Source organism: Brevibacillus sp. SYP-B805 (genome assembly GCF_011059135.1).
Taxonomy (GTDB): Bacteria; Bacillota; Bacilli; order Brevibacillales; family Brevibacillaceae; genus Brevibacillus_F.
This window is the reverse complement of the sequence record NZ_JAALGD010000012.1, coordinates 112,937-153,656: the sequence shown is the minus strand read 5'-3', so window position 1 is coordinate 153,656 and position 40,720 is coordinate 112,937. Positions and strand designations below refer to the sequence as shown.

Annotated in this window: 37 protein-coding genes, 2 tRNA genes, 1 riboswitch and 1 other annotated feature (1 of these 41 only partly in view); of the genes, 28 read left to right on the top strand and 11 right to left on the bottom strand. The window is 54.6% G+C overall.

Annotated features, from left to right (window positions below; all coding sequences use genetic code 11):
• Positions 1–144: 144 nt before the first annotated feature.
• The 5 genes from jag to rpmH all read right to left on the bottom strand — a co-directional run bounded on the left by jag (position 145) and on the right by rpmH (position 2,443).
• On the bottom strand, positions 145–768 hold the full coding sequence (gene jag, locus G3578_RS15450; protein WP_165213852.1) for an RNA-binding cell elongation regulator Jag/EloR: 624 nt from the start codon (positions 766–768) through the stop codon (positions 145–147).
• Positions 765–1,526 carry a membrane protein insertase YidC gene (gene yidC, locus G3578_RS15445; protein WP_165213851.1) on the bottom strand — a complete coding sequence of 254 codons (762 nt, stop codon included), beginning with the start codon at positions 1,524–1,526 and terminating at the stop codon, positions 765–767. Before yidC ends, jag begins: the two co-directional genes overlap by 4 nt.
• 26 nt (positions 1,527–1,552) lie before the next feature.
• Positions 1,553–1,777 (bottom strand): membrane protein insertion efficiency factor YidD, encoded by a 225-nt coding sequence (yidD, locus tag G3578_RS15440; RefSeq protein ID WP_165213850.1) that lies wholly within the window; start codon positions 1,775–1,777, stop codon positions 1,553–1,555.
• 6 nt (positions 1,778–1,783) lie between these two features.
• Positions 1,784–2,152: a ribonuclease P protein component gene (gene rnpA, locus G3578_RS15435; RefSeq protein ID WP_165213849.1), complete on the bottom strand. Its 369-nt coding sequence runs from the start codon at positions 2,150–2,152 to the stop codon at positions 1,784–1,786.
• A gap of 156 nt (positions 2,153–2,308) precedes the next feature.
• Positions 2,309–2,443: a 50S ribosomal protein L34 gene (rpmH, locus tag G3578_RS15430; RefSeq protein WP_003388866.1), complete on the bottom strand. Its 135-nt coding sequence runs from the start codon at positions 2,441–2,443 to the stop codon at positions 2,309–2,311.
• Between the two features lie 561 nt (positions 2,444–3,004).
• Between rpmH and dnaA the strand changes: the two genes are divergently transcribed.
• The 6 genes from dnaA to gyrB all read left to right on the top strand — a co-directional run bounded on the left by dnaA (position 3,005) and on the right by gyrB (position 9,388).
• Complete coding sequence (gene dnaA / locus G3578_RS15425) at positions 3,005–4,366, top strand: chromosomal replication initiator protein DnaA (RefSeq protein ID WP_165213848.1); 1,362 nt, start codon at positions 3,005–3,007, stop codon at positions 4,364–4,366.
• A 219-nt stretch (positions 4,367–4,585) separates the two neighbouring features.
• Positions 4,586–5,725 carry a DNA polymerase III subunit beta gene (gene dnaN, locus G3578_RS15420; protein ID WP_165213847.1) on the top strand — a complete coding sequence of 380 codons (1,140 nt, stop codon included), beginning with the start codon at positions 4,586–4,588 and terminating at the stop codon, positions 5,723–5,725.
• A 73-nt stretch (positions 5,726–5,798) separates the two neighbouring features.
• Positions 5,799–6,017: a S4 domain-containing protein YaaA gene (gene yaaA, locus G3578_RS15415; RefSeq protein WP_165213846.1), complete on the top strand. Its 219-nt coding sequence runs from the start codon at positions 5,799–5,801 to the stop codon at positions 6,015–6,017.
• A 15-nt stretch (positions 6,018–6,032) separates the two neighbouring features.
• Positions 6,033–7,157, top strand: a complete 1,125-nt coding sequence (gene recF / locus G3578_RS15410) for a DNA replication/repair protein RecF (RefSeq protein ID WP_165213845.1) — start codon at positions 6,033–6,035, stop codon at positions 7,155–7,157.
• 11 nt (positions 7,158–7,168) lie between these two features.
• Entirely contained in the window at positions 7,169–7,459 is a 291-nt protein-coding gene (gene remB, locus G3578_RS15405) for an extracellular matrix regulator RemB (protein WP_165213844.1), read from the top strand.
• A gap of 3 nt (positions 7,460–7,462) precedes the next feature.
• Positions 7,463–9,388, top strand: a complete 1,926-nt coding sequence (gyrB, locus tag G3578_RS15400) for a DNA topoisomerase (ATP-hydrolyzing) subunit B (RefSeq protein WP_165213843.1) — start codon at positions 7,463–7,465, stop codon at positions 9,386–9,388.
• A gap of 96 nt (positions 9,389–9,484) precedes the next feature.
• Here gyrB and G3578_RS15395 read toward each other — a convergent pair whose 3' ends face one another.
• Entirely contained in the window at positions 9,485–9,679 is a 195-nt protein-coding gene (locus G3578_RS15395; RefSeq protein WP_165213842.1) for a hypothetical protein, read from the bottom strand.
• A gap of 136 nt (positions 9,680–9,815) precedes the next feature.
• Positions 9,816–9,966: riboswitch (cyclic di-AMP (ydaO/yuaA leader) on the bottom strand.
• Between the two features lie 152 nt (positions 9,967–10,118).
• On the opposite strand from G3578_RS15395, the gene G3578_RS15390 reads away from it, so the two are divergent.
• The 4 genes from G3578_RS15390 to G3578_RS15375 all read left to right on the top strand — a co-directional run bounded on the left by G3578_RS15390 (position 10,119) and on the right by G3578_RS15375 (position 16,512).
• Entirely contained in the window at positions 10,119–11,138 is a 1,020-nt protein-coding gene (locus tag G3578_RS15390) for an NADH:flavin oxidoreductase/NADH oxidase (protein ID WP_165213841.1), read from the top strand.
• Positions 11,139–11,441: 303 nt separating this feature from the next.
• Positions 11,442–13,931: a DNA gyrase subunit A gene (gene gyrA / locus G3578_RS15385; protein ID WP_165213840.1), complete on the top strand. Its 2,490-nt coding sequence runs from the start codon at positions 11,442–11,444 to the stop codon at positions 13,929–13,931.
• Positions 13,932–14,048: 117 nt separating this feature from the next.
• Positions 14,049–15,122 carry an HD-GYP domain-containing protein gene (locus G3578_RS15380; RefSeq protein ID WP_165213839.1) on the top strand — a complete coding sequence of 358 codons (1,074 nt, stop codon included), beginning with the start codon at positions 14,049–14,051 and terminating at the stop codon, positions 15,120–15,122.
• 214 nt (positions 15,123–15,336) lie between these two features.
• Positions 15,337–16,512, top strand: coding sequence for a putative glycoside hydrolase (locus G3578_RS15375; RefSeq protein WP_241254646.1), 1,176 nt, complete (start codon positions 15,337–15,339; stop codon positions 16,510–16,512).
• A gap of 16 nt (positions 16,513–16,528) precedes the next feature.
• Here the strand turns inward: G3578_RS15375 and G3578_RS15370 are convergent, their stop codons facing one another.
• The gene (locus G3578_RS15370; RefSeq protein ID WP_165213838.1) at positions 16,529–17,500 is read right to left on the bottom strand and encodes a YaaC family protein; all 972 of its coding nucleotides are present in this window, start codon (positions 17,498–17,500) and stop codon (positions 16,529–16,531) included.
• 179 nt (positions 17,501–17,679) lie between these two features.
• On the opposite strand from G3578_RS15370, the gene guaB reads away from it, so the two are divergent.
• From guaB to G3578_RS15315, 11 genes are all read left to right on the top strand, one after another.
• Positions 17,680–19,140 carry an IMP dehydrogenase gene (guaB, locus tag G3578_RS15365; RefSeq protein WP_165213837.1) on the top strand — a complete coding sequence of 487 codons (1,461 nt, stop codon included), beginning with the start codon at positions 17,680–17,682 and terminating at the stop codon, positions 19,138–19,140.
• A gap of 161 nt (positions 19,141–19,301) precedes the next feature.
• A complete protein-coding gene (locus tag G3578_RS15360) occupies positions 19,302–20,624 on the top strand; it encodes a D-alanyl-D-alanine carboxypeptidase family protein (RefSeq protein ID WP_165213836.1) in 1,323 nt (440 codons plus the stop codon).
• Positions 20,625–20,724: 100 nt separating this feature from the next.
• Positions 20,725–21,609 carry a pyridoxal 5'-phosphate synthase lyase subunit PdxS gene (gene pdxS / locus G3578_RS15355; protein ID WP_165213835.1) on the top strand — a complete coding sequence of 295 codons (885 nt, stop codon included), beginning with the start codon at positions 20,725–20,727 and terminating at the stop codon, positions 21,607–21,609.
• Between the two features lie 10 nt (positions 21,610–21,619).
• Positions 21,620–22,210 (top strand): pyridoxal 5'-phosphate synthase glutaminase subunit PdxT, encoded by a 591-nt coding sequence (gene pdxT / locus G3578_RS15350; RefSeq protein WP_165213834.1) that lies wholly within the window; start codon positions 21,620–21,622, stop codon positions 22,208–22,210.
• A gap of 102 nt (positions 22,211–22,312) precedes the next feature.
• Positions 22,313–24,013, top strand: a complete 1,701-nt coding sequence (locus G3578_RS15345; RefSeq protein WP_165213833.1) for a pyruvate oxidase — start codon at positions 22,313–22,315, stop codon at positions 24,011–24,013.
• Positions 24,014–24,073: 60 nt separating this feature from the next.
• Positions 24,074–24,299, top strand: a binding site (T-box leader).
• Between the two features lie 93 nt (positions 24,300–24,392).
• Positions 24,393–25,676, top strand: a complete 1,284-nt coding sequence (gene serS, locus G3578_RS15340) for a serine--tRNA ligase (protein WP_165213832.1) — start codon at positions 24,393–24,395, stop codon at positions 25,674–25,676.
• Between the two features lie 317 nt (positions 25,677–25,993).
• Complete coding sequence (locus G3578_RS15335; protein WP_165213831.1) at positions 25,994–26,146, top strand: hypothetical protein; 153 nt, start codon at positions 25,994–25,996, stop codon at positions 26,144–26,146.
• A 90-nt stretch (positions 26,147–26,236) separates the two neighbouring features.
• Complete coding sequence (gene aceB / locus G3578_RS15330; RefSeq protein WP_206529735.1) at positions 26,237–27,841, top strand: malate synthase A; 1,605 nt, start codon at positions 26,237–26,239, stop codon at positions 27,839–27,841.
• A 31-nt stretch (positions 27,842–27,872) separates the two neighbouring features.
• On the top strand, positions 27,873–29,153 hold the full coding sequence (gene aceA / locus G3578_RS15325) for an isocitrate lyase (RefSeq protein WP_165213829.1): 1,281 nt from the start codon (positions 27,873–27,875) through the stop codon (positions 29,151–29,153).
• A gap of 149 nt (positions 29,154–29,302) precedes the next feature.
• Positions 29,303–29,379: transfer RNA gene (locus G3578_RS15320), tRNA-Arg, on the top strand.
• Positions 29,380–29,894: 515 nt separating this feature from the next.
• Complete coding sequence (locus tag G3578_RS15315) at positions 29,895–30,569, top strand: Dph6-related ATP pyrophosphatase (protein WP_165213828.1); 675 nt, start codon at positions 29,895–29,897, stop codon at positions 30,567–30,569.
• A gap of 139 nt (positions 30,570–30,708) precedes the next feature.
• Here the strand turns inward: G3578_RS15315 and G3578_RS15310 are convergent, their stop codons facing one another.
• From G3578_RS15310 to G3578_RS15300, 3 genes are all read right to left on the bottom strand, one after another.
• Complete coding sequence (locus G3578_RS15310; RefSeq protein WP_165213827.1) at positions 30,709–31,719, bottom strand: GDSL-type esterase/lipase family protein; 1,011 nt, start codon at positions 31,717–31,719, stop codon at positions 30,709–30,711.
• Positions 31,720–31,857: 138 nt separating this feature from the next.
• Positions 31,858–32,364, bottom strand: a complete 507-nt coding sequence (locus tag G3578_RS15305) for a ribonuclease H-like YkuK family protein (RefSeq protein ID WP_346774019.1) — start codon at positions 32,362–32,364, stop codon at positions 31,858–31,860.
• A 188-nt stretch (positions 32,365–32,552) separates the two neighbouring features.
• Positions 32,553–33,056, bottom strand: coding sequence for a DinB family protein (locus G3578_RS15300; protein ID WP_165213825.1), 504 nt, complete (start codon positions 33,054–33,056; stop codon positions 32,553–32,555).
• A 153-nt stretch (positions 33,057–33,209) separates the two neighbouring features.
• On the opposite strand from G3578_RS15300, the gene tadA reads away from it, so the two are divergent.
• Entirely contained in the window at positions 33,210–33,698 is a 489-nt protein-coding gene (gene tadA, locus G3578_RS15295; RefSeq protein WP_165213824.1) for a tRNA adenosine(34) deaminase TadA, read from the top strand.
• A gap of 31 nt (positions 33,699–33,729) precedes the next feature.
• Here tadA and G3578_RS15290 read toward each other — a convergent pair whose 3' ends face one another.
• On the bottom strand, positions 33,730–34,449 hold the full coding sequence (locus G3578_RS15290) for a pseudouridine synthase (protein ID WP_165213823.1): 720 nt from the start codon (positions 34,447–34,449) through the stop codon (positions 33,730–33,732).
• 135 nt (positions 34,450–34,584) lie between these two features.
• Here G3578_RS15290 and G3578_RS15285 point away from each other — a divergent pair.
• From G3578_RS15285 to G3578_RS15260, 6 genes are all read left to right on the top strand, one after another.
• Positions 34,585–34,676: transfer RNA gene (locus tag G3578_RS15285), tRNA-Ser, on the top strand.
• A gap of 340 nt (positions 34,677–35,016) precedes the next feature.
• Positions 35,017–36,033 (top strand): LacI family DNA-binding transcriptional regulator, encoded by a 1,017-nt coding sequence (locus G3578_RS15280; RefSeq protein ID WP_165213822.1) that lies wholly within the window; start codon positions 35,017–35,019, stop codon positions 36,031–36,033.
• Positions 36,034–36,035: 2 nt separating this feature from the next.
• A complete protein-coding gene (locus G3578_RS15275; RefSeq protein ID WP_165213821.1) occupies positions 36,036–37,004 on the top strand; it encodes a TIM barrel protein in 969 nt (322 codons plus the stop codon).
• Positions 36,992–38,185, top strand: coding sequence for a Gfo/Idh/MocA family protein (locus G3578_RS15270; RefSeq protein WP_241254645.1), 1,194 nt, complete (start codon positions 36,992–36,994; stop codon positions 38,183–38,185). Before G3578_RS15275 ends, G3578_RS15270 begins: the two co-directional genes overlap by 13 nt.
• Positions 38,186–38,220: 35 nt before the next feature.
• Complete coding sequence (locus G3578_RS15265) at positions 38,221–39,210, top strand: substrate-binding domain-containing protein (protein WP_241254644.1); 990 nt, start codon at positions 38,221–38,223, stop codon at positions 39,208–39,210.
• 68 nt (positions 39,211–39,278) lie between these two features.
• Positions 39,279–40,720, top strand: the 5' portion of a protein-coding gene (locus G3578_RS15260) for a sugar ABC transporter ATP-binding protein (RefSeq protein WP_165213820.1). 64 nt of this gene lie beyond the right edge of the window; only the first 1,442 of its 1,506 coding nucleotides appear in the window; its start codon is at positions 39,279–39,281; its stop codon lies off the right edge, out of view.

The window sequence follows — 40,720 nt, the reverse complement described above, 5'->3', positions numbered from 1 at the left end:
CTCCTGTGATAAGTTTGAGCGGTTGGCAGACCGGCTCCCATCTTATCACCGGGTTCAAAGGATGGCTACTCATAGCTGTAAGCTTTCCCGAACCCCCAGTCTAACTGGGGGTTTTCGTATACAAAAAGGAAAGAGGCCTGCTGATCAGGCCTCTTTGGGGGCAACCACGATATAGCGGTACGGTTCCTCGCCTTCACTGTAGGTAACGACGTCCGTTCTGTTTTGCAGAAAAGAGTGAATCACTTTGCGCTCGGCTGCGGACATTGGCTCCAGTCGAACGTTTTTATGCGTTTGAACCGCTTTTTTGGCGATCCGATCCGCCAGGTTTTCCAGCGTTTCCTTGCGGCGCAGCCGGTAGTTCTCCGCATCGAGCGTAATCCGGACATGCTTTTCCGCATGCCGGTTGGCCACCACGTTGACCAGATACTGCAGTGCATCAAGCGTCTGCCCGCGCCGTCCGATAATCACGCCCAGATTGCCGCCCTGGATATCGAAGAGGACGCCATCCTCCGTCCGCTTCGTCTCCACCTTCGCCTCCACACCCATCGTCCGGAGCACGTCAGCGAGAAACGCGCCGCCCAGGTCAACCGGATCCGGCTTTACCTCCACTTCCACCTTGGCTTCGCGGGCACCGATCAGGCCGAACAATCCCTTGCTCGGTTCCTCCAGCACCTGAAACGTGACGCGCTCCCGAGGGACATTCAGCTCTCTCAGGGCCTTCTCGACTGCCTCCTCAACCGTTTTTGCCGTGGCCACCACCCTTTTCACTTGGCGGTTCCCTCCTTAGGACGTAGCTCATTTCCTTTGTCTCGGTATAAAAAATACGTTTGAACAATGGTAAAGATGTTCCCGTACACCCAATAGAGCGACAGCGCCGAAGGAAGCGTAACCCCAATCGCCAGAATCATCAGCGGCATCATGATCAGCATCATCTGCATTTGCGGGTTGTCCTGCGTGGCCGTTCCCATCATCTTGGACTGCAGATACGTGGTGATGGCTGCGATGATCGGCAAAATGTAATACGGATCTTTTTGTCCCAACTGCAGCCAGAGGAAGGTATGCTCCCGTATCTCCGGCGTACGGCTGATCGCGTTGTAGAAGGCAATCAGAATCGGCATTTGCACCAGCATCGGCAGGCAGCCGGCAAGCGGATTCACGTTGTGTTTCTGGAACAGAACCATCGTCTCCTGCTGGGCCTTCTGGGGGTCATTCTTGTACTTTTCGCGAATCTTCTGCATTTCCGGCTGCAGGGCCTGCATGGCTTTGGAGCTCTTGATCTGCTTGATCATCAATGGCAGCACCAGCAAACGGATGATAATCGTGGCAACCAGGATACCCAGGCCATAGCTGCCGCCAAGCACCGCCGCGCTTTCTTTAATCAGCCAGGACAGCGGCCAAACGAAGTACCTGTCCCAGATTCCGGTCGAATCGGGCCCAATCGGCTGCGCAGTCTGGGCGCTGCTGCACCCCGACACGACCAATACCAGGAAAGATAGACAAAGGATAGCAAGAATACGTTTATTCAAGGGGAAAATCCTCCTTACTCATAAATTCATCGTTGATGCTGTTCTGGAACAGGGTCGATCCCTCCCGGATGAAACGGATGGCACTTCAGGATGCGCCGTAGGGCAAGCCACCCTCCTTTGACCGCTCCAAAGCGGCGGATCGCTTCAATGGCATAATGAGAACAGGTAGGAGCAAACCGGCAAGTTGGAGGTTTCAAGGGAGACACAAAAATCTGATAGCCCCGGATCAACCAGACAAGTATGGCGGACATCCCGACTCACCCTCTTTTTTCGCGGGGGACAGCCGCTTGCTTTAGCACCTTGGCCCGTTTCAACACATGCTGCAGCGCCCCGCGCAGCTCCTCATACGACATCTCTTCCAAACCGGGCCTGGCGATAATGACCAAATCAAGTCCGGTTTGAATCTCCTCCTCCATGCTTGCGATCGCTTCACGAATCAGCCGTTTGACACGATTTCGGGTAACCGCTTTCCCAATTTTTTTGCCGACGGAAATGCCTGCCCGAAAAACAGCTTGTCCCTCCTGCCGTACCGCGTAAACGACAAACTGCTTATTGGCGGCTGAGGTCCCCTTTTGAAACACTTCTTGAAATTGCTCATTTTTCTTCAGCCGATGTGAACGATGCAAGGTGAACAACCCCTAACATCATAATTATAGTGGAAAAAGGATATGCCATCCACCTAGTATTTCCTTTCTTCCCCCTCTTTTTTCCTACATCTTTCAACAAACAGTCAAAACAGGTTCCTGCCGCTATGTATGAAAAAAGGCCACGCATCATGTGGCCTATGCAGAAAGCACTTTTCTACCTTTACGACGACGGGCAGCCAACACTTTACGGCCGTTTTTCGTGCTCATGCGTTTGCGGAACCCGTGGTCCTTTTTGCGCTTGCGATTATTTGGATTAAACGATGGTTTCATTCCCTTACACCTCCGTCCTCAAAAGGCATTCTTTCGCATTATAAGAAGATCCACGCAAAAAGTCAAGGTTGCCCCTCTGCGAACGGAACCGCCAAAATATCCCCAACAAATTATTTCCCGTGACTGTGGATATTCAATTGTCCACACCCCCAATATCCGACAAGGTTATCGACAATTTGTACACAAAATATGGGGGTGTGAATAGTTTTTGGACACAAGTGATTGTGTTTGTGGATAAGTGTTAAAAAACCATTGATATCACTCATTTTATCTGCTATGATGTTTTTGTTTTCAACCGTGAATAACGTACAAGACCGGTTTTGTTTTTCCACAAGATGTGGATAAAATTGTGGACAGATCTCGCATCATGTGAATCATTTTATTCACAGCGGTGCGGATAACCGTCTTCTTTTTTTCGTCTTTATGGCTGATTTATCGACAAAATTCGGTTTATTCTCCCTTACATATCCACAATGCTTGTGAATCAGCTTGTTTATTTCCTGAACGCGCGATCGTTGTGTCCACCAGCGATAATACCTTGATAGAGAGGAGGGATTTTGCTTGGATGCAGCTATCAGCGAGCTTTGGCGAAAGGTGCTGGCCAAGATCGAAAAATCGCTGAGCAAGCCGAGTTTCGATACGTGGCTGAAAGCGACGAAAGCAACGACGCTGGAAGAAGACGCGTTGATCGTCGTCGCGCCGAACGAATTCGCCCGCGATTGGCTGGAAGCCCGCTATTCGCCGTTGATCACCGATACACTTTATGAAATCACCGGTGCAGATATGAAGGTAAAATTCGTCGTTCCGCAAAATCCCGATGCGGCAGACAGCGACGAATTGCCTGTCCCGCGCGCCAAAGCGCCTGCACTGCCTCCGATCAATGATGATCAGCCGCCCAGCATCCTCAATCCCAAGTACACGTTTGACACCTTTGTCATCGGATCCGGAAACCGTTTCGCCCATGCCGCTTCGCTGGCGGTTGCGGAAGCGCCGGCCAAAGCGTACAACCCGCTGTTCATTTATGGAGGCGTAGGGCTGGGAAAAACGCACCTGATGCATGCGATCGGACATTATGTCATCCAGCACAACCCTTCCGCGAAAGTGGTATACCTCTCCTCGGAGAAATTTACCAATGAGTTCATCAACTCCATTCGCGACAACAAAACGGTCGATTTCCGCAACAAATACCGCAGCGTAGACGTGCTGTTGATCGACGATATCCAGTTTTTGGCAGGAAAAGAGCAGACGCAGGAAGAGTTTTTCCATACCTTTAATGCCCTGCATGAAGCAAGCAAGCAGATCATCATCTCCTCCGACAGGCCGCCCAAGGAGATTCCGACCCTGGAGGATCGCCTGCGCTCCCGCTTTGAATGGGGACTGATCACGGATATCCAGCCGCCCGATCTGGAGACGCGGATTGCCATTCTGCGCAAAAAAGCGAAAGCGGAGAATCTGGATATTCCCAATGAGGTCATGGTTTACATCGCCAACCAGATCGACAGCAACATCCGGGAGCTGGAAGGAGCGTTGATCCGCGTGGTCGCCTATTCCTCGCTGATCAACCGCGATATCGATACCCAGCTGGCCGCGGAAGCGCTGAAAGATATCATTCCTTCTTCCAAACCGCGGGTGATTACCATCGTTGACATCCAGCGGGCTGTAGGGGAGGCATTCAACCTGAAGCTGGAGGATTTCAAGGCGAAAAAACGGACCAAGTCCGTCGCCTTCCCGCGTCAGATTGCAATGTATCTGTCCCGCGAACTGACGGATGCCTCGCTGCCCAAGATCGGGGATGAATTCGGGGGGCGCGACCATACCACGGTGATCCATGCCCATGAAAAAATCTCCAGAGCATTGGCGACGGATCCGCAAGTCCAGGCCATCATTCAATCTCTCATGGAAAAGCTGAAAACGACCAATTAAGCGAAAGCTGTGTACAACTGTGAACAACATAAAAAGCCTATACACACTTTACCCACATGTGTATAGGCTCTCTTTTACGTTTGCGGACAAGGTTATCCACAAATGCACAGCCCTTATTACTAATGCTGTTTTCAAAGATTTATCCAAAGTATATAGATATGCGGCAAGGACGGCCGCTATGCCGAGGTCATTTTGTCCAACAAAGGGAGGGCTCACCCCATGCAAGTCACGGTGCAACGTGAAAAATTATCCAACGCTGTCTCTCATGTCAGCAAAGCGGTATCCAGTCGAACCACCATCCCGATTTTGACGGGGATCAAGATAAAAGCCGATGACGAAGGGCTGACGCTTACGGCAAGCGATTCCGACATTTCCATCGAAGTGCAGATTCCCCTGGAAGAGGCAGGCGAATGGGGGGTTACCGTCCATCAGCCGGGAAGCATCGTCCTGACTGCCCGGATCTTCAGCGAAATCGTGCGGAAGCTGCCCGGCAATGAGATCCATATGCAGGTGGACGACAGGCTGGTTACCCATATCCGCTCCGGTCAGGCCGAATTTACCATCAACGGGATGAATCCCGGCGAGTTTCCGCAGCTGCCCCATCTGGAAGAAGAGAAGGTTTTCAGCATGCCAAGCGACCTGTTGAAAACCATGATTCGCCAGACGGGCTTTGCCGTGTCCACCTCGGAAATGCGGCCGATTCTGACCGGTCTCATGTGGTCCCTGGAGCATGGGAAACTGAAATTCGTGGCTACCGACAGCCACCGGTTGGCGAGCCGGACGGCCATGGTCGAATGTTTGGACGAGCTTTCGTTCCATAACGTGGTCGTTCCGGGTAAAAGCTGCAATGAATTGGTAAAAATACTGGATGACGATCAAACGCTGGTGGATATCGTCGTGGCCGCCAACCAGATCCTGGTGAGGGCGAACAACATCCTGTTCTACTCCCGCCTGCTGGAAGGCACCTATCCGGACACGACAAGGATCATTCCGCAAAGCAGCAAAACGGAGATTGTCCTGAACACCAAGGAATTCCTGCAGGCGATCGAACGCGCTTCGCTGTTAAGCCGCGAAGGCAAAACCAACGTGGTCCGGCTGGCGACGCTGCCGGACGGCAATGTGGAGATTACCTCCAATGCGCCGGAGATCGGTCGTGTCACCGAAATCGTTGCGCCGACATCAACCGACGGGGAAGAGCTCAAAATCTCGTTCAATGCCAAATACATGATGGATGCGCTGCGTTCCATCGACAGCACGGAGATTCGTGCCAGCTTCTCCGGGCCCATGAGCCCGTTTGTGCTGCGTCCGACCGACCATGACTGGATGCTGCACCTGATTCTGCCTGTACGCACGTATTGATGCTCGGCGCAAGCTGACACTATCGTGGAGCGGGGCCCGGTACTTATCTGCCGGCTGGAAAGGAGTTTGTTTCATGAACAGAACGGTGCCGATTCGAACCGAGTATATTGCGCTCGGACAATTTTTAAAACTGGCCGATGTGATCGATACGGGCGGCATGGCCAAAGCATTTCTCGCCGAGGTGCCGATCAAGGTAAACGGCGAGAGGGAGAATCGGCGCGGCCGCAAGCTGTATCCCGAGGATGTCGTGGAGATCGAAGGGCATGGGTTGTACAAGATTACCCGTGGCTGAGAGGAGCACGAGCGCTTGAATCTGCGGGACTTAACGCTGACACATTATCGGAATTACGAGGAACTCTCCCTGCGCTTTGACGGCCCGATCCACCTGTTTATCGGGAACAATGCGCAGGGCAAGACAAATGTCCTGGAATCGATCTACGTGCTTGCTCTGGCCAAATCCCACCGGACGGCCAGGGACAAGGAACTGATCGCCTGGAATGCTGATTATGCCACCATCCGTAGCGAAGTGGAGCGTCGCTACGGATCTGTTCGTTTGGAGATCCAGTTGACGTCGAAAGGAAAACGGGCAAAGATTAACGGCATTGAACAGTCGAAACTGAGCGAATATATCGGGGCGTTGAACGTGGTCATGTTTGCGCCGGAAGACCTGGCGATCGTCAAGGGGGCGCCGGCTCAGCGGCGGCGCTTTATCGACATGGAGATCGGGCAGGTATCTCCCACCTATCTCTATTATTTAAGCAGCTACAACCGGGTGCTGGCGCAAAAAAATCAGCTGCTGAAAGACATGGCCATGAAGAAGGGACAGCCGCATGATGAGGCCATGCTCTCAATTTGGAATACCCAACTGGCCGATTTAGCGGTAAAATTGTTGAAGAAGCGCTTTGAGTTTTTAGGCAAGCTGGAAGCGTGGGCCCGCGAGATCCATTCCGGCATTACCGACGGCAAGGAAACGCTTTCCCTTCATTACGAAAATTCTTCCCCCGTCACCGCCGGGATGGAAGCCGCCCAGGCCCAGGAGGCGATGCTGGCGGCCTACGAAGAGATGTTTGAGCGGGAGAAGCAGCGGGGCAGTACCCTGATCGGGCCGCACCGGGACGATTTTTCCCTGCGGATCAACAACATGGATGTCCAGACGTACGGTTCCCAGGGACAGCAGCGAACAAGCGCGCTTTCGCTCAAATTGGCCGAAATTGAGCTGATCAAGGAAGAAGTGGGAGAGTATCCCGTTCTTCTGCTGGACGACGTATTGTCTGAATTGGATGAACACCGGCAGACCCTGCTATTGGAGACGATACAAAACAAGGTACAAACGTTTGTAAGTACCACCGGAGTGGAAGGATTAAAACATCAGGTATTGCGGCAAGCATCGCGTTATTACGTGCGGGAAGGGAAAATCTCCTTGGAAAGTTAAGGTGAGCGGGCATGTTCATTCACATTGGCGGAGATACCGTGGTAAGCACCAAGGAGGTTATCTCCATCCTGGATCATCAGACCGTGAATAGCTCGAAGGTGACGAAGAAGTTCATCGAGGACGAGAAAAAAGTGAAGCGTGTCGTGGACAGCAGCGCCGAGGAGACCAAATCGTACGTGATCACCAAGGATGCCATTTACTGTTCACCGATATCCTCGCTCACGCTGAAGCGGCGCGCGCAGTTTGTGAACAGCTTGGAGCATGTTCCTGCTGGCCAGACTGAAGATGAGGAGTTGACGTAAAAAGTGAACCAAGCAACGACAAAAGATCAAAGCTATGATGCCAGTCAGATACAGGTGTTGGAAGGTCTGGAGGCGGTTCGCAAGCGTCCGGGGATGTATATCGGTTCGACCAGCAGCAGGGGTTTGCATCACCTTGTCTGGGAAATTGTGGACAATGCGATTGACGAGGCGTTGGCAGGCTATTGCGACGATATTCATGTGTATATCCGTCCCGACAATTCCATTACCGTAACGGATAATGGCCGCGGGATTCCGACCGGGATCCACGAAAAAACGGGCAAATCGACGGTGGAGACCGTCCTGACCGTGCTGCATGCCGGTGGGAAATTCGGCGGCGGCGGTTACAAGGTATCCGGTGGTTTGCACGGTGTGGGCAGCTCGGTCGTAAACGCCCTTTCCGAGTGGTTGGAAGTAGAGGTCAAACAGCATGGCAAGATCCATTTCATGCGATTTCATGTAGGGGAGCCGGAAGCGGATCTGGCCGTGATCGGGGAGACCGACGAGACGGGGACGAAGGTAAGCTTTAAACCGGATCCGACCATTTTCACGGAAACGACCGAGTTTGACTATGAAGTGCTGCAGAAGCGGATTCGCGAGCTGGCTTTCCTGAACAAAGGGCTGCGGATTACGCTGCATGACGAGCGTCCGGGGCAGGAGCGGACGGAGGAATTCTACTATGAGGGCGGCATTATCTCATTCGTGGAGTATCTCAACAAGAACCGGGAGAAGTTGCATGACGAGGTGATTTACTGCGAGGGCGAGCGGGAAGGCCTGCATGTGGAAGTGGCCCTGCAGTACAATGACGGCTTCGCGAGCAACATCTATTCCTTTGCCAACAACATCAACACGCATGAAGGCGGCACCCATGAAGCGGGGTTCAAGACGGCGCTGACGCGTGTGATCAATGACTACAGCCGCAAGTTCAACTACCTCAAGGAAAAGGACGCCAACCTGACAGGGGATGACGTGCGTGAGGGCTTGACGGCCATTATCTCGGTAAAAATTCCGGAGCCGCAGTTTGAAGGGCAGACGAAAACCAAGCTGGGGAACTCGGAGGCGCGGAGCGTAACCGAATCGATCTTCGGCGACAAGTTCAGCAGTTTCATGGAAGAGAATCCGGCCATCGCCAAGAAGATCGTCGAAAAGGCCTTGATGGCCCAGCGTGCCCGGGAAGCGGCGCGGAAAGCCCGTGAGCTGACCCGCCGAAAGAATGCGCTGGAAGTCAGTGCACTGCCCGGCAAGCTGGCCGATTGTTCTTCCAAGGATGCGTCGGAGAGCGAACTGTTTATCGTAGAGGGTGATTCCGCGGGCGGCTCGGCCAAACTGGGGCGCGACCGCCACTTCCAGGCCATCCTGCCGCTGCGCGGTAAGGTGCTGAACGTGGAGAAGTCCCGTCTGGACAAAATCCTGGCCAACAACGAGATCCGTGCGATCATTACCGCACTTGGCACAGGGATCGGGGAAGACTTCGACATCACGAAGGCGCGTTATCACAAGATCATCATCATGACGGACGCCGATGTGGACGGCTCCCATATCCGTACGCTGCTGCTGACGTTCTTCTACCGTTACATGCGCCCGCTGATCGAATCGGGCTATATCTACATCGCCCAGCCGCCGCTTTACAGCATCAAGCAGGGCAAACAGATTTACTATGCGTACAGCGACGCGCAGCGCGACGAGATTTTGGCCACCTTGAAACCGGTGCCGAAGCCGGCCATTCAGCGGTACAAAGGTCTTGGAGAGATGAATGCGGAGCAGCTGTGGGAAACCACGATGGATCCGGAGGTGCGGACGCTCCTGCAGGTCAGCCTGGACGATGCCATCGAAGCGGATATGGTCTTCGAAACGCTGATGGGCGATGAAGTCGAGCCCCGGCGGGAGTTTATCGAGCAGTATTCGAAGCATGTGCGTGATTTGGATATCTAATCGTATGGTTCAAACATGGGACCAAATGTCTCCCCCGACTGAGGAAGTCGGGGGGTTTTTTTGTGCTGATCGCCATTTCGGAGATGCGAGCGGACATCAGGAACGCTTGATCGTTTTGATCACCACATCCGTCAAAAGCTTGATTTGACCATCCGCCATTTTCAGCTCCGCCATCGTATCGTCCGGGCTTACCCAGGTGATGGTCCCCACCAAGCGTTCCGAATTTTTCATACACACTTCAACCTGTTTCCCCAACGATTCGCGAATTTGTTTCTGGATGTGCAGCAACATGGTGTTTACCTCCAATGCATGTTTCCCATCGTATCAAACGGATAATGAAAAAAGCCACGAGGAAGAGGGACACCTCTTCTCGTGGCTTCTCAAGACATCATGAAAAAACAAACGCCATCAGGAGCACGATTGTGGTTTCTCCTCTCCAGACGCTTGCGAGGTTAGCTGACGGATTCGGGCGTGGGAGTCGCCCTACTCGGTTATTACCGAGACTCACCCCGTGGACCAAAGGCTATCGTCCAATTGGTTCCCCCGCTCTTCCCAGGAAGATTCAGCGATCGAAGAATCACATATGAAATTGATGTAATGTATCTTACTGCGGAAACAAGCGTTTGTAATGATGGGGAAAATACTAACAATTGGAAAAAAGGAATATACTGCTTCCGAAAAGAAAGTTAATGTGTTTTATTTATTATCAGAGAATAAAGGAGGGAACCACATGGCAGGATTATCCTCACCGTTTGTCTTGAAAAGCTTGTCCTTGAAGAACAGAATCGTCATGCCGCCCATGTGCCAATATTCGGTGGAGGCCAAGGATGGCAAACCAAATGACTGGCACTTTGTTCACTATGTTTCCAGGGCTGTGGGAGGAACAGGTCTGATCATCATGGAGATGACCGATGTCGAACCGGATGGCCGGATCACGGATTACGACCTGGGCTTGTGGTCGGATGAACAGATTCCGGCATTCAAACGCATTATCACGGAAGTGCAAAAATACGGTACCAAAATCGGGATCCAGATCGCGCATGCCGGCCGCAAAGCCGAAGATGCTGCCGTGCCGGTCGGCCCCTCGGACATTCCGGTAAGCCCGGCCTATAAAAAACCGCGTCCTCTCACCACCGCAGAAGTGAAAGAGATGGTCGTCAAGTTTCGGGAGGCGGCGAGAAGGGCCGTCGAGGCCGGAGTGGACACGATTGAACTCCATGGCGCCCACGGGTATTTGATCCACCAGTTCCATTCGCCCGCCATCAACAACCGGGAAGATGAGTATGGTCGGGATCTTGCGAAGTTCGGAGAGGAAGTGGTGCAGGCCGTCAAAAGCGTGATGCCGACAGAGATGCCGCTGATCATGAGGGTTTCGGCGGTGGAATATATCGACGGCGGATATGAGTTGGATCACATCATCGACATCTGCAAACGGTACAAGGAAGCCGGTGTCGACATGTTTCACGTTTCGAGCGGCGGGGAAGGTCCGGCCGGAAAACGAAAGCCGGGGAATTATCCGGGCTACCAAGTTCCCATGGCGCGGGCGATCAAACAGGCCCTGGATGTACCTGTCATCGCCGTCGGCCTTCTGGATGATCCCAAGTTGGCGGAGGCGACGATTCAAAATGGGGATGCGGACCTGATTGCGGTTGCCCGCGGCATGCTGCGTGACCCGTACTGGGCCATCCATGCCATCCGAGCCGTGTCGGGAGAAGTGGAACCGCCGAAACAGTATGCGCGGGCGTACTGACCGAATGGCAACTACGGCTCCGCCATCGCGCAAGGCTCGGCGCTCGTTCGAGTTTTCTCAATATATCGGAAAGTTTAAGTACTTTAAAGCAATAAAGCGAAGGTAGAAAGGTTGGGGGCCCACGCCGACACCAGCAAGAACCCCCACTCGGCAAAGCGTTAGCTATCGCCGAGTGGGTGGAGCGTTCGCTTAAGTCGGCGGGGTTTTCTTATCAGGGTAGGAGGGCGAACCTCTTTTTGGACGCGGTGTTGATAAATATGCTATAATAAAACATTGCGAAAACCAGTTGGAGGTTTGTCCTTTATGGCACCTGAAACACCACAGTTTCCCAAAGTGGATATCAGCCAGGAGATGCGCGATTCGTTCATCAGCTATGCGATGAGCGTCATCGTTAGCCGGGCTCTGCCGGACGTGCGCGACGGTCTCAAGCCGGTGCACCGCCGGATTTTGTATGCGATGCATGACATGGGCCTTACTCCTGACAAGGCGTTTCGGAAATCGGCCAACGTGGTCGGTGAAGTGATGGCCAACTACCATCCGCACGGCGACGCGGCGATTTACGAAACGATGGTTCGCCTTGCCCAGGATTTCAACATGCGCCATATGCTGGTGGAAGGCCAGGGGAACTTCGGTTCCGTGGATGGCGACCCAGCGGCGGCGATGCGTTACACCGAATCACGTCTGTCCAAGATTGCGCTGGAGCTCTTGCGCGATATTGATAAAGAGACGGTTGATTTTGTCCCCAACTACGATGGCCGCAAGGAAGAGCCTGTCGTCCTGCCGTCCCGTTTCCCCAATCTGCTGGTAAACGGTTCGGGCGGGATCGCCGTGGGGATGGCGACCAATATTCCTCCGCACAACCTCGGCGAAATCATCGATGGCGTCACGGCCATGATCGACAATCCGAATGTGACGGTCCAGGAACTGATGAAAATCATCAAGGGCCCGGACTTCCCGACCGCTGGTGAAATCCTCGGATACAGCGGCATCCGCAAAGCTTATGAAACCGGTCGCGGCTCCATTGTCATGCGGGCCAAGACGATGATTGAAGAGCATAAAGGGAAACCGCGCATTATTGTCACCGAAATCCCGTTCCAGGTAAACAAGGCGAAGCTGGTGGAAAAAATCGCCGAGCTGGTAAGGGAGAAGAAGATCGACGGCATTACCGACCTGCGTGACGAATCGGACCGCAAAGGGATGCGCATCGTGATCGAATTGCGTCGGGATGTCGTCCCGAAAGTGGTGCTCAATCATCTGTTTAAGCATACACAGATGCAAAGCACCTTTGGGGTAAACATGCTGGCCCTGGTGGACAACCGCCCGCGCATCCTGAATCTGCGCGAGATGATCTACTATTATCTGGAGCATCAGCGCGTCATCGTCCGCAGAAGAACCGAGTACGATCTGCGGCAGGCGGAAGCCCGCGCCCACATCCTGGAAGGGTTGCGCATTGCGCTCGACCATATCGACGAGATCATCAGCCTGATCCGGGGTTCCCAAACGACGGACGAAGCCCGCGACGGCTTGATGAACCGCTTTGGGCTGAGCTATGAGCAGGCCCAGGCGATCCTTGACATGCGCCTGCAGCGCCTCACCGGGTTGGAGCGGGAAAAGATCGAGAACGAATACCAGGAGCTGGTTGCCAAGATCGCGGAATACCGGGCGATCCTGGCCGATGAAAACAGGATTTACGCCATCATCAAGGAAGAGATCAACGAGATCAAGGAGCGTTACGCCGAACCGCGCCGGACGGAGATCACCTTCGATGAAGAACACATTGAAGATCTGGATCTGATCCCGGAAGAAGACGTGGTGATCACCCTCACCCATTCGGGCTACATCAAGCGGATCCCGGTCTCCACCTACCGCAGTCAGAAGCGGGGCGGCCGCGGGGTCGTGGGCATCGGCACGAAGGAAGACGATTTCGTCGAACATCTGTACATCACCAGTACCCACGATTCCCTCATGTTCTTTACCAACAAAGGGCGTGCCTATCCGCTCAAAACCTACGAAATTCCCGACCTGGGCCGCACCGCCAAGGGAACGCCGATCATCAACCTGATTCAGGTGGAAAAAGGCGAGCGGGTCAACGCGGTCATTCCGGTACGGGAATTCCGTGAAGATTGCTACTTGTTTTTTGCCACCAAGAAGGGGATCGTCAAGAAAACGGAGCTCTCCGCGTTCGAACATATCCGCAAAGGCGGTCTGATCGCCGTCAATTTGCGGGAGGACGACGAGCTGATCGGCGTCCGCCTGACCGATGGCCATCAGGAAATCATCATGGGCACGAAAAACGGCATGTCCGTCCGCTTCCCGGAAAGCGATGTCCGGACGATTGGCCGAAATGCAACGGGCGTGAAAGGGATCACCCTTGACGAAGACGATGACGTGATCGGTATGGACATCGTCAAACCCAATGCGGAGGTCTTGATCGTGACCGCCAAAGGATACGGAAAACGGACGCCGGTGGAGGAGTACCGTGTACAATCGCGCGGCGGAAAAGGGATTAAGACCCATAATGTTACCGAGCGCAGCGGTCGGGTCGTCGGTTTGAAAGTGGTGGAGCCGAACGAAGATCTGATGATCATCACCACATCGGGCATTATCATTCGTCTGGAAGTGAAGGGGATTTCCGTCATGGGTCGTTATACCCAAGGCGTGAAGCTGATCCGGATCGAAGAGAATGAAGAAGTTGTCTCCGTTGAGAAAGTGCCCCCGAATGAGGATGCGGAAGGACAAAATGATGGGGAAAGCACGATGACAGCGGATGACGACGAAAACGGACAGGAATAGCCAATGGAAAAGGAGCCGGTTTCATCTTTGGATGGGCCGGCGTTTTTGTTTTTATTGTCACGAATATAGGAAAAAAGTATGATGAAATTGAAAAGGTCAATCGAGAGGATGGTTTTCATGCCCGTTATTCCGGTGAAAAAACTGTCAATCGGGGCAAAACTGGCTGAGGATGTGCATACTCCGCTGGGAGGGCTGCTTTTCACGAAAGGAACGTTGATATCCGAGAAAGAGATGGAGCTGCTGGATGTCTTTCAGGTACGGGAGGTCGACGTGGAAGAGATGGACAGTTCCCGGACAGAGGAGAAAACGGAAACAGAGAAGCCGAAGCCGAACGCCGGCACCCAGAAACAGCATGATTTTCAGGCCCTCTTTGAAAAAGCGACTGCTTCCCTGAAGGCGTTGATGCTGCCGGTGCAAGGGGGACAGCAGAATATTCCGGTCATGGAAGTACGGGTAGCCATTACGCCGGTGCTGCAGCAGGTGCATGAACAGCCCAACCTCCTGCTGACCTTGCAAAACCTCTCCAGAATCGACAGTTATCCTCACGAGCATGCCATTGCCGTAGGTCTTTTATCTTATACCATCGCCAAATGGCTGAAAGTGCCCGAAAAAGAGTGGATGCAAATCGCCCTGGCAGGAACGCTGCTTGACGTCGGCAAAACCAGAATCGATCGGAAAATCCTGCAGAAGCCGGGAAAATTGACCGCGGAAGAATTTGAAGAAATCAAAAAGCATACGGTGTACGGCTATCAGCTGCTCAAAGCTTCTCCCGGACTCAACGAAGGCGTGGCGCTGGCCGCCCTGCAGCACCACGAGCGGGAGGATGGCTCGGGGTATCCGCTTGGATTGAAGGGTAACAAGCTGCATCTGTACAGCAAGATTACGGCGGTGGCGGATGTGTACCATGCGATGAGCTCCGAGCGGGTCTACAAAAAGGGGCTCTCCCCGTATCTGGTGGCGGAACAGTTGATTCAGGACAGCTTCGGCAAGCTTGATCCGACCATTGTCCATACGTTTGTCCGAGGAATCACGCAATTTTCGGTGGGAACCGCCGTCGAGCTGAGCGATGGGACGTTTGGCAAAATCATCTTCACCGACCGGAATCATCCGACGCGGCCCATGGTGGAAGCCAACGGCAGGATCATTAATCTGGCGGAAGCAAGGCATTTGTCGATTGTCAAAGTGATCTGAGGGATGGACGCTTCCATCCTTTATTTTTGCCCCGCGAAGCAAGGCGCCTGCCAGCGTTTCCGTGTGCCGGGAAATTATCGGCGCTGTAACAAAAAGAGGAACGAACCGACGAGGCAAAGAAACGGGGCAGCATGATATACTATGGATACGTACTGGTGCGTATCTTTGATCCGGCACGTGCATCCACATGGGAGAAGGAGGGGGGAGACATCCGATGATCCGGCACAAGGCGGCTGCATGGGCGATATTACTCACCCTGCTCGTGATGACGTCCAGCTGGGGACTTCTCCCGGTAGCAAAGGCGGAGCAAACGGATTTGGCAACCGAACCGGCTGCATGGTCGGATGACACCTTGCTCTCTTCTCCGGAACTTCTGGACAAGATGAAAATTCCGGTAAAGGCGAAAGGGATCTACCTGACGGGATGGTCGGCTGGGGGCAGTAATTTCCAGAAATTATTGAATTTGGTGAATCAGACCGAGCTGAACGCCATGGTGATTGATATGAAGGAGGACGAAGGACGGGTTACTTACAAGTCAGGCATTCCGCTCGTTCAACAGACGAAAGCGGACGGAACCCGGTTTATTGCCGATATCGATCAATTGCTGCAAACGCTGCGGGAAAACCATGTATACCCCATTGCCCGCATCGTTTGCTTCAAAGACCCGTACCTGGCCGGGAAAAAGCCGGAATGGGCCATGCAGCGCAAAACCGGCGGCATCTGGTCGGACAGCAAAGGCGTCGTTTGGATCGATCCCTACCGGAAAGAGGTATGGGATTACAATATTGCCATCGCCAAGGAAGCGGCCAAGAAGGGATTCAAGGAGATTCAATTCGATTATGTGCGCTTCCCGGACAACGGCAAGAGGGTGGATCAGGAAGTCGCCTTTTACCAACAAAACGGCAGAACCAAGCAGCAGGTGATTGCGGAATTTCTCGCCTATGCACGAAAAGAGCTGGCCCCGTATCATGTGTATCTGTCCGCCGATATTTTCGGTCTGGTTCCCTCGGTCAGCGACGACATGGGTATCGGACAGAAGTGGGAGCTTGTCAGTCCGCACGTGGATTACATCTCGCCGATGATGTACCCGTCCCATTATGCCAATGGCACCTATGGGTTGGCCGTTCCGGATGCCCGGCCCTATGAGACGATTCGAAACGGGCTGCTGGATGCCCGGAAAAAAGATGATCTCATCAAGGCGCAGCATCAACGGCCCGCCACCATCCGGCCCTGGTATCAGGATTTTACGGCCAGATGGGTGAAGGGGCATATTCCGTATGGTCCGCGTGAAGTGCTTGCCCAGATCAAGGCAGGCCAGGAGCTGGGCGTGGACCAGTACTTGATCTGGGATGCCGCCAACAGCTACAGCGAGGGCGCCTGGCGAAAGTAAGCGAAAACCCCCTCGGTTACAGGTGACCGCGGGGGTTTGCCAGCTGCAGGAGCTTGACGGTCAGCTGGGGGAAGGTTTCCTGGTGCAGCGTGAGAAAACGCTCAACCAGCAGCGCTTCGGCCAGCGAATGGGTCAGCACCAACTCTCCCCACCACTCCGTTTCGTATCGGCATAACATGCCAAGCAGATAAAGAAGTAGATAATGGACAGCCCACGGGGGAAGAGGGATTGCCTGTTCCGGTCCGTTCCAGAAGAAGAGCTTCTCTTCGGGGGTGACGGCAAACAGGCAATGCTTGTCCAGGCCCGCTGCATTCCCTTGAAGCCAAACCCTTTTCCCCGTTTCCCCATCCTCTTTTTCCCCGCGAAACCGCAGTTCATCGGGAGCAAAACGGTTCAGGTATCCGACCAACGTGTCCACCGAATAGCCGAGAGCGCCCTGTCCCACCTGCGGAAATACAAGCAGGGTGCGGTCCAGGCATCGCACCGGCACCCAGTCGACAGGAGCCACGATCTTTTCGTACGGATGAGCCAGTTCGGGCAGTGAAGCGAACAGATCCTTCGCCTTGTAGCCGGGTTTCAAGGGAGGAAGCTTCCACAAAGCCGCCGCATGGGCAAACAGCCCTTCCTTCTGCGGGCGAATCTCGTCTTCGAGCAGACGGTACGGGCTTCTTCGCAGCTTGCGGGTGGTAACCCCGTGCTGCAGCATGCGGCTGTTGTGCGGATACGCCGGATCTGCGGCCAGCATGCAGCCTTTCAACATTTGGACACAGCCATAGAAAAGCAGCAGCGGACGGATCAACAGATCGGCATCCGCAGCCGCCTGATAGAACGTCCGGGCCTGCAGCCAGAAATAGACAAAACGGGTGGAATGCTGGTAAGCCAGGCGATCCGGATGCGGCAGGCCTGCTTTCTCATAGCATTCCGACAAAAATGTCCGGGCTGTCGGTTCCGTTTCCAAGTAGCGCAAATCATCCCAGGCGGAAGGCATGTAAACGGTTACCATCCTTTTGCTAGAATTTTCGTAAAAAAACCATCCAAATCTTGCATAACTCCCATTATAACCGTATAATTTCCGAAATTACCGAACATTATTAGGGGTTCTTGACAGTAAATTAAGCGGTTTGATAAACTGTCCTAAATTTATCTAGCGAAAGGGGCAAATAGGTTGTGAGGGAAGATAAATTCGTCAAGGAAGGTCTGACGTTTGATGACGTGTTGCTCATACCGGGCAAGTCGGATGTGCTGCCACGCGATGTGGATGTCACCACGAAATTGAGCGAAAAGGTGAAACTGAACATCCCGTTAATCAGCGCAGGCATGGATACAGTGACTGAATCTGCCCTTGCGATAGCATTGGCCCGCCAAGGCGGTATCGGTATCATCCACAAGAATATGTCCATCGAGAAACAAGCCGGCGAAGTTGACCGGGTCAAACGCTCCGAAAGCGGAGTCATTACCAATCCCTTCTCGTTGACTCCTGAGCACAAGGTGTCCGACGCAGATGCCTTGATGGCAAAATATCGCATTTCCGGCGTCCCCATCGTTGATGCCCACAATCATCTCGTAGGGATCCTCACCAACCGCGATTTACGATTTGTCCACGATTTTTCTACACCCATTTCCCAAGTGATGACCAGAGAAAATCTGGTGACGGCTCCTGTCGGCACGACCCTGCAGCAAGCGGAAGCCATCCTGCAGAAGCACAAGATCGAAAAACTGCCGCTCGTTGATGAGAACAACGTGTTGAAAGGCCTTATTACCATTAAAGATATCGAGAAAGCGATCCAATATCCCAATGCGGCCAAGGATGAACACGGGCGTCTGCTCTGCGGGGCGGCTGTCGGCGTATCCGCAGATACCTTTGAACGGGCCGATGCGCTTGTACAAGCCGGCGTAGACGTTCTGGTGGTGGATACCGCCCACGGTCACCATATCAATGTGGGCGAAACCGTGAGAAAGCTGCGCAAAGCTTACCCGGATCTGACCATTGTGGCCGGAAACGTGGCAACGGGAGAGGCCACGCGCGACCTGATCGAAGCCGGGGCATCGGTGATCAAAGTGGGGATGGGGCCGGGTTCCATCTGTACGACCCGCGTCGTGGCCGGTATCGGCGTTCCGCAAATCACCGCGATCTACGATTGTGCGCTGGTTGCGCGGAAATACGGTGTTCCCATCATTGCCGACGGAGGGATCAAATATTCCGGCGATCTGCCCAAGGCCATCGGCGCCGGAGCATCCGCCGTCATGATCGGCAGCTTGTTTGCCGGTACGGAAGAGAGTCCGGGCGAGTTTGAAATCTATCAGGGCCGCCGCTTCAAAGTGTACCGTGGTATGGGTTCGATCGGTGCCATGAAAGAAGGAAGCAAGGATCGCTACTTCCAGGAAAACGAGCAGAAGCTTGTTCCGGAAGGGATCGAAGGGCGCGTTCCGTATAAAGGGCCGCTGGCGGATGTCGTGTACCAGTTGATCGGCGGTCTGCGCGCCGGCATGGGCTATTGCGGTGTCCGCTCCATCGAGGAGCTGATCAACAACGCTCAGTTTATCCGCATTACGGGCGCGGGGCTGCGCGAAAGCCATCCGCACGATGTTCAAATTACCAAAGAAGCTCCGAACTATTCCGTTTCCTGATCAGACCGAGAATCCTTCCCCCCCTCCTTCATCCGTTTGGGCAGGGGGGTTTTCTCTGGCAGTTATTGACGGCCGGATTCAGACTTCTAAGCCGTCTGATCTTTATGGTACACTTACCATTGGGTGAAAGAATGATCGACAGAATGGGAGAGTGATCACAAATGAGATGGCATAGATGGACAAAGCGACTTGCAGGAATCGTCCTTTCTGTCGCGCTGTTTGGCCTGGCGGGATGGGGAGGCGCATCCACCGCGTCCGCCGATACGCAGGCCAACTTGCAATTGGAGGCAAAATCAGCCATCCTGGTGGAACCGACCACAGGGAAGGTGCTGTACAGCATGAACCCGGACGTGCCGCTGCCGCCCGCCAGCATGAGCAAGATGATGACCGAGTATCTGGTGCTGGAAGCGTTGAAGCAGAATAAAATCAAGTGGGACGAGAAGGTTCCGGTCAGCGAATACGCCTTTTATGTCGCCAGAATTCCCGATTCGGCCGGGGTCTACCTGAATGCGGGGGAAGAACATTCGGTCAAGGATCTGTATAAGGCGATGGCGATTGCGTCCGCCAATGACGCGACCGTTCTCCTGGCGGAAAAAGTAGGCGGCAGTGAAGCCAATTTTGTGAAAATGATGAATGAGAAAGCCGCCCAGCTGGGGATGAAAAACTCCAGTTTCGTCACGTCAACCGGATTGCCGGCCAACGAGTTGGGCCCGTACTCTTATTCAAATGAGCCGAAGGAGAACCAAATGTCAGCCCGTGACGCCGCCATTCTGGCGCGTGCGCTGATCCGGGATTTCCCGGAAGCGCTGGAATACTCCAAAATTCCGCGGATGGTGTTCCGGGAAGGGACTCCGAATGCGATCCCCAAGGCAAACTATAACTGGATGTTGCCGGGGCTTCCCAATACGTACCCGGGTGTGGACGGGTTGAAAACAGGCTACACGGCAGCGGCCGGATACTGCTTCACCGGTACGGCCACGCGGGATGGCATGCGATTGATCAGCGTCGTGATGGGCGTGAAAGGTCAGGGAGGAGTAAGCGGCGAGACGAAGCGCTTCGCCGAGACGAAGAAGCTGTTTGACTACGGATTCAGCACCTACAAGCTGACCAAGGTGTTGGACAAAGGGGCAACCATTGCCGGCTCGGAAGCAGCGCCTGTCAAAAAAGGCGTGGAGTTGACCGTTCCGGCGGTGACCGGCAGTGTGGCAACCGTTGTGACCAAAGTGGGTGAAGAGAAGAAATACAAACCGACCGTTGTGTTTAACGACCTCACCGCCCCGATTAAAAAGGGACAAGCCATCGGGAAGTTGACGTTTAAGGCGGAAGGAGCGGGGAACGAGGAGTATCTGCAGCCGGAAGACGCCCAAAAAGGCGGGATCGAAATAGTGGCCAATCAGGACGTGGAGGAAGCAAGCTGGATCCGTCTGTTCTTCCGCGGCATTATCCAATTTATCAAGAACCTGTTTGCCAATATCGTCGGCTGACCGAATTCCTAGTAATTTGGTTGCCATAAAGAGATCGATTGATTTACAATGAAATGAAGTACGGAACAGATTCTTTTATCCGACATAGGGGGCAATAACAATGGTAGAGGTTGGGACATCTCGCGTAAAACGTGGTATGGCTGAAATGCAAAAGGGCGGCGTCATCATGGACGTAGTCAACGCCGAGCAGGCGAAAATTGCGGAAGCGGCAGGCGCTGTTGCCGTAATGGCGCTGGAGCGCGTTCCTTCCGACATTCGTGCGGCCGGCGGCGTAGCCCGTATGGCGGATCTCAGCATTGTGGAAGAGGTATTAAAGGCGGTTTCCATCCCGGTGATGGCGAAAGCGCGGATCGGTCACTTCGTTGAAGCGCGGGTGCTGGAATCCATGGGTGTCGATTACATCGACGAGAGTGAGGTTCTTACTCCTGCCGATGATATGTTTCATATCAACAAAAAAGATTTCACGGTACCGTTCGTCTGCGGTGCGCGCGATCTGGGCGAAGCGCTCCGCCGCATCGGCGAAGGCGCATCCATGATCCGTACCAAAGGGGAGCCGGGCACCGGCAACATCGTGGAGGCGGTTCGCCACATGCGCACGATGCAGGCCCAAATCCGCAAGGTGCAAAGCATGTCCTACGATGAATTGATGGCGGAAGCCAAGAACCTGGGCGCTCCTTACGAACTGCTTGAGTATGTGCACAAAAACGGCAAGCTGCCGGTGGTCAACTTCGCCGCAGGCGGGGTAGCGACTCCATCCGATGCGGCCCTGATGATGCAACTGGGGGCTGACGGCGTCTTCGTCGGTTCCGGTATCTTCAAATCGGAGAATCCGGAGAAATATGCCCGCGCCATCGTGGAAGCAACCACCCATTACACGGATTATGAGCTGATCGCCCGTGTATCCAAGGGTCTCGGTGCCCCGATGACCGGTATTGAAATCTCCAAAATCCGCGAAGCAGACCGCATGCAAGAGCGCGGGTGGTAAGGTGAGCGCGATGAAAATTGGCGTACTTGCCCTGCAAGGTGCGGTAGCCGAGCATCTTCGCTTGCTGGAGATGGCGGGGGCTACGGCGGTCCCGGTAAAAAAAGTGGAAGAATTGGAAGACCTGGATGGCTTGATTATCCCCGGCGGGGAAAGCACCACGATCAGCAAGCTGATGCACAAGTACGGCTTTATGGAAGCTGTTCGCCGTTTTGGGGAAGCGAAAAAGCCCGTTTTCGGGACCTGCGCGGGTGCCATCCTGTTGGCCAACCGCATCAACGGCCAGGAGGATTATCACCTCGGCCTGATGGATATGAAAGTGGAACGGAATGCGTTTGGACGTCAAAAAGAGAGTTTCGAAGCGGTGCTGCCGATCGCAGGCGTGGCCCCGGACTTTACGGCCGTCTTCATTCGCGCCCCCTATATCATGGAGTTGGGGGAAACGGGAGAGGTTTTGGCCAAGTTTGACGATAAAATCGTGGCTGCGCGCCAAGGACACTATCTCGCCGCCGCTTTCCACCCGGAACTGACGGAAGACAGCCGTTTTCACAAGTATTTTCTCGATATGGTAAAGGAAAGCCGCGGCGTTCGCGCTGCGACATAACCGCTTGCATGACTCCAGCCGGTACCTGTGGTGCCGGCTGTTTACTTTTTTCCCTAGTTGCAGAGAATACATCTGAAGGTTCCAGGGAAAGGGGTAACGAGCATGTTTGGAAAGAAGGCTGGCGAAGTCCTGGTCGACCTGCTGATCGAGTGGGGGGTCGACCACATTTACGGGATGCCGGGCGATTCGATCAATTCCTTGATCGAACCGCTGCGCCGGGCACGGGACAAGATCAAGTTCATCCAGGTTCGGCATGAAGAGGCCGGGGCTTTGGCTGCGGCCGCCTACGCCAAGTTAACCGGGAAGCTGGGCGTTTGCATGGCGATTGCGGGTCCGGGCGCAATCCATCTGCTGAACGGGCTGTATGATGCCAAACTGGACAAGGTGCCGGTGTTGGCGATTACCGGTCAGGTGGAGACCGATCTGCTGGGGACGGATGCGTTTCAGGAAGTCAATCTGGAACGGATGTTTGATGATGTGGCCGTTTACAACCAGCGGATCATGTCGGCCGAGCAGCTTCCGGCCGTGGTCAATCAGGCGATACGGACCGCCTATACCAAAAAAGGGGTCGCGGTCCTGACCATTCCCGACGATATTCCCAAGTTTGAAGTGAAAGGGGAAGCCCGCCGCACAAGCAGCTTTGTTGTCCAGTCGGAGATTCTTCCTCAAACGGCCGACCTGATCCGGGCCAAGCAGGTGCTGGAAGAGGCCAAAAAACCGGTGATCCTGGCCGGACGGGGAGCCAGAGGGGCACGCGAGCAGCTGCTGGCGTTTGCGGAGAAACTGGCGGCCCCCATCGTGCTGACCCTGCCGGGAAAAGGAGTGATCCCCGACGAACACCCCTTATGTCTGGGCGGACTGGGACTGATCGGCACCAGGCCGTCCTATGAAGCGATGCAGGAGGCCGATACGCTGGTCATGGTGGGCACGTCGTTCCCGTTTACCGGATTTTTGCCGGATGAAGCCAGAACGATCCAAATCGACACCGATCCGGCCCAAATCGGCAAACGCTACCCGGTACACGTCGGACTGGCGGGTGATGCCGGCCGCACGCTGGCCTGGCTGGCCCAGGAGATCTCTCCGCGTCCGGACCGCTCTTTTCTGGAGCGCTGTCAGGCGCATATGAAAAAGTGGTGGGCCAAGATGGAGCGGGAAGAAGAGGATCAGGCGGTGCCGCTCAAGCCGCAGCACGTCATGTGGGCGCTGCAGCAGGTGATGCCAAGCGATGCGGTGCTCTCCGTTGATGTCGGCAACGTGACGGTTTGGGCGGCCCGCCACCTGCGGCTGACCCAACAACAGATGATACTGTCCAGTTGGCTGGCGACACTGGGATGCGGGCTGCCCGGTGCCATCGCCGCCAAAATCGCCTATCCCCATAAACAGGTGTTTGCCGTATGCGGGGATGGCGGCTTTGCCATGACGATGAGCGATTTTGTCACCGCGGTGAAGTACGATCTGCCGCTGGTAGCCATCGTCCTCAACAATCACAAGATCGCCATGATCAAATTCGAGCAGGAGGTCATGGGGAATGTGGAATACGCCACCGATCTGACCAACCCGCATTTCGCCCGCTTTGCCGACGCTTGCGGGGGCGTGGGCTTCCGCGTGGAGAAGCCGGAGGAGCTGCTTCCCGCCATGCGGCAGGCCGTCCTGCTGAACAAGCCCTGCATCATCGATGTGGTAGTGGATGCCAATGAAGCGCCGATGCCGGCCAAGATTACCTTTAACCAGGCTGCCGGCTATGCCAAGCATCTGGTGAAGGAGCTCTTCGAGGAAGGCAAAGCGGAGGTTCCCGCCTTCTAGGATGCGCTACTTTACATTCCATGGGAAATTTAGTACATTACTAGAGAGGCAGGAATAATCGCAAAAGCGCTGAAGAGAACAAGTACTCTGCATTGGCTTGGTCAAGAGAGTCGGTGGACTGGTGCGAACCGATCCGGCATGCGGAAGAATCCATCTCGGAGCGGCGGGGGAAACAACTTCGCCCGGAAACGTGCCGTTATCACGTGAAAGAGGGCAGGTCGTCAGTCGTTGTTTTCGACGATTTGCCAAGAAGGGTGGCAACGCGGGTTATACACTCGTCCCTTGACCAGAGGGATGGGTGTTTTTATTTTGGAACTGTACCCCGTACGACGCGCGCGTCAACGGTCGTCGGGTGGGTTTCTTGAAGGAGGAAGATGCCATGTTAGATGTGAAAGTGCTGCGCAACGATCTGGAAGGTGTCAGAAAACGTCTGGCGCACCGGAATGAAGACATCTCGGCTTTGGATCAGTTTGCCGAAGTGGATGAGAGACGCCGGCAGGTGATCCAGGAAGCGGAAAGCCTGAAAAACAAGCGGAACACCGTTTCCGAACAGGTAGCGATCCTGAAGCGGAACAAGGAAAATGCCGACCATCTGATCGCGGAGATGAAGGAAGTAAGCGACCGGATCAAGGTGCTGGACGAAGAGCTTCGCCAGTTGGATGAACAGCTGGAACAGATCCTGCTCGCACTGCCCAATCTGCCGCATGAAAGCACGCCGATCGGGATTTCGGAAGAGGATAACGTGACGGTGCGCACCTGGGGTGAGCCCCATTCGTTCGATTTTGAAGCCAAGCCGCACTGGGAGGTGGCCCAGACGCTCGGAATCCTTGATTTCGAGGCGGCGGCCAAGGTGACCGGCAGCCGTTTTGTCTTCTACAAAGGCCTCGGCGCCCGTCTGGAACGGGCATTGATGAACTTCATGCTGGATCTGCATACGGAACAGCACGGGTATGAAGAGATCCTGCCTCCATACATGGTGAACCGCACCAGCATGACAGGGACGGGGCAGCTGCCCAAGTTTGAGGAAGACGCGTTCAAGGTGGAAGGCGTCGACTATTTCTTGATTCCGACGGCGGAAGTGCCGGTTACCAACATTCACCGGGATGAAATCCTGAATGCGGACGACCTGCCCCGCTATTATGCGGCATACAGCGCATGCTTCCGTTCCGAGGCCGGGTCTGCCGGCCGGGATACGCGCGGCTTGATCCGTCAGCATCAGTTCAACAAGGTGGAGCTGGTGAAGTTCGTCAAGCCGGAAGATTCCTATGCGGAACTGGAGAAACTGGTGGGGGATGCGGAAAAGGTGCTGCAGCTGCTGGAGCTGCCGTACCGGGTATTGAGCATGTGCACCGGGGATCTCGGGTTTACGGCCGCCAAGAAATACGACCTGGAAGTATGGATCCCCAGTTACAACACGTATCGCGAAATCTCGTCCTGCTCCAATTTTGAAGACTTCCAGGCGCGTCGGGCCAATATCCGTTTCCGCCGCGATGCCAAGTCCAAACCGGAATTCGTCCACACCCTGAACGGCTCCGGATTGGCCATTGGACGTACGGTGGCGGCGATTCTGGAAAATTATCAGCAGGCGGACGGCTCCGTTGTGATTCCGCAGGTGCTGCGCCCGTACATGGGCGGAGTGGAACGGATCGCGCCGCAAGCATAACGGATGGTAAAACCCAAGGCTCTCTGCTACGGCAGGGGGCCTATTTGCTGATCGGAATGATTAAGTTCATGAAAGTGATCATGAAAATGATAAAGTGACGAAGAAAGTTTGGGGGCCCCCGCCGACACCAGCAAGGGACCCCACTCGGCAAAGCGTTAGCGATCGCCGAGTGGGTGGAGCGTTCGCTTAGGTTGGCGGGGTTATTTACGTTGGCAAATATATTTTCAAATTTGGTATTGCTTGCCGAAAAGGTCTGTTATATAATAACACTCAAACAATAACAATGTATTAATACAGTTGGTGAGGGGGGAGAGGCGATGGATTGTACCAGATGCGAAGGGCATGGAGAGCAGGAATGCCATCAGTGCAACGGGAGCGGCTATGATTCCGGCGGTGCGGCATGCAGCCACTGTCACGGGGATGGGATGGTCAGCTGCAGTCACTGCAGCGGCAGAGGCGCCATTGACTAGGAGGATCATTTTTTTTAACCATCCTGTACTATAATACGTAGTTAAAATTACATCTGTAACATAATAGAGCGGAGGGGTTCTGTCGTGACGCTGACAAAATCAAGCCAATACCCGGCTGGCGTAGAAGTGCTCGGAACAATCTCGTCGGAATATTCCGGAATCCTTACTCCGGAAGCGGTTGGGTTTGTCACCAGGCTGGAAAGACGGTTCGGGAAACAGCGGGAAGAGCTGCTCAGGAAAAGGCAGGAGAGACAAAAGGAGCTGGATGCGGGGAAGCTGCCGGATTTTCTGCCGGAAACCGCCCATATCCGTGAAGCGGAGTGGACGATTGCCCCGCTGCCGCATGATCTGTTGGACCGGCGGGTAGAGATTACCGGGCCGGCCGGCGACCGCAAGATGGTGATCAACGCCCTCAATTCCGGCGCCAAAATGTTTATGGCCGATTTCGAGGACGCCAACTCTCCCACATGGGAGAATACGATACAGGGACAGATCAACCTGCGCGATGCCATCAACCGGACGATCGCATACACCAGCCCGGAAGGCAAACGGTATGCGCTCAACGAGAAAACGGCGACTCTCCTGGTCCGGCCAAGGGGCTGGCATCTGGAGGAGAAGCATGTTGTGATCGACGGGAAGCCGATCTCCGCCAGCCTGTTTGATTTCGGCCTCTATTTCTTTCACAACGCGAAAAACCTGCTGCGGAACGGTACGGGCCCATACTTTTATCTGCCGAAGCTGGAGAGCCATCTGGAGGCACGGCTGTGGAACGATGTGTTCCTGTTTGCGCAGGAGGAGCTGGGAATCCCCACCGGCACGATCAAAGCGACCGTCCTGATCGAAACCATTCTTGCCGCGTTTGAGATGGATGAAATCCTCTATGAGCTGCGCCAGCACAGCGCCGGGCTCAACTGCGGACGCTGGGATTACATTTTCAGCTATATCAAGAAGCTGCGCCATCATCCCGATGTGATCCTGCCTGACCGGGCCTTGGTGACGATGACGGTGCCGTTTATGCGCGCCTACACGCTGCTCACGATCAAAACCTGCCACCGGAGAAACGCGCCGGCCATCGGCGGGATGGCCGCGCAGATTCCCGTGAAGAACGATCCCGTCGCCAACGAGGAAGCCATGCGGAAAGTGCGTGCCGACAAAGAGCGGGAAGCCTTTGACGGTCACGATGGCACATGGGTGGCTCATCCCGGCCTTGTCCCCGTTGCCATGTCTGTATTTGACGCCCTGATGCCGAGGCCCAACCAGATCGAACGGAAGCGGGACGATGTGGAGGTAACCGCCGCTGACCTGCTGGCGGTGCCCGAGGGCCCCATCACCGAAGCGGGGGTACGGACCAACATCAGCGTCGGCATTCAATATATCGAGGCCTGGCTGCGCGGAGCGGGCGCTGTGCCGATCTTCCATCTGATGGAGGATGCGGCCACGGCTGAAATCTCCCGGGCACAGATCTGGCAATGGATACGTCATCCGAAAGGGGTCCTGCAGGACGGGCGGAAAATCACGCTGGAGATGGTGCGGCAGTTCCTGGGGGAAGAGCTGGCCGCGATTAAGCAGCAGGTGGGTGAAGAAGCTTACCAGAGGGGCAGGTACAAAGCCGCTGCGGAGCTGTTCCTGCAGCTTGTCACCGACGACGACTTTACAGAGTTTCTCACGATTCCCGGTTACAACTATTTACCATAACGATCATGAAGAAGAGAGGAATGAGGATAGGATGGGAAAACACGAGGAGATTAGAAAGCTGGAAGAATTCTGGAAATCCGAGCGCTTTCGCGGCATTACACGCCCGTATACGGCGGAGGACGTGATCCGGCTCCGCGGTTCCGTACAGATCGAACATACCCTGGCGAAGCTGGGGGCTGAACGTCTGTGGCATCTGCTGCATACGGAACATCATATCAAGGCGCTGGGCGCACTGACCGGGAATCAGGCGGTGCAGCAGGTAAAAGCGGGCTTGAAGGCCATCTATCTGAGCGGCTGGCAGGTGGCGGCAGACGCCAACCTGGCCGGGCAGATGTACCCGGACCAGAGTCTGTACCCGGCCAACAGCGTCCCGCATGTGGTGAAGCGGATCAATCAGGCCCTCCAGCGCGCCGACCAGATCCAGACCGCGGAGGGGAGTGGGGATACGTACTGGTTCGCGCCCATTGTGGCGGATGCGGAAGCGGGATTCGGCGGTCCGCTCAATGTATTCGAACTGATGAAAGCCATGATTGAAGCGGGGGCGGCGGGCGTTCATTTTGAAGATCAGCTCGCTTCCGAGAAAAAATGCGGCCATATGGGCGGCAAGGTACTGATCCCGACCCAGGCGGCTGTCCGCAACCTGATTGCCGCCCGTTTCGCGGCGGATGTGATGGGGGTTCCGACGATCATCGTGGCCCGGACGGATGCCAACGGAGCATTCCTGATCACCAGCGACATCGATGAGAACGACCGTCCCTTCCTGACAGGCGAGCGGACGACGGAAGGCTTCTTCCGGATGCGCGGCGGCCTTGAAGCTGCCATCGCCCGCGGGCTGAGCTACGCGCCGTATGCCGACCTGATCTGGTGCGAGACCTCGGAGCCGAATCTGGAGGAGGCCAGGCGTTTTGCCGAGGCGATCCATGCGAAATATCCCGGCAAGCTTCTCGCGTACAACTGCTCGCCTTCGTTCAACTGGAAGAAAAAGCTGGATGAAGAAACCATCGCCGAATTCCAGAACAAGCTGGGCGACATGGGCTACAAGTTCCAATTCGTAACCCTGGCCGGCTTCCATACGCTCAACCACAGCATGTTTGAGCTGGCCCGCGGCTACCGGGATCGCGGCATGGCGGCCTACTCGGAGCTGCAGCAGGCCGAGTTTGCCAGCGAAGCCTACGGCTACACAGCCACCAGACATCAGCGGGAGGTGGGCACCGGTTATTTTGACGAGGTTGCCCAGGTGATTGCGGGGGGAACCTCCTCTACCACGGCGCTAACCGGTTCCACCGAAGAAGAGCAGTTCGTCCATCCGTAAACAAACGGGGCTGGAGGCGTGTCCTCCGGTCCTTTTTATTTATGGATCCGTGAAATCGCCAGCCTTCTTAATGGTTCCCAGCTTCCCGGCATTTGCAAAATTCGCGTTGTGCCTTATAATGAGAAGGGGCAATTTCTTATGCGTAAAACGTCCCCGTAGCTCAGCAGGATAGAGCAACGGTTTCCTAAACTGTAGGTCGGAGGTTCGAATCCTCTCGGGGACGCCATACACAAGCCGCGTGGTTACGCGGTTTTTCTTATTTCTTGAGAAAAAGGGCATACGGGAAAGGGAGGATAGGCAAAGTTATTTCTCAAAAAATTGAGTCATGAAATAAAGAATCGGTAACAAGAATCCGATCAACCCAAATACGCGAAGCACCCTAAAGTACTTTTTGGAAGGGTAACGGGTCGCTTGCCACTTTCCGAACAACTGCCATGCTCCTACTGGATTAATGGTGATGTAACCGGTAATAATAAACCAGAATATGTAAAATATGACCATAATCATAACATCCATATCTCTATGCCCCTCCAATTATCTCGATTATCATAAGACTAACAAATTTTCGGGGGAATGGGGCAATGTTACATAATAATTCATGTGATATATGGGAGATAGCCTTTCGCTTGGCGACGGAAATCGCGCCGGATGACCGCTTGGAGAAACAGGAAAAACGCGATATGATAACCGCGTGACACCGGAAGCGCGGTGATCTCTTTTTTCGGGAGGGGGAAGAGGAGCATGCGTACGGCACTTTCGTGGAGCGGGGGCAAGGACGGCTGCATGGCGCTGCACAAGCTGGTCCAGGAGGGCGTAGAGGTTGTTTGCCTGCTGACAACCGTTCCGGCGGAAACCGGGAGAACCTTCGGGCATGGAGAACGGGTGGAATTGATCCGAGCGCAGGCGGAGGCGCTGTCGATTCCCATCCACTTCGTTGCGTGCAGCTACGAGGATTATACGGATGCCTTCGTCCGCTCCCTGCGCGACCTCAAGGAGCGTTATCAGCTGGATGCCATTGCCTACGGGGACTTGTATCTCGACGAACATCGGGCATGGGGAACAACCGTGGCGGAAAGCGTCGGGCTGGCGCCGCTCTACCCGCTCTGGATGAACAAAGACGATGCAGCGAAGGCGCTGCAGGCCTTTGTCGATTCCGGCTATCGTGCCGTGGTCATCCGGGTGCGGGACGACAAGCTGACGCCAGCGTGGCTGGGCAGGGAAGTGGATCAAGCCTTTTTGCAGGAGATCGTGCAGCAGGAGGTTTGTCCGATGGGGGAAGCGGGGGAATATCATACGTTCGTCTATGACGGGCCGCTGTTTCAACAAAAGGTGGTATTGGCTTGGGGAGACGTCATCCAGCTTGACACCACCAAGCGTATCGAAGTGAAAAACTTTGGACTGGCACCCAAGCGGTAAAGGAGAAACCGCTACCGCTTCACCTCAGGGTTGATTGGCCGAAAAGAAGCGTATTGCCGCAAAGTAGCCGAAACAAATATCCGTGAGCAAAAGAAAGAAGCCCCCGCAACATCGGGGGGCAAACGGAGCATGGGCGTCACTATTTGATTTCCACCGGAATGGACAGCTTCTTGTCATCATAGCTGACCGTAATCCTGACGCTTCCCTTTTTCCTGGCTTTCACGACACCGTTTTCCACCGTGGCAATGTTTTTGTTGGAACTTTTCCACTCGGCGAGATTGGTAACGGTGATCGTGCGGCCGTTTTCGTAGGTTGCGGTCAGCCTGAGTTTGATCTGTTCGCCTTCCTTCAAGGTCAGCTTCGTTTTATTCACCTTCAGTTTTTGAATCGGGAATTGGCTTTTCAGTATGTCCCAGAATTGGTTGGCGACGGCTTGATAACCTTCCTTGCTCAAGTGAATATCCTGCGGGTTGGGCAGATAGGTTCGGAAGTCCTCGGCAATGGTCTCTTCGGTGGGCACATAGTGGGATCTGGTCCTCACGGTTACTTTGGAAATGGTTTTGTTCAGCTTGTCAAGGACGGGGAGAAGCTGCTCCTGCTGATCATTTGGCAGATAGGGAAACGGGTTATAGTAGCCCATGATGTATATCTCCGCGTCAGGGTTTACCTCCTTGATTTCGTCCACGATCGCTTTCAGGTTGCGGTATACTTGATCCACGACAGCCGGTACCTTGTCCGGATCGATGGATACGCCTTTATCCGTGATGGTCAGCTCATGCAGCAGATCGTTTGCCCCGGCATCCAGCGTAATCACTTCGGCATCCTCGAGCGCTTCGCGAATGCTCGTGCCCCCTTTTTCCACGTCATGCTTGATGTCTTCCAGCACGTCTTCCGTGGTATAGCCAGGCACGGCATAGCGAAGATAGGAGCCGAGATAGCCGATGGTGTCGAGCCGGTCGGCAAGAAAATCGGTATAGCCCTGATCGATCTCCTTGTAGGGGGTCTGACCCGCTGCCAGGGAGTCCCCCAGCGCCACGTAATCCACTTCCCCATCTTTTGTCTTGGCGGCTGCTTGACCTATCGATGCGGCAAGAAGCAGGAAGGCCATCAGTGCGGACAGCGTACTTTTGAAACGAACGGCATAAGACAAAGCAATTCCCTCCTCATGGTAACCAACTTATCGAAGGTATCATATTCGGCATCATTCCAAAATTTTCCTACAGAAAAGGAAAAGAAGCCGCCGCCGGACGTGATGGCAGCCGGCTGATGGCTTCCGATGCTGGCATATTCACTTGGTAAACATATCGGCGATGGTCGACGCACAGAAGGAGTCAGGCTTGATCTCCGCTTCAAAATTGTTGGCTTTGGCGACATGCAGCAGATTATGGATGAACTTGCGGGTCGGGCCGTTGATCCCGATGTCAAAATGAAGGCGGATGGGCACATGAATCATGCGGCTGTGCAGATATTCGCGAAGCTCGGTGGCTAACCCAAGCGCATAGAAAGCCTCCTGATAAATCCGCTGCTGCAGGGAGGAAAGACGCCGCTCCTGAAAGGTACGGTAGAAAAACGTTCCCCCCTTGCCGATGCGAATCAAGGAGATCACGAGGGCAAACGAGGTTGAGCTGCGGCGCTGCTGCGAATCTGCGCCCACAATGATTTCGTAGGCGTCCATACCGGTTGAGACGGTTCGTTCCAGATCAGCAAAAACTTCTTCTTTCTCCAGCCGCCCTTTTGTCAGGCTGTGAAAGCAAGAAAACTCTCCGGGTGGCTGCTGCAGAGAGGATAACCCCACTGACATCCCTCCTTTTTACCTTATAGTATGGAGAGAAACGAAAGTTCATCACACTTCCCGCTGCACAGAAGCGTCCAGACAACAAAAGCCCACGCACAAGGTGGGCTCTGGCCATCTATTCTTTCATGCGTAAGGAAGGTTGGGGGGCCCCGCCGACAACAGCGTTCGCTACAGTCGGCGGGGGGCTGTCAGATCGCCGGGGCCTCCATTCCCATTTGGCTCCATTCCTCGCGGGAAGGGCCGTAGATACCGGGCACCTTTAATCCGGCCTGGCGCATCAAAACCGTCATCTGTCCGCGATGGTGGATCAGATGGGTCAACAGGACGAACAGGGTATATCCGTTTTTCCATGTAAACCCGTACATATCGTTTTCTTCCAAAAGGCTGCTGTCGTTCCACTGCTCCTTGATGGCGGCAACGAACGCCTCACTGGACTGCCGGAAGCTGTCGGCAATGAACCTGGCGGATGTCGGGGCGCTTTCCCCTTCATCGGGCGCATCAAACCGCAAGCCCGTACGCGACATCATCTCATGGGTCGTACAGACGATATGCCACGCAAGACGGCCAAGCGTGCGGTGCTCCGCTGCCACCGCCTGGTTGAGCGATTCATCTGTCAATGCATCGAGGATCTTCTGCGTCGCCGCTGCTTCATAATCCCAGACATTCAAAAAAGAATCAATGGAATAAAACATATGTACCCTCCTTTTTACTTAATAGGAACATTTGTTCCTATTTTCGATTATATACCAACAGGGACATTTTTCCAATAGGGAACGTAGCGGCAATTTCAATTGACGGTTGGCGGCCCACGATCGTATGGTTAAGAAGGCAGCGAGGAAGGAAGAATGGATACGACGAAAAGGAGGGGGAAGAGATTGCAGGAAAGTCATGAGCGTTGGATGCGCGCCGCCATCGAGGAGGCAAACAAAGCAGGAGAGATCGGAGAAGTGCCGATCGGTGCCGTCATCGTCCGGGATGGCCAGATCGTCGGCAGGGGGTATAACCTGAGGGAAACAGGGAAAGACCCCACGCTGCATGCGGAAATGATTGCGATCCGGGAAGCGAGCGAACGGCTCGGCGGCTGGCGATTGATCGGGTGTACGCTCTATGTGACGCTGGAGCCTTGTCCGATGTGTGCCGGTGCCATCGTGCAGTCGCGCATCGAACAGGTGGTGTATGGGGCGCGCGATCCCAAAGCCGGCTGCGCGGGGACGCTGATGGATCTGTTAAACGAACCGCGCTTCAACCATCAGGTACCGTTTGTCGCCGGCGTTCTGGAAGAGGAGTGCGGTCAGCTGTTAAAAGCGTTTTTCCGCCGACTGCGGAAGAAATAAGCGTACCCGGGGGCATGGGAGGACCCGGGTTTTACGTTAGTTTTCGGAGGGAGGCAAGCTCTTCGTCTGTCAGTTCGCGGTATTCCCCCGGTTCAAGCGTTTCATCGAGCAGCAGCGTTCCCATCCGCAGCCGCTTCAGGTAGACAACCTGCAGGCCGAATGCCGCAAACATCCTTTTGACCTGATGGAATTTTCCCTCCATGATGGTTACCTTGATTTCCGATTCTTCACCGGAGGAGAGGATTTCCAACCGGGCTGGCATGGTGACGTAACCGTCGTCGAGGGTAACCCCTTTGGCAAAAGCGTCCGCATGCTCTGGGGTGACACGACCTGCGATGCGGGCATAGTACTCTTTGTCCACTTTCTTTTTGGGGGAAAGCAGGCTGTGGGAGAGCTGTCCGTCATTGGTCAACAGCAGCAGCCCCTCCGTATCGATGTCGAGCCTGCCGACCGGGTGTACTTTTGCGGCCCATTCAGGCGGCAGCAGGTCAACGACGGTTTCGTGGCGGGGATCTTCCGTCGCGGAGATCACACCGGGCGGCTTGTTAAGCATGAAGTAGACGTAGCGCTTGTAATGCAGAGGTTCTCCATCCACCAGGATCTCCTGCTGCTCCGGAATGACATGCATGCCAGGGTCCGTGGCTGTTACCCCATCCACTTCGATCAGCCCTTGCTTGACCAGCTGCTTAACTTCCTTGCGTGTGCCGATGCCCATATTGGCCAGCACTTTATCCAGACGTTCCCGTTTCATGTGCGTTCCTCATTTCAATCGTGTGTCTTGCTCTTCCTATATTGACCGAACAAACACGACAAATCAAGCTTGGCAGCAATTTTCATCTTGCGCGGAAACGATTAATTTGCTATAGTTATTTTTGCTTCTGGTCTTGGAGAGATACCCAAGTGGTCATAAGGGGACGCACTCGAAATGCGTTAGGCGTCGTGAGGCGTGCGTGGGTTCGAATCCCACTCTCTCCGCCATACATAAGGATTGTTCCTTCAAGCATAAGTTTGCCGCAGCGGCGAGCTTATGCTTGAAGTTTTTTTGTGGGCTTGAAACAAAACGGTAACAGAAGCAAAGAAGGGGGATCGTTTCTTCTAAATTAAAAGAGAAAGAGTAGTGGAAATTTTTCGAAATGCATCTTGTAAACCTTTACATCTCTGTGTAAAATATTCTCAAGATTTCATGCAGAAAAACGATCAGTTTGTGTACATAATCATGTAAACCTTTACATAAAACCAGCATTCAGTTCTCTGCAATAAGCATTTTTATCGCTTGAATATGTAAACCTTTACAGGTAAGAGGGAAGTTGATTGCCACATGGCTACGATTCATGATGTCGCGAAGCTCGCCAAAGTATCCATCGCCACTGTTTCCCGCGTCATGTCCGGAGCGGATCCGGTCAACCCCAAAACGCAGCAGCGGGTACTGGAAGCGATGGAAAAACTGAATTACCGGCCCAATGGGTTGGCGCGCAACCTGCGCAGCCAAAAAACGAATGTCATTATCGCCCTCGTGCCTGATATCAAAAACCCGTTCTTTTCCGAAGTGATTCGCGGAATTGAAGACGGAGCGCGCCAAGCGGGATTCAACGTCCTGATCGGCAGTACGGATGGGGACAGGGATAAAACAAAAGAATACATGGCCCTTCTCGATGAAAGCAGGGCGGACGGCATTATCCTCACGACCACGCAGACAGACCGGGCGTTTTTGGAAGAGTTCGCCGCCCGCAGTCCCGTTGTCCTTGCCTGTGAATATCTCCCGGGAAGCGACATCCCTTCCGTTTCGATCGACAATGAAAGCGCTGCCCGAAAAATCACGAAGCACTTGCTGTCCCTCGGACACACCCGCATTGCCCATATTATGGGGCCAAGCAATGTGATCCTCTGCCAGGCCAGGTTGAATGGATATCGGCAGGCGCTCCATCAGCACGGCATCATGGAGGACGAGCTCCTCATCCAGGAAGGGGATTACTCGCTTGATTCCGGCTATCTGATCACACGCAAGCTGCTCTCCATCAACCGGATTCCGACCGCCATCTTTGCCGCCAATGACGAAATGGCGATCGGGGCGATGAAAGCAATCCGCGATTTTGGCCTGCGGGTTCCCCACGACATCTCGGTTGTGGGATTTGACGATATTCATTTCTCGTCCTATGTGTCGCCGGCGCTCACCACCATTCAACAGCCCCGTTACGAGATTGGGCAGCGGTCCGTCAACATGCTGATCAAGCTGATTCGCTCGGAACCGCTCGATCAGTCCCAGGTGGTGCTGGAGGACACGCTGGTCGTAAGGGAATCCAGCGCGGCCTGCCAACGGGCCATACAGGAGGGATAAACGTGAAGTTGGGGATTTTTACCGTGCTTTTCAGCGATCGCAGCCTTGAGGAAGCATTGGACGTGATCAAAAGCCACGGTTTGGAAACGGTGGAGATCGGGGTAGGCGGATATCCCGGGAAAAAACATGCCGATGCCGCAGCGCTGCTGGCAGATGAGGCGAATTTGCGGGCGTTCCGGTCGATGATTGAGGTACGGGGGTTGGAGATCAGCGCCCTTTCCTGTCACGGCAATCCGCTTCATCCCAATCAGGAAATCGCCGCACAGTTTCATCAGGATTTTGTAAACGCTGTCATTCTTGCCGAAAAATTAGGGGTGGAGACCGTGATCGGCTTCTCGGGCTGTCCCGGGGAATCGGAAGCGTCCCGAAATCCCGTATGGGTCACGTGTGCATGGCCTCCCGAGCATCAGGAGGTGCTGGAATGGCAATGGCAGGAGAAGGTGATTCCCTACTGGCGCAGCATGTCCGCGTTTATGAAGGAACACGGCGTCCGAGCGGCGATCGAACCGCATCCGGGGTTTGTCGTCTACAATACGGAAACCGCTCTTCGCTTGCGCCGGGAGGCTGGCGACAACATCGGCGTCAATGTTGACCCAAGCCACCTGTACTGGCAGCAGATGGACCCGTTCGCATGCATCAAGGAACTGGCCAAGGCGGGGGCACTCTATCATTTTCACGCCAAGGATACGTGGTTTGATCGGCACAATATGGCGCGCAACGGCGTGCTGGATACCAAGTCCTACCGGGACGGCCTCAAACGGTCATGGATCTTTCGGACAGTCGGGTACGGACATGGCGAAGAAGAATGGCGAAACATCATCAGCACCCTTCAGCTGGTTGGCTATCAAGGGGCTGTGTCCATTGAGCACGAGGACTGCCTGATGTCCGTCGAGGAGGGCTTTGCCAAGGCGGTGGCCCTTCTGCAGGGGCTGATGATCAAAGAAAGGGTGAAGGAAATATGGTGGGCGTAAACGGAAAACAGCTGCGCGTCGGCATGATCGGCTACAAATTTATGGGAAAAGCGCATTCCCATGCGTACCGGGATGTTCCTTTTTACTTCGATTCTCCGCTCCAGCCGGTTCTGCAGGTGATCTGCGGGCGGGACAAAGCCGGAGTCCGGGAAGCGGCGGAGAAATTCGGCTTTGCCTCCTGGGAAACGGACTGGCGGGAAGTGATTCGCCGCGATGATGTGGATCTGATCGATGTGGGGACGCCCAACAACAGTCATGCGGAGATTGTGCTGGAAGCGGTCAGGGCGGGCAAGCATGTGATCTGTGAAAAGCCGCTGGCCATGAATCTGGCGGAAGCGGTGAAGATGTGGCGGGCAGCCGAAGAAAGCAACGTCATCCATATGATTTCCCACAACTACCGCTTTGCGCCGGCCATCCAATTTGCGAAGAAGTTGATTGCCGAAGGGCGCCTCGGGAAAATCTATCATATCCGCGCCAGCTACTTGCAGGACTGGATAATGGACCCCGCCTTCCCGCTGGTATGGCGGCTGCGCAAAGAAGTGACGGGTAGCGGAGCCTTGGGGGACATCGCCTCACACATCCTGGATCTGGCCCGCTTTCTCGTGGGAGAGATCTCCGAGGTTTGCGGCATGATGGAGACGTTCATCAAGGAGCGGCCCCTCGGGGAGATGGCGGGCGGACTGCAGGCCGCCAGGGAAGAGGGAACGGGCGTCGTGGATGTGGATGACGCCGCCGCCTTTTTGGCCCGCTTTGAAAACGGGGCGCTCGGCGTGTTTGAAGCAACCCGTTTTGCGGCAGGCAACCGGAACAAGAACAAGATCGAGATCAACGGGTCCAAAGGGTCGATACGCTGGGATCTGGAGAATATGAACCTGCTCGATGTCTATTTCACCGACGATGAGCCCGGGCTGCAGGGGTTCCGCACCATTAACGTGACGGAGAGCGTTCATCCGTATACCGGCAACTACTGGCCGTCCGGTCACATCATCGGCTATGAGCACACCTTTATCAGCATGATGTACGAACTGGTGAAAGGGATAGCTGAGGGCAAAAAGGTATCGCCTTCGTTTGAGGACGGCATGCGCAACCAGGCTGTCCTGGAGGCTGTCGAAAAGTCCTCGGAGATGAAGGCCTGGGTCAGCGTCTCCGATCTGCTCCATGCTGCGCTGCAGGGAAAGTAACTCATTTTTTTCAATATAAAAGGGGGTTTTGACACATGAAGAAAATGAATGCTTTGACAATGCTGGCACTTACGGGGGTATTGGCGGCATCCCTGGTCGGTTGCGGCGGCCAGGAGGCGTCCCAGCAAAATGCGCCAAGCCAGGGGGCGTCCGGGCAGAATGCGCAGAAAGTAATCGGGATGAGCTTCCCGCATGCGGACCACGGTTGGATGGGCGCGGTCATTGATTATGCCAAGCAGCAAGGGGAAGAGCTGGGCGTCAAGGTGGAAATGACGACGGCGGATAACCCCAACAAGCAGACGAACGATGTGGAAGACCTCGTCACCAAAAAGGTGGATGCCCTGGTGATGCTGCCCATGGAAACGGACGCGCTGACGCCTGCAGCCGATAAGGTAAAAGCGGCAAACATTCCGCTCGTCGTCTTCGACCGTGAAGTGGCGAACGGCAACTACACGGCCCTGGTGAAAGGGGACAACGTCGGGATCGGGAAAAATGCCGCCGAGTTCCTTGGCGAACAGCTCAAAGGGAAAGGGAATGTGGTGATTATCTCCGGACCTCCCAGTTCGGTGACCACACAGCGTGTCCAAGGCTTTACCGAAGTGATCAATACGAAATATCCGGATATCAAGATTTTGGCCGACCAAAACGGCGAATTCCGCAAAGAAAAGGGATACGAGGTGATGCAGAACTTCCTGCAGGCGCACAGCCAGATCGATGCGGTCTACACGATTGATGACGAGATGGCCTTGGGCGCCCTGCAAGCCATCCGCGAAGCCAAGCGCACGGACATCAAGTATGTGACCGGTGCTGGCGGAGCAAAGGATTTCTACAAGGAAATCAAGGATGCGACGGACATTACCCTGGCAACCTTTACGTACTCTCCGCTCATGGTAAAAGAAGCGGTAAAAGTGGCGGTTGACATTGTGAACGGCAAACAACCGGCTCAAAAGGATACGGTCCTTCCGGCAGAAAAAGTGACGAAGGAGAATGTCGACCAATATTACAAAGCAGATGCCGAATATTGAGAAATTTGAAAGGGGCAAGCATCCCGCTTGCCCCTTTTACCGGATTCAGTGCGGAAGGAGGTCGCAGCATGAGCCGCATCCGGCTGGAAATGAAAGGCATAACAAAGTCGTTTGGCGGGGTACAAGCGCTGAAGGGCGTGGATTTCTCCGTGAATGAGGGAGAGATCCACGCGCTCCTGGGTGAGAATGGTGCGGGGAAAAGTACCCTGATGAATATTCTGGGGGGCGTGATTCCGGCTGATGCAGGGGAGATCTGGATGGATGGCAGGCCGGTCCGCATTTCCAGTCCGCAGGATTCCAAACGATGTGGCATCAGTTTTATCCATCAGGAATTGAACCTCATCCCCGATATGACCGTTTACGAAAATCTGTTTCTGGGCTCCGAAATGGTCTCCGCGTACGGGTTCGTTGATGCGAAGCGGATGATTCAGGAGACCCGCCGCATCCTGGATATGCTTGGCGTGCAACTCGATCCGGAAGCCATCGTCGGGAAGCTGGACGCATCTCTGAAACAGGTGATTGAAATCGCCAAATCGCTGCTGAACGAGTCCAACATCATCATCATGGATGAACCGACGACATCTCTGACCGACAGGGAAATCCAGCATATTTTTCACGTGATGCGGACGCTCAGGAGCAAAGGCGTTTCCATCATTTTCATTTCCCACAAACTGCAAGAGGTGATCCAATTCTGTGACCGCTACACCGTTCTTCGTGACGGTGAGCTGTCTTCCACGGGCCGCATCGCCGATACCGACGAGGAGAAAATTGCCCAGGCCATGGTCGGCAAGGAGGTTTTAAAGCAGCAGGTTTACCGGCCCAGAGCCCTGGGGGAGGTTGTCTTGGAAGCAAACGGCCTGCATGGCGGGGCCTTCCATGACATTCGGTTTACCCTGCGCAAAGGAGAAATTCTGGGATTTACCGGTCTCTCCGGTGCGGGACATTCCGAACTGATGGAAGCGTTATTCGGATACCGGCCGAAAACGGCAGGAGAGGTATGGATCAAGGGCAGGACAGCGGTCATCCGGCATCCGAAACAGGCTTTAGCCAGCGGGCTTGGCTTCGTGCCGAAAAATCGCAAGGAAAGTGCCATCATCAAGGATATGAGCATTCTGGAGAACTTCACGCTAGCTTCCCTGGGAAAAGTGCTGCGATTCGGGTTCATAGAGAGAAAGAGGGAGAGGGAGAAATTCCAGGCGTATCGAGAACAAATCAATATCAAAGCGGGCAACCCCGAACTCCCCATTACCAGCCTGAGCGGCGGCAACCAGCAGAAGGTGATCCTTGCCAAATGGCTGGAAGCGGACGCCGATATCATCATCCTGGATAACCCGACGCAGGGGGTCGATGTCGGGGCCAAAAGTGAAATCTATCAGCTCATCCTGGAGCTGGCGGAAAAAGGGAAGTCCTTTATTGTTCTCTCATCGGAAATACCGGAAATCCAAAAGCTTTGCGACCGCGTCGTGGTGATGTATCAGGGGCGCGTGACCGCGATCCTCGACAGGGAGGA

Coding starts and splice junctions, on each gene's coding strand:
- rpmH (WP_003388866.1), bottom strand. CDS start 2,443: ATGAAACCATCGTTTAATCCAAATAATCGCAAGCGCAAAAAGGACCAC.
- aceA (WP_165213829.1), top strand. CDS start 27,873: ATGGGAAAACACGAGGAGATTAGAAAGCTGGAAGAATTCTGGAAATCC.
- yidD (WP_165213850.1), bottom strand. CDS start 1,777: ATGTCCGCCATACTTGTCTGGTTGATCCGGGGCTATCAGATTTTTGTG.
- G3578_RS15390 (WP_165213841.1), top strand. CDS start 10,119: ATGGCAGGATTATCCTCACCGTTTGTCTTGAAAAGCTTGTCCTTGAAG.
- G3578_RS15375 (WP_241254646.1), top strand. CDS start 15,337: ATGATCCGGCACAAGGCGGCTGCATGGGCGATATTACTCACCCTGCTC.
- serS (WP_165213832.1), top strand. CDS start 24,393: ATGTTAGATGTGAAAGTGCTGCGCAACGATCTGGAAGGTGTCAGAAAA.
- G3578_RS15345 (WP_165213833.1), top strand. CDS start 22,313: ATGTTTGGAAAGAAGGCTGGCGAAGTCCTGGTCGACCTGCTGATCGAG.
- G3578_RS15315 (WP_165213828.1), top strand. CDS start 29,895: ATGCGTACGGCACTTTCGTGGAGCGGGGGCAAGGACGGCTGCATGGCG.
- pdxT (WP_165213834.1), top strand. CDS start 21,620: ATGAAAATTGGCGTACTTGCCCTGCAAGGTGCGGTAGCCGAGCATCTT.
- G3578_RS15280 (WP_165213822.1), top strand. CDS start 35,017: ATGGCTACGATTCATGATGTCGCGAAGCTCGCCAAAGTATCCATCGCC.
- yaaA (WP_165213846.1), top strand. CDS start 5,799: ATGAACAGAACGGTGCCGATTCGAACCGAGTATATTGCGCTCGGACAA.
- G3578_RS15370 (WP_165213838.1), bottom strand. CDS start 17,500: ATGCCTTCCGCCTGGGATGATTTGCGCTACTTGGAAACGGAACCGACA.
- remB (WP_165213844.1), top strand. CDS start 7,169: ATGTTCATTCACATTGGCGGAGATACCGTGGTAAGCACCAAGGAGGTT.
- G3578_RS15360 (WP_165213836.1), top strand. CDS start 19,302: ATGAGATGGCATAGATGGACAAAGCGACTTGCAGGAATCGTCCTTTCT.
- pdxS (WP_165213835.1), top strand. CDS start 20,725: ATGGTAGAGGTTGGGACATCTCGCGTAAAACGTGGTATGGCTGAAATG.
- G3578_RS15335 (WP_165213831.1), top strand. CDS start 25,994: ATGGATTGTACCAGATGCGAAGGGCATGGAGAGCAGGAATGCCATCAG.
- tadA (WP_165213824.1), top strand. CDS start 33,210: ATGGATACGACGAAAAGGAGGGGGAAGAGATTGCAGGAAAGTCATGAG.
- G3578_RS15300 (WP_165213825.1), bottom strand. CDS start 33,056: ATGTTTTATTCCATTGATTCTTTTTTGAATGTCTGGGATTATGAAGCA.
- G3578_RS15380 (WP_165213839.1), top strand. CDS start 14,049: ATGCCCGTTATTCCGGTGAAAAAACTGTCAATCGGGGCAAAACTGGCT.
- G3578_RS15270 (WP_241254645.1), top strand. CDS start 36,992: ATGGTGGGCGTAAACGGAAAACAGCTGCGCGTCGGCATGATCGGCTAC.
- G3578_RS15265 (WP_241254644.1), top strand. CDS start 38,221: ATGAAGAAAATGAATGCTTTGACAATGCTGGCACTTACGGGGGTATTG.
- G3578_RS15395 (WP_165213842.1), bottom strand. CDS start 9,679: ATGTTGCTGCACATCCAGAAACAAATTCGCGAATCGTTGGGGAAACAG.
- dnaN (WP_165213847.1), top strand. CDS start 4,586: ATGCAAGTCACGGTGCAACGTGAAAAATTATCCAACGCTGTCTCTCAT.
- G3578_RS15290 (WP_165213823.1), bottom strand. CDS start 34,449: ATGAAACGGGAACGTCTGGATAAAGTGCTGGCCAATATGGGCATCGGC.
- gyrA (WP_165213840.1), top strand. CDS start 11,442: ATGGCACCTGAAACACCACAGTTTCCCAAAGTGGATATCAGCCAGGAG.